At 73.6% G+C, this 56270-nt stretch carries 53 protein-coding genes, 2 tRNA genes and 1 other RNA gene (1 of these 56 running past the window's edge); 32 read left to right on the plus strand and 24 right to left on the minus strand.

What is annotated here, in order from left to right:
• Positions 1-2: 2 nt before the first annotated feature.
• The 3 genes from AB0442_RS13030 to AB0442_RS13040 form a co-directional block, all read right to left on the minus strand.
• Complete coding sequence (locus tag AB0442_RS13030) at positions 3-581, minus strand: DUF5994 family protein (RefSeq protein ID WP_366162610.1); 579 nt, start codon at positions 579-581, stop codon at positions 3-5.
• A 207-nt stretch (positions 582-788) separates the two neighbouring features.
• Positions 789-2057, minus strand: coding sequence for a GNAT family N-acetyltransferase (locus AB0442_RS13035; protein WP_366162611.1), 1269 nt, complete (start codon positions 2055-2057; stop codon positions 789-791).
• 168 nt (positions 2058-2225) lie between these two features.
• Positions 2226-2310 (minus strand) — tRNA-Ser (locus tag AB0442_RS13040).
• A gap of 132 nt (positions 2311-2442) precedes the next feature.
• Between AB0442_RS13040 and ffs the strand changes: the two genes are divergently transcribed.
• The 9 genes from ffs (at position 2443) to AB0442_RS13085 (ending at position 11128) form a co-directional block, all read left to right on the plus strand.
• Positions 2443-2533, plus strand: an RNA gene (gene ffs, locus AB0442_RS13045) — signal recognition particle sRNA small type.
• 72 nt (positions 2534-2605) lie between these two features.
• The gene (locus AB0442_RS13050; RefSeq protein ID WP_366162612.1) at positions 2606-4828 is read left to right on the plus strand and encodes a DNA polymerase III subunit gamma and tau; all 2223 of its coding nucleotides are present in this window, start codon (positions 2606-2608) and stop codon (positions 4826-4828) included.
• A 154-nt stretch (positions 4829-4982) separates the two neighbouring features.
• Complete coding sequence (locus AB0442_RS13055; protein WP_263104625.1) at positions 4983-5321, plus strand: YbaB/EbfC family nucleoid-associated protein; 339 nt, start codon at positions 4983-4985, stop codon at positions 5319-5321.
• A 243-nt stretch (positions 5322-5564) separates the two neighbouring features.
• Positions 5565-6164, plus strand: a complete 600-nt coding sequence (gene recR, locus AB0442_RS13060; protein ID WP_263104626.1) for a recombination mediator RecR — start codon at positions 5565-5567, stop codon at positions 6162-6164.
• Positions 6157-6798, plus strand: a complete 642-nt coding sequence (locus AB0442_RS13065) for a DUF5063 domain-containing protein (RefSeq protein ID WP_366162614.1) — start codon at positions 6157-6159, stop codon at positions 6796-6798. Before recR ends, AB0442_RS13065 begins: the two co-directional genes overlap by 8 nt.
• A 238-nt stretch (positions 6799-7036) precedes the next feature.
• Entirely contained in the window at positions 7037-8317 is a 1281-nt protein-coding gene (locus AB0442_RS13070; protein ID WP_363541008.1) for an aspartate kinase, read from the plus strand.
• Between the two features lie 298 nt (positions 8318-8615).
• Positions 8616-9140 carry a SigE family RNA polymerase sigma factor gene (locus tag AB0442_RS13075; protein WP_344622880.1) on the plus strand — a complete coding sequence of 175 codons (525 nt, stop codon included), beginning with the start codon at positions 8616-8618 and terminating at the stop codon, positions 9138-9140.
• Positions 9133-10161, plus strand: coding sequence for a hypothetical protein (locus AB0442_RS13080; protein ID WP_366162615.1), 1029 nt, complete (start codon positions 9133-9135; stop codon positions 10159-10161). The genes AB0442_RS13075 and AB0442_RS13080 overlap by 8 nt, the downstream gene beginning before the upstream one ends.
• Before the next feature lie 193 nt (positions 10162-10354).
• Complete coding sequence (locus AB0442_RS13085) at positions 10355-11128, plus strand: SURF1 family protein (RefSeq protein ID WP_366162616.1); 774 nt, start codon at positions 10355-10357, stop codon at positions 11126-11128.
• Positions 11129-11152: 24 nt separating this feature from the next.
• Here AB0442_RS13085 and AB0442_RS13090 read toward each other — a convergent pair whose 3' ends face one another.
• The 3 genes from AB0442_RS13090 to AB0442_RS13100 all read right to left on the minus strand — a co-directional run bounded on the left by AB0442_RS13090 (position 11153) and on the right by AB0442_RS13100 (position 13901).
• Entirely contained in the window at positions 11153-11626 is a 474-nt protein-coding gene (locus tag AB0442_RS13090; RefSeq protein ID WP_366162618.1) for a hypothetical protein, read from the minus strand.
• A complete protein-coding gene (locus tag AB0442_RS13095) occupies positions 11623-13458 on the minus strand; it encodes a prolyl oligopeptidase family serine peptidase (protein WP_366162620.1) in 1836 nt (611 codons plus the stop codon). Before AB0442_RS13095 ends, AB0442_RS13090 begins: the two co-directional genes overlap by 4 nt.
• Positions 13459-13538: 80 nt before the next feature.
• Complete coding sequence (locus AB0442_RS13100; protein ID WP_366162622.1) at positions 13539-13901, minus strand: nuclear transport factor 2 family protein; 363 nt, start codon at positions 13899-13901, stop codon at positions 13539-13541.
• A gap of 134 nt (positions 13902-14035) precedes the next feature.
• Between AB0442_RS13100 and AB0442_RS13105 the strand changes: the two genes are divergently transcribed.
• From AB0442_RS13105 to AB0442_RS13120, 4 genes are all read left to right on the plus strand, one after another.
• Positions 14036-16708 carry an AAA family ATPase gene (locus tag AB0442_RS13105; protein ID WP_366162624.1) on the plus strand — a complete coding sequence of 891 codons (2673 nt, stop codon included), beginning with the start codon at positions 14036-14038 and terminating at the stop codon, positions 16706-16708.
• A gap of 135 nt (positions 16709-16843) precedes the next feature.
• Entirely contained in the window at positions 16844-17389 is a 546-nt protein-coding gene (locus AB0442_RS13110) for a hypothetical protein (protein WP_366162626.1), read from the plus strand.
• Positions 17390-18080: 691 nt separating this feature from the next.
• Complete coding sequence (locus AB0442_RS13115) at positions 18081-19025, plus strand: hypothetical protein (RefSeq protein WP_366162628.1); 945 nt, start codon at positions 18081-18083, stop codon at positions 19023-19025.
• Positions 19026-19133: 108 nt separating this feature from the next.
• The gene (locus tag AB0442_RS13120) at positions 19134-19523 is read left to right on the plus strand and encodes a peptidase inhibitor family I36 protein (RefSeq protein WP_366162630.1); all 390 of its coding nucleotides are present in this window, start codon (positions 19134-19136) and stop codon (positions 19521-19523) included.
• Between the two features lie 267 nt (positions 19524-19790).
• On the opposite strand, the gene AB0442_RS13125 is transcribed toward AB0442_RS13120, so the two are convergent.
• The 4 genes from AB0442_RS13125 to AB0442_RS13140 form a co-directional block, all read right to left on the minus strand.
• A complete protein-coding gene (locus AB0442_RS13125) occupies positions 19791-20510 on the minus strand; it encodes a transglycosylase family protein (protein ID WP_366162632.1) in 720 nt (239 codons plus the stop codon).
• 484 nt (positions 20511-20994) lie between these two features.
• A tRNA-Pro gene (locus tag AB0442_RS13130) sits at positions 20995-21068 on the minus strand.
• A gap of 100 nt (positions 21069-21168) precedes the next feature.
• Positions 21169-22110, minus strand: a complete 942-nt coding sequence (locus AB0442_RS13135; RefSeq protein WP_363540994.1) for a metallophosphoesterase — start codon at positions 22108-22110, stop codon at positions 21169-21171.
• 12 nt (positions 22111-22122) lie between these two features.
• Positions 22123-22788 carry a class I SAM-dependent methyltransferase gene (locus AB0442_RS13140; protein ID WP_366162634.1) on the minus strand — a complete coding sequence of 222 codons (666 nt, stop codon included), beginning with the start codon at positions 22786-22788 and terminating at the stop codon, positions 22123-22125.
• Between the two features lie 160 nt (positions 22789-22948).
• Here AB0442_RS13140 and AB0442_RS13145 point away from each other — a divergent pair, with 160 nt between their 5' ends.
• Entirely contained in the window at positions 22949-23404 is a 456-nt protein-coding gene (locus AB0442_RS13145) for a GatB/YqeY domain-containing protein (RefSeq protein ID WP_366162636.1), read from the plus strand.
• A 107-nt stretch (positions 23405-23511) separates the two neighbouring features.
• On the opposite strand, the gene AB0442_RS13150 is transcribed toward AB0442_RS13145, so the two are convergent.
• Positions 23512-25734 carry a transglycosylase domain-containing protein gene (locus tag AB0442_RS13150; protein ID WP_366162638.1) on the minus strand — a complete coding sequence of 741 codons (2223 nt, stop codon included), beginning with the start codon at positions 25732-25734 and terminating at the stop codon, positions 23512-23514.
• Positions 25735-26135: 401 nt separating this feature from the next.
• Between AB0442_RS13150 and AB0442_RS13155 the strand changes: the two genes are divergently transcribed.
• Entirely contained in the window at positions 26136-26459 is a 324-nt protein-coding gene (locus tag AB0442_RS13155; protein WP_043175103.1) for a WhiB family transcriptional regulator, read from the plus strand.
• Positions 26460-26516: 57 nt separating this feature from the next.
• Here AB0442_RS13155 and AB0442_RS13160 read toward each other — a convergent pair whose 3' ends face one another.
• Together AB0442_RS13160 and AB0442_RS13165 are read right to left on the minus strand one after the other, a co-directional pair.
• A complete protein-coding gene (locus AB0442_RS13160) occupies positions 26517-27707 on the minus strand; it encodes an ArsA family ATPase (protein ID WP_366162640.1) in 1191 nt (396 codons plus the stop codon).
• The gene (locus AB0442_RS13165) at positions 27704-28771 is read right to left on the minus strand and encodes an ArsA-related P-loop ATPase (RefSeq protein ID WP_344622843.1); all 1068 of its coding nucleotides are present in this window, start codon (positions 28769-28771) and stop codon (positions 27704-27706) included. The genes AB0442_RS13160 and AB0442_RS13165 overlap by 4 nt, the downstream gene beginning before the upstream one ends.
• Positions 28772-29002: 231 nt before the next feature.
• Here AB0442_RS13165 and AB0442_RS13170 point away from each other — a divergent pair, with 231 nt between their 5' ends.
• The 5 genes from AB0442_RS13170 (at position 29003) to AB0442_RS13190 (ending at position 31599) form a co-directional block, all read left to right on the plus strand.
• Complete coding sequence (locus tag AB0442_RS13170; protein ID WP_095874066.1) at positions 29003-29161, plus strand: DUF4177 domain-containing protein; 159 nt, start codon at positions 29003-29005, stop codon at positions 29159-29161.
• Entirely contained in the window at positions 29161-29631 is a 471-nt protein-coding gene (locus AB0442_RS13175) for a RidA family protein (protein WP_344622842.1), read from the plus strand. The genes AB0442_RS13170 and AB0442_RS13175 overlap by 1 nt, the downstream gene beginning before the upstream one ends.
• A 69-nt stretch (positions 29632-29700) precedes the next feature.
• Positions 29701-30561 (plus strand): NUDIX hydrolase, encoded by an 861-nt coding sequence (locus AB0442_RS13180; protein WP_366162644.1) that lies wholly within the window; start codon positions 29701-29703, stop codon positions 30559-30561.
• A gap of 46 nt (positions 30562-30607) precedes the next feature.
• Complete coding sequence (locus AB0442_RS13185; protein WP_363540987.1) at positions 30608-30772, plus strand: hypothetical protein; 165 nt, start codon at positions 30608-30610, stop codon at positions 30770-30772.
• Positions 30769-31599, plus strand: coding sequence for an MBL fold metallo-hydrolase (locus AB0442_RS13190; protein ID WP_344622839.1), 831 nt, complete (start codon positions 30769-30771; stop codon positions 31597-31599). Before AB0442_RS13185 ends, AB0442_RS13190 begins: the two co-directional genes overlap by 4 nt.
• 98 nt (positions 31600-31697) lie before the next feature.
• Here AB0442_RS13190 and AB0442_RS13195 read toward each other — a convergent pair whose 3' ends face one another.
• From AB0442_RS13195 to AB0442_RS13205, 3 genes are all read right to left on the minus strand, one after another.
• On the minus strand, positions 31698-32372 hold the full coding sequence (locus AB0442_RS13195) for a Crp/Fnr family transcriptional regulator (RefSeq protein ID WP_344622838.1): 675 nt from the start codon (positions 32370-32372) through the stop codon (positions 31698-31700).
• Positions 32373-32520: 148 nt separating this feature from the next.
• Positions 32521-33414, minus strand: a complete 894-nt coding sequence (locus AB0442_RS13200) for an aldo/keto reductase (RefSeq protein ID WP_366162647.1) — start codon at positions 33412-33414, stop codon at positions 32521-32523.
• A 1-nt stretch (position 33415) separates the two neighbouring features.
• Positions 33416-34378, minus strand: coding sequence for a reductase (locus AB0442_RS13205; RefSeq protein WP_366162649.1), 963 nt, complete (start codon positions 34376-34378; stop codon positions 33416-33418).
• Positions 34379-34468: 90 nt separating this feature from the next.
• Here AB0442_RS13205 and AB0442_RS13210 point away from each other — a divergent pair, with 90 nt between their 5' ends.
• Entirely contained in the window at positions 34469-35371 is a 903-nt protein-coding gene (locus tag AB0442_RS13210) for a LysR family transcriptional regulator (RefSeq protein ID WP_366162651.1), read from the plus strand.
• Between the two features lie 6 nt (positions 35372-35377).
• On the opposite strand, the gene AB0442_RS13215 is transcribed toward AB0442_RS13210, so the two are convergent.
• On the minus strand, positions 35378-35680 hold the full coding sequence (locus tag AB0442_RS13215; protein ID WP_366162653.1) for a hypothetical protein: 303 nt from the start codon (positions 35678-35680) through the stop codon (positions 35378-35380).
• A 316-nt stretch (positions 35681-35996) separates the two neighbouring features.
• Positions 35997-37028: a LacI family DNA-binding transcriptional regulator gene (locus AB0442_RS13220; protein ID WP_363540982.1), complete on the minus strand. Its 1032-nt coding sequence runs from the start codon at positions 37026-37028 to the stop codon at positions 35997-35999.
• Between the two features lie 130 nt (positions 37029-37158).
• Between AB0442_RS13220 and AB0442_RS13225 the strand changes: the two genes are divergently transcribed.
• The 10 genes from AB0442_RS13225 (at position 37159) to AB0442_RS13270 (ending at position 47951) form a co-directional block, all read left to right on the plus strand.
• The gene (locus AB0442_RS13225; RefSeq protein WP_363540981.1) at positions 37159-38469 is read left to right on the plus strand and encodes an extracellular solute-binding protein; all 1311 of its coding nucleotides are present in this window, start codon (positions 37159-37161) and stop codon (positions 38467-38469) included.
• Between the two features lie 18 nt (positions 38470-38487).
• Positions 38488-39420, plus strand: a complete 933-nt coding sequence (locus AB0442_RS13230; protein WP_366162656.1) for a sugar ABC transporter permease — start codon at positions 38488-38490, stop codon at positions 39418-39420.
• On the plus strand, positions 39420-40238 hold the full coding sequence (locus AB0442_RS13235) for a carbohydrate ABC transporter permease (RefSeq protein WP_344622830.1): 819 nt from the start codon (positions 39420-39422) through the stop codon (positions 40236-40238). The genes AB0442_RS13230 and AB0442_RS13235 overlap by 1 nt, the downstream gene beginning before the upstream one ends.
• Before the next feature lie 7 nt (positions 40239-40245).
• The gene (locus AB0442_RS13240; RefSeq protein ID WP_366162657.1) at positions 40246-42633 is read left to right on the plus strand and encodes a glycoside hydrolase family 3 N-terminal domain-containing protein; all 2388 of its coding nucleotides are present in this window, start codon (positions 40246-40248) and stop codon (positions 42631-42633) included.
• A gap of 120 nt (positions 42634-42753) precedes the next feature.
• Entirely contained in the window at positions 42754-43752 is a 999-nt protein-coding gene (locus AB0442_RS13245) for an acetylxylan esterase (RefSeq protein ID WP_366162658.1), read from the plus strand.
• 77 nt (positions 43753-43829) lie between these two features.
• On the plus strand, positions 43830-44363 hold the full coding sequence (locus AB0442_RS13250) for a histidine phosphatase family protein (protein WP_366162751.1): 534 nt from the start codon (positions 43830-43832) through the stop codon (positions 44361-44363).
• A gap of 58 nt (positions 44364-44421) precedes the next feature.
• On the plus strand, positions 44422-45072 hold the full coding sequence (locus tag AB0442_RS13255) for a hypothetical protein (protein WP_366162660.1): 651 nt from the start codon (positions 44422-44424) through the stop codon (positions 45070-45072).
• A gap of 62 nt (positions 45073-45134) precedes the next feature.
• The gene (gene nth / locus AB0442_RS13260; protein WP_366162662.1) at positions 45135-45992 is read left to right on the plus strand and encodes an endonuclease III; all 858 of its coding nucleotides are present in this window, start codon (positions 45135-45137) and stop codon (positions 45990-45992) included.
• Complete coding sequence (locus AB0442_RS13265; protein ID WP_344622825.1) at positions 45989-46708, plus strand: CoA pyrophosphatase; 720 nt, start codon at positions 45989-45991, stop codon at positions 46706-46708. The genes nth and AB0442_RS13265 overlap by 4 nt, the downstream gene beginning before the upstream one ends.
• A 58-nt stretch (positions 46709-46766) precedes the next feature.
• Positions 46767-47951, plus strand: a complete 1185-nt coding sequence (locus tag AB0442_RS13270; RefSeq protein ID WP_366162664.1) for a MarP family serine protease — start codon at positions 46767-46769, stop codon at positions 47949-47951.
• A gap of 30 nt (positions 47952-47981) precedes the next feature.
• Here the strand turns inward: AB0442_RS13270 and AB0442_RS13275 are convergent, their stop codons facing one another.
• The 5 genes from AB0442_RS13275 to acs form a co-directional block, all read right to left on the minus strand.
• The gene (locus AB0442_RS13275) at positions 47982-48188 is read right to left on the minus strand and encodes a hypothetical protein (RefSeq protein WP_366162665.1); all 207 of its coding nucleotides are present in this window, start codon (positions 48186-48188) and stop codon (positions 47982-47984) included.
• A 137-nt stretch (positions 48189-48325) separates the two neighbouring features.
• Positions 48326-49345 (minus strand): alpha/beta hydrolase, encoded by a 1020-nt coding sequence (locus AB0442_RS13280; RefSeq protein ID WP_366162667.1) that lies wholly within the window; start codon positions 49343-49345, stop codon positions 48326-48328.
• 178 nt (positions 49346-49523) lie between these two features.
• On the minus strand, positions 49524-49985 hold the full coding sequence (locus tag AB0442_RS13285; protein WP_344622821.1) for a phage holin family protein: 462 nt from the start codon (positions 49983-49985) through the stop codon (positions 49524-49526).
• A gap of 115 nt (positions 49986-50100) precedes the next feature.
• The gene (nhaA, locus tag AB0442_RS13290; protein WP_366162752.1) at positions 50101-51366 is read right to left on the minus strand and encodes a Na+/H+ antiporter NhaA; all 1266 of its coding nucleotides are present in this window, start codon (positions 51364-51366) and stop codon (positions 50101-50103) included.
• Positions 51367-51975: 609 nt separating this feature from the next.
• Positions 51976-53931, minus strand: coding sequence for an acetate--CoA ligase (acs, locus tag AB0442_RS13295; protein ID WP_366162669.1), 1956 nt, complete (start codon positions 53929-53931; stop codon positions 51976-51978).
• A gap of 764 nt (positions 53932-54695) precedes the next feature.
• On the opposite strand from acs, the gene AB0442_RS13300 reads away from it, so the two are divergent.
• Positions 54696-55148, plus strand: a complete 453-nt coding sequence (locus tag AB0442_RS13300) for a hypothetical protein (protein ID WP_366162671.1) — start codon at positions 54696-54698, stop codon at positions 55146-55148.
• A 72-nt stretch (positions 55149-55220) separates the two neighbouring features.
• On the opposite strand, the gene AB0442_RS13305 is transcribed toward AB0442_RS13300, so the two are convergent.
• Positions 55221-56270 carry the end of a solute carrier family 23 protein gene (locus AB0442_RS13305; protein WP_366162672.1) on the minus strand. Its footprint extends 1335 nt past the window's final position, so the window shows 1050 of its 2385 coding nt (coding positions 1336-2385); its start codon lies off the right edge, out of view; its stop codon occupies positions 55221-55223.

A 56270-nucleotide genomic window follows, 5' to 3' on the forward strand; every position in this document is an offset into this window, starting at 1 on the left:
GACTACACGGCTGCCGGCCACGAGGCGGCCCGGCTCCGGGCGAGATCCGCTCGCAGGTCGGCCCCACCGGCGCCGTCGGAGGGCGTGACCGCCGACGGCAGGAAGTCGGAACGGAACTCCGGCTCTGCCGCACCATCGCTTGCAGCCCAGGCGAGCAACTCGCTCGCGGTTCTGGTGCTGGCGGGATCGGCCGCCTCGGCCATCAGCCGGGCGGCATCGACGGCATCCGTCTGCGGTGGGACGACCAGCAGGTTCAGCCGGCGCGGAGCGTACGAGCAGACCATGATCATGTGCTCGTCCTGTTCGGTGGTGAACCAGCCCGCATGTACGGTGTGGCCCGCGACCGGGATCCGCCGCGGGATGAGCGGCCACTGGGCGGGGTTCACCGTGATCCGGGTGATCCGGCCCCACCGCTCGTCGATCTCGGCGGCCAGGGAGGGGAGTTCGAGAAGAAGGTCACGCGACCGGGGCCACCAGGCCCCGTCCAGTCGGCCGGCCCGTACGCCGTCGGGCGCGAGGGAGAGCCGCACGGGTGATTCGGGGGCGGTCGGCGCCGTCGCAGGATCGAGGATCGCAGTCATGAGGAGAGACCCGCCTCCGGACCCGGCCTGGGCCAGGTCCGGGATAGCCGTTCGCCGGAGACGACGCCAGTATCCGGTGCCGGCATGCGAAGTGCCTTCGGTGATGCCCAGGTTACTCCCGGTCCGGCCTGAACCCCGCACGGTCGTGAGGGTCAGATTTTCCGCCCGGCACCTTCGGACGGACACACGGAACGACGAGGGCGGTCCTCAGACGCGCCCGTAGCGGGCCGCCTGGTCGGCGAACTCCCTGGCCATCTCCTCGGAAACGGTCGGACGGGTGCGGTGGATGGCGTTCAGGTAGTCCTGAGTGCCGGGTTGGCTTCGCTCCCCGGTGTCGAGCGTGTGCTCGAAGGCGCTCTGGGCGACCGCCATGGCGACCTGCCTGATGTCGGCGGGAGTGAAGCCCTCGCTGGCCTCGGCGAGGGCTGCGGTGTCGGCGACGGTGCCCGTTTTCGCCGTGTAGCCGGTCCACAGCGCGTTGCGGGCCTCGGGGTCCGGCGGCCCGACCGGCAGGACGTAGTCGAACCGGCCGTGGCGCAAGAACGCCGGGTCCAGTGCGGCCACCGAGTTGGTGGCGCAGACGAGGAGCCGACCGTCGCGGTCTCGGAACCGCACGATCGACTTGAGGAGTTCGTTGACCACGCCGACCGACGCGGGGGCGGCGAGGCTGCGCGTACCGGCGACCTCCTCCACCTCGTCGATGAAGAGCAGCACGTGGTCGAGCTGCGCCACCTCTTCGAAGCGGCGGCCGAGTCCGGTGACCAGCCCCTCCTCCGACGCGAGCCGGGAGGGGAAGAGCTCGACGAACGGCCAGCCGAGCCGACCGGCCACGGCCTTGGCGAACGTACTCTTGCCCGTGCCCGGCGGACCGAACAGCACGACCGCGCGAGGCGGCTCCACTCCGTGGGCGTCCGCCAGTTCGGGATTCGCCAGAGGTAGCACCAGGCGCCGTTCGATGAGCCGCTTCTCGTCGGCCATGCCCGTGAGCTGCTCCCAGAGGCGGGCTTCGGGCATGACCGCGCCCAGCTCGGCGAGGACCGCCGTGCCCTGGGCGCTGACGGCCTCCGACTTCTCGAAGTACGTGAGCCCCCGGCGGGGGCGGAATCCGGAGTTGCCCAGCGCTGTGACGCCGGTTTCCTCTTCGGGCAGCAGTGCTGCGACGATTCTGGCGCCGGCGTCCCGCAGGCGGTGTTCCAGCGCGGACAGCAGCGCGATGCCCATGCCCGGGTTCCGCCAGGCGGGGTGCAGCGCCAAGCGGAGCACCCATGCCCGGTCCCCGTCCACCCGGCCCACTGCCGCGCCCACGAGATGTCCGTCGGCCACCACGACGACGCTCGGATTCCGCGCCTGCAGCGCGGCGACGACGTCGGAGAGGCGGAAGACGGCGGGGCGGTCCGCGGTGGCGCTCTCGGCGTCGAGCCGGACCACCGCTTCCAGGTCGTCCGGCGTGAAGTCCCTGACGTGCCATACAGCCATACGCTGCTCTCGAACGTCGCGTCCCGGACTTCCATCATCGGCCGCCTCCTGCGTGGCCGCCCGCCCGGGAGGGCAACCACGACCGCCGGCGGAGGGCAGGGCAGCCGCACAAGTCGCAGGAACGACGAAGGCCCGGACCGCGTGGTGCGGTCCGGACCTTCGGTAAGGCGGAGGATACGAGATTCGAACTCGTGAGGGGTTGCCCCCAACACGCTTTCCAAGCGTGCGCCCTAGGCCTCTAGGCGAATCCTCCGTGGGAGAGCTTAGTACATGTCGAGGGGTGCTCGCGAACCGCTATCCCGCAGGTGGCCGTGCGCGGTCGCCTGCGGATCTCAGACGGGGTGGGGTGGACCACCCGGGGCTCGCGATCCGCTACTCTTGGGGCAGCCCCTCGTGCGGCGTCATCTCTCTGAACCCCCCCAGGGCCGGAAGGCAGCAAGGGTAGGAGGGCTCTGGCGGGTGCACGAGGGGTCCTTGCGTTTGCGGGCGGCCCCGGGTCGTGCCGGGGAAGGCCGCGTTTGTCGGCCCGTCCCGATATCGTCGGTGGCGTGTCCCTAGCCCTGTACCGCCGCTACCGCCCCGAGACCTTCGCGGAGGTCATCGGGCAGGAGCACGTGACCGCCCCGCTCCAGCAGGCCCTGCGTAACAACCGGGTCAACCACGCGTACCTGTTCAGCGGGCCGCGCGGCTGCGGCAAGACGACCAGCGCCCGCATCCTGGCGCGCTGCCTGAACTGCGAGCAGGGCCCGACGCCCACGCCCTGCGGCGAGTGCCAGTCCTGCCGCGACCTGGCGACCGGCGGCCCCGGCTCGATCGACGTGATCGAGATCGACGCCGCCTCGCACGGTGGCGTCGACGACGCGCGCGAGCTGCGCGAGCGGGCCTTCTTCGCGCCGGTGCACAGCCGGTACAAGATCTTCATCCTGGACGAGGCGCACATGGTGACCTCGGCCGGCTTCAACGCCCTGCTGAAGGTCGTGGAGGAGCCGCCGGAGCACCTCAAGTTCATCTTCGCGACCACCGAGCCGGAGAAGGTGATCGGGACGATCCGGTCCCGCACCCACCACTACCCGTTCCGCCTGGTGCCGCCCGGCACCCTGCGGGACTACCTGGCCGAGGTCTGCGGCCGCGAGGGCATCCAGGTCGAGGACGCGGTCTTCCCGCTGGTCGTCCGGGCCGGCGCCGGCTCCGTCCGCGACTCGATGTCGGTGATGGACCAGCTGCTGGCCGGTGCCGGCGAGGCCGGTGTGACCTACCAGATGGCCACCGCCCTGCTCGGCTACACCGACTCCGCGCTGCTCGACGAGGTCGTGGACGCCTTCGCGGCGCACGACGGCGCGACGGTCTTCCAGGTGGTCGACCGGGTCGTCGAGGGCGGCCACGACCCCCGCCGGTTCGTGACGGACCTGCTGGAGCGGCTGCGCGACCTGGTGATCCTCGCCACAGTGCCGGACGCCGGCGAGAAGGGCCTGATCGACGCCCCGGCCGACCGGATCGCCGTCATGCAGGCGCAGGCGGACCGCTTCGGCGCGGCCGAGCTCAGCCGCGCCGCCGACATCGTCAACACCGGTCTGACCGAGATGCGCGGCAACGCCGCCCCCCGCCTCCAGCTGGAGCTGATCTGTGCCCGGGTGATGCTGCCCGGCGCGTACAGCGACGAGCTGTCGCTGCAGGCCCGGCTGGACAAGCTGGAGCGGCGCGCCTCGGCCGGCGGCCTCCCCGCGGGCGGCCTGCAGATGCCTGCCGGGCCGATGCCCGGTGTGCCGGCGGCCGTGCCGGACCTGCCGGCCGCGCCCGCGGTGCCGCAGGCCGCTCCCCAGCAGTTCGCCGCCCAGCAGCCCGCAGCCCAGGCCCCGGCCGCTCCGCCCCAGGCCGCCCCGGCCGCTGCCGCCCCCGCGGCGGGCGCCCCGGCCCCCGGCGCCTGGCCGATCCCGCGCAGCTTCCCGGCCGCCGGGCAGGCCCCGGCCCAGGCGCCCGCGCCGGCCCCGCAGCCGTCCACGCCTCCGCAGGCACCCGCCGCGGCCCCGACACCGATGGCCGCTCCTCCGGCCGCCGCCGCGGCCCCCGCCGCGGCGGCGTCCGGCAGCCAGCCGTCGGCCGCCGCGCAGCAGGGCGCCGCCCAGATCCGGCAGATGTGGCCGCAGATCCTGGACGCGGTGAAGAACCGGCGCCGCTTCACCTGGATCCTGCTCAGCCAGAACGGCCAGGTGGCCGGTTTCGACGGCAAGGTCCTGCAGGTCTCCTTCATCAACGCCGGTGCCCGGGACAGCTTCGTGGGCAGCAACAGCGACGAGGTGCTCCGCCAGGCACTGGCCGACGCCCTCCAGGTGGACTGGCGGGTCGAGTGCATCGTGGACCCGTCCGGCGGGGCCGGTGGCGCGGGTGCGCCCGCGGCGCCGCAGGCCGGCGGTGGTGGCGGTGGCTGGGGTGCGCCGCAGCGCCCCGCGGCCCCGCCCGCCCAGCCGTTCCAGCCGCAGCCGGCCGCCCCGCCGCAGGCCGCGGCCCCGCAGCCGGCCGCCCCGGTGCAGCCGCAGCGTCCGGCCCCGCAGGCCGCGGCTCCGCAGCCGTCGGCCGCACCGCCGCAGCCGTCGGCCGCACCGCCGCAGGCGGCGGGGACGTACCAGCCGCCGCAGCCGCCGCCGGTCGCGCCGGAGGACGACGTCCCGGAGGACGACGACCCGGACCTGACCGAGGAGGCCTTCTCCGGCCAGGAGCTGATCATCCGTGAGCTCGGGGCGACCGTCCTGGAGGAGATCCACCACAACACCTGAGCCGCCCGTCCGGGCCCGCGTCCGGCCACCCCGGCGGCCGTTCACCGGCCGTTCCGGGCCACCGGCCGGCCGGGGGTGGGCAGGGCAGCCGCGGCGGCCGTCCGGGCCGCGTAGGCTCGGGGGCGACGATGTCGTACAGGACAGGAGATGTGCCGTGTTCCCTGGTGGCCAGCCCAACATGCAGCAGCTGCTGAAGCAGGCGCAGAAGATGCAGGAGGAGCTCGGCAAGGTCCAGAAGGAGCTGGCCGAGACCAAGGTGAGCGGTTCGGCGGGCGGCGGCCTGGTCGAGGCGACGGTGACGGGCTCCGGCGAGCTGGTCGCGCTCGCGATCGCGCCGGCCGCGGTCGACCCGGAGGACACCGAGACCCTGGCGGACCTGGTGCTGGCCGCGGTGCGGGACGCCAACGCGGCGGCCCAGAAGCTGCAGGCCGAGCGGATGGGCCCGCTGACCCAGGGCCTGGGCGGCGGCGGCATCCCCGGCCTGCCCTTCTGAGTCGGGGCCCGGTCCTGGCCCGATCGGGCACCGCCGCCGCGGCCGCCCGCCGCGCGCGGTGCACCGCGGGTGGCACTCCGGTGGCGTGCAGTGTGCCGGTACGCGCCGGTGCTGTGTGATTTATGGGTGAGTCGGGCGCCGGACGGTGTGTCCGGCGCCCGATCCGTTGGATGATGGCACCGGAGCGACGGGCACCGGAGCACTGGGTTCCGGGCCGTGGCCCCGGCCGAAGGAAGGCGTGACGTGTACGAGGGCGTGGTTCAGGACCTGATCGACGAACTGGGCAGGCTGCCCGGCGTCGGGCCCAAGAGCGCGCAGCGGATCGCCTTCCACGTCCTGCAGGCCGATCCGGTGGACGTCCGGCGGCTGGCCGGCGCGCTGATGCAGGTGAAGGAGAAGGTCCGGTTCTGCGCGGTCTGCGGCAACGTCGCGGAGTCCGAGCAGTGCCGGGTCTGTCTGGACCCGCGCCGCGACCTCGCGGTGATCTGCGTGGTCGAGGAGCCGAAGGACGTGGTGGCGATCGAGCGGACGCGCGAGTTCCGCGGCCGCTACCACGTGCTGGGCGGCGCGATCAGCCCGATCGAGGGCGTCGGTCCGGACGACCTGCGGATCCGGGAGCTGATGACCCGGCTCGCCGACGGCACGGTCACCGAGCTGATCCTGGCCACCGACCCCAACCTGGAGGGGGAGGCGACCGCCACCTACCTGGCCCGGCTGTGCAAGCCGATGGGTCTGAAGGTGACCCGGCTGGCGAGCGGCCTGCCCGTCGGCGGGGACCTGGAGTACGCCGACGAGGTCACCCTCGGCCGGGCCTTCGAAGGGAGACGACTGCTCGATGTCTGACCACAGGGACACCGCCCACACCAGCGAGCCCGACGACTTCGCCGTGCAGATCGCCGACTCGGTGGAGAGCTTCGTGCTCGCCGTCACCGAGGTCGCCAAGGGCGACGAGCCGGGCAGCGCGATCTCGCTGCTGCTGCTGGAGGTCTCGCAGCTGCTGCTGGCGGGCGGCCGGCTGGGGGCGATCGAGGACGTCGTGCCGGAGGACCGCTTCGAGCCGGACACCGGGCCGGAGCCGGACGGCGTCGAGCTGCGCGAGCGGCTCGCCGAGCTGCTGGCGCCGATCGACGTGTACCACGAGGTCTTCGACCCCTACGGTCCGCCGGAGAAGCCGAGCGCCTTCCGGATCTCGGACGACCTGGCGGGCGTGGTCGCCGAGCTGCGGCACGGCCTGGTGCACTACCGGGAGGGCCGGGTCAGCGAGGCGCTGTGGTGGTGGCAGTTCTCGTACCTGTCCAACTGGGGCTCGACCTGCACCGCGGTGCTGCGGGCGCTGCAGTCGCTGATCGCGCACGTCCGGCTGGACAGCCCGATCGGTGCGGCGGTGGACGGTGCGGACACCGACCAGGACGGTCTCACCGACGAGCAGCTGGAGCAGCAGGCGGGCGACCTGATGGCCGCCGAGCTGGGGATGTGACGAAGGTTCCACCGAATCTCCCCATCGTGAAATCCGGGGTCGGGCTGGTGCCCGGCCCCGGATTTTCTTTCGGCGGGCGGCCGTCCGCCCGCAGACCTGCCTGTTGCCGCTGCTCACCAGGCGATATGGTCGTCTCGTCATATGGATGGCTCCGGTCGCCCGCGCCCCGCTCGATAGACTGGCCGCGACCGCAGAAGGGGGCCACCACCCCCGAAACGACACAAGTCGAGGAGCGCACGTGGGCCTTGTCGTGCAGAAGTACGGCGGCTCATCCGTTGCGGATGCCGAAGGCATCAAGCGCGTCGCCCGACGGATCGTCGACACCAGGAAGGCCGGCCATGAGGTCGTCGTCGTGGTGTCCGCGATGGGAGACACGACGGACGAGCTCATCGAACTCGCGGAACAGGTGACCCCTATTCCGTCCGGCCGTGAGTTCGACATGCTGCTGACCGCAGGAGAGCGCATCTCCATGGCTCTGCTGGCCATGGCGATCAAAACGCTGGGCTTCGACGCCCAGTCCTTCACGGGCAGCCAGGCGGGCGTCATCACCGACGCCACGCACAACAAGGCACGCATCATCGACGTCACGCCCGGCCGGATCCGCAACGCCCTGGACGAGGGCAACATCGCGATCGTGGCCGGCTTCCAGGGCGTGTCGCAGGTCAGCAAGGACATCACCACGCTCGGCCGCGGCGGCTCCGACACCACGGCCGTCGCCCTGGCGGCGGCGCTCGGCGCCGAGGTCTGCGAGATCTACACCGACGTGGACGGCGTGTTCTCCGCGGACCCCCGCGTGGTGAAGAAGGCGCGCAAGATCGACTGGATCTCCTTCGAGGACATGCTGGAGCTGGCCTCGTCCGGCTCCAAGGTGCTCCTCGACCGGTGTGTCGAGTACGCGCGCCGCTACAACATCCCGATCCACGTCCGCTCGTCGTTCTCCGGCCTGCCGGGGACTATCGTGAGCGCCGACAACCCCAACAAGCCCGAAGGGGGCGAGATGGAGCAGGCCATCATCTCCGGAGTCGCCCACGACACGTCCGAGGCGAAGATCACCGTCGTCGGAGTGCCGGACAAGCCGGGCGAGGCGGCCCGGATCTTCCGTGCCATCGCGGACGCCGAGGTCAACATCGACATGGTGGTGCAGAACGTCTCCACCGCGTCGACCGGTCTGACCGACATCTCCTTCACCCTGCCGAAGACCGACGGCCAGAAGGCCATCGACGCGCTCGGCCGGGTCAAGGACGGCATCGGCTACGAATCGCTGCGCTACGACGACGCCATCGGCAAGCTCTCGCTGGTCGGCGCCGGCATGCGCTCCAACCCGGGCGTCACCGCCACGTTCTTCGAGGCGCTCTCCGAGGCCGGGGTCAACATCGAGTTGATCTCCACCTCCGAGATCCGCATCTCGGTCGTCACCCGCTCCGAGGACATCCCGGAAGCCGTGCGCGCCGTGCACACCGCCTTCGGCCTCGACACGGAGACCGACGAGGCCGTGGTCTACGGCGGCACCGGCCGCTGACGCACCGGACGGGCCGGGGCACCCAGGTGCCCCGGCCCGTCCGCCTGCGCGCGGCCGGACGGCGGCCCGCGGGCCCGCGATCGGGACGACCGTCACGGTTTCTCCCGATCCTTCCGAGACAATCCGTCAGAATCACCCGTTGTCCCGCTGGAGCGGGCTCCGGTCGGTACGGAAGAATGGCAGGCCGTCCGGGCAACCATGACGGGGGATCGAGTGTCCAACAGGCGTGTCGAACGTGATCGAAGCGGTGCCGGCGGTGTCGCTGCCGCTGCCGGTGCGCCGGTCGGCAGCTAGTCGGATGGGCTCGGCCGCGGCGGCGGACGCGACAGGGGCCAGCGTCGACCAGCTCACCGAGACGTACCAGGCCCACTACCGGTCCTTGCTGCGCCTCGCCGCGCTGCTGCTCGACGACCTCTCCTCGTGCGAGGACGTCGTCCAGGAGGCGTTCATCCGGGTCCACGCAGCCCGGCGGCGGGTGCGCGAACCGGAGAAGACCCTCGCCTACCTGCGGCAGACCGTCGTCAACCTGTCCCGCTCCACCCTGCGCCGACGGATCCTCGGCCTGCGCCTGCTCCCCAAGCCCATGCCTGACATGGCCAGTGCAGAAGAAGGGGCCTACGATGCGCTGGAGCGCGATCAGTTGAGGACCGCGCTGCGGGGACTGCAGCGCCGTCAGCGGGAGGTGCTCGTGCTGCGTTACTACGCGGACCTGACGGAGGCCCAGGTCGCCGAGGTGCTCGGCGTCTCCGTCGGCTCGGTGAAGGCGTACGGCTCCCGCGGACTGGCCGCCCTGCGCATCCTGATGGAGGGCAGCCATGACTGACGATCAGCCCGGCGCCGCCCGCGCCGAGCACGAGCTGCGAACCCTCCTCCACCGGGCCGTGGCCACCGTCGAACCCGACCCGGCCGCCCTCGGCCGGATCCGGCACGCCGTGCCCCGCCGCCGGGCCCGCCGCCGCAACGCCTGGACGGGTGCGGTCGCCGCCACCCTGCTCGCCGCGGCCGTCGTCCCCGCCCTGCACGCCGTCCGGCCCTTCGACCTCTCCGGCGGCACCACCGCCGGCAGCACCGACGCGCACGGCGCCGACCGCACCCCGCGCGCCACCCGCGGCTCCACCGGCGGACCGCGCACCGCCCCGCTCCCCGCCCAGCCGGACGGCCGGCCCATCCCGTCCGCCGACGCGAGCGGCAGCACCGCCGCCACCGACCCCGGCAGCACCGCCGCGAGCGCGCCCGCCGCCGTCCCCGCCTGCCTGCGCACCGACCTCGGCCGCGCCACCGCCCATCTGGAGCCGGTCGACAGCGCAGGCAGCACCTACGGCTACTTCACCGTCCGCAACACCTCGGCGCGCAGCTGCGGGGTGACCGGACCCGGCACCGTCGCCGCCACCGCCGGCGGTCCCGCCGACCAGACCCGGATCAAGGTCGTCGACCACATCGCGGGCGACGCCGCCACCGCCCTGCCCGCGCCCGCCGCCGTCGCCCTGCCGATCGTGCTCGGCCCCGGCGAGGGGTACCGGGTGCGGTTCGGCTGGGTGCCCGAGGGCACCTGCCCGAGCAGCGCCCCGCGGGCCGGTGCCGCCGCACCCGAGGCCCCGGCCACCGCAGCGGCCAGCAGCGGCCCGGACGCGCCCGCGGCCGCCACCGCGGAGCCCAGCCCCAGCCCGACGCCCACCGCGGACCCGCCGAGCGTCACCGTCGCCCACACCCCGGTCGGCGGCGACCCCACGGCGGCCAGCACCGTGATCACCGGGAGCTGCGGCGGCACCGTCTACCGCACCGCCCCCGAGACCGTCCCGGCCGAGTCCCCCACGGCCGTCGCCACCCCGGGCCCGAGCCGGTAGTCGTCCTCACGACGCCCGGCCGGCGGGTCCGGGGGCGCGTGGGGGCACCTCGCGGCGCACCCGTGACCGGCGAGGCCGCGCCCCGGCCCTCCCGCCCGGACCCCGCCGGGCGCGGACCCCGCCGGGCGGTCGGGCGGCGCGGCGGGCACCCCGGGGGCAGGGGCGGCCGTAGGAGGTGGTTACCGTGGTGGGTGTGTACCGGTTTCTCCTGACTCCGCGGTGGATCGCCGCCACCGCCGTCGGCGTGGTCGCCATCGCGGTCTGCCTGCTGCTCGGCACCTGGCAGCTCGGCCGCTTCGAGGCCCGGGTCGACACCCACCGGAACACCGCCGCGGCCACCGCGGCCCAGGCAGCCGCCGCCCCGCTCGGCGAGGTGCTCACCGCGGGCAGCCCGCAGGTCGGCACCGACACGGTCGGCCGGGCGGTCACCGTCACCGGCAGCTACGACACCGCCCACCAGTTCCTGGTGCCCGGCCGCACCCTCGACGGACGTCAGGGCTACTACGTGCTCACCCCGCTGCGCACCGCCGACGGGCGGGCCGCCGCGGTCGTCCGAGGCTGGGCGCCCGGCGACCCCGGCACCGGCCCCGCCGTCCCGGCGGCCCCCGCAGGCGAGGTCACCGTCGCCGGACGGCTCCAGGCACCGGAGAACAGCGGCAGCGGCGGCGCCGTCGCGGGCGGACTGCCCGCCGGGCAGCTCGGCACCATCAGCCCGGCCACTCTGATCAACGTGCTGCCGTACCCCGTCTACGACGGCTGGGTCGCCGCCGACGGGGCGACCGGCCCGCTGACCGCGGTGCCCACCGTCGAGCCGCAGGGCGGCAACGGCCTCACCCTGCGCGCCTTCCAGAACCTCGGCTACACGCTGGAGTGGTTCGTCTTCGCCGGCTTCGTGGTCTTCATGTGGTTCCGCCTCGTGCGCCGCGAGGCCGAGGCCGCCCAGGACCGGGCCCTCGGGCTCGTCTGAGCCCGACTCCGGCGGCCCGGGCGGTCAGCGCTTCGTCGGCAGCGGGGTCTTCGCCGTCGGCAGCGGCGAGCGCGGCGAGGGCAGCACGCCCCCGGCGGCCGTCCCCGGTGACGCGCTCGGGAAGGACCACGACCCGCTCGGCGACGGGCCCGGCGAGGAACCGCAGGAGCCGTCGCCGCTCGACCCGGAGGTCGACCCCGAGGTGGTGCTGCCGTGGTGGTGGTGCACCGTGCGGCTGCTCTTCGACTTCTTCGCGCTGCGCCCCGTCTTGGCCAGCAGCTGCGCGGAGAGGTCGCCGCCGAGCGCACCGCCCGCCGCGGTCCCGTCCGCGGCGGTGTCGTCCGGGGCGGTCCCGGCGACCGTGAACGCGTCCACCGACAGCGACGGCCGGCCCGCCGCGTCGTAGTCGCAGGGGTCGTCGCTCTCGTCCGAGCACGCGGTCGCCGTCAGCAGGACGGTCAGGGCCGCGGCGGTGGCCAGGGCGGTGCGTCTGCTCATCTGCCGTCTCCCCCGAGCGCGGGGCCGTCGAGGTGGCGCCGCGCGAAGTCGATCTCCAGCCTCAGCTGCCGGATGCGTTCCTCCACCACCAGCGAGCCGTGCCCGGCGTCGTAGCGGTAGACCTCGTGCACCTTACCCAGCTCGTCCAGCCGGCCGACGTAGTTCTCGATCTGCCGGATCGGGCACCGCGGGTCGTTCACCCCGGCGCTGATGTACACCGGGGCCTTCACCCGCTCCACGTAGGTGAGCGGCGAGGACGCCCGCCAGCGGTCCGGCACCTCCTCCGGAGTACCGCCGAACAGCGTGCGGTCCAGCGACTTCAGCGCCTCCATCTCGTCCTCGTACGCGGTGAGGTAGTCCGCCACCGGGACGGCCGCCAGGCCCAGCGTCCAGTCGTCCGGCTGCACCCCCAGGCCCAGCAGGGTCAGGTAGCCGCCCCAGGAGCCGCCGGACAGCACCAGCCGGGCAGGGTCCGCCAGCCCGGACTCCACCGCCCACGCCCGGACGGCGCCGATGTCCTCCAGCTCGATCAGGCCGACCCGCTCGCGCAGCGCGTCCGTCCACGCCTGCCCGTAGCCGGTCGAGCCGCGGTAGTTGACCCGGACGACGGCGAAGCCGTGGTCCAGCCAGGCCGCCGGCCCGGCCGCGAAGGAGTCGCTGTCGTGGTGGGTGGGGCCGCCGTGCACCTCGAACACCGTCGGGAACGGGCCCTCGCCGGCCGGCCGCTGCACCAGCGCGTGCACCCGGCCGCCCGGGCCCTCCACCCAGACGTCCTCCACCGGCACCGACCCCGGCGGCACCGGCCCCGGCGCCCGCAGCACCACCGTGCCCGCCGTCGAGCGGACGGCCGAGGGCTCCGCCGCCGAGGACCACAGGAACTCCACCGTGCCGTCCGGCCGCGCCGTCGCCCCCGCCACCGTGCCCCGCGGCGTGTCCAGCCGGGTCAGCCGGCCGCTCGCCAGGTCGTACGAGAACAGCTCGCTGCGGGCCTCGTACTCGTGCTCGATCAGCAGGGCCCGCGCGCCCGGCCACCACTGCGCCGACAGGTCGCCGGGGAACTCCCGGCCCTGCTCGTCGCGCAGGCCCAGCTCGGTCTCCGAACCGGTGGCGACGTCCCACAGCATCGGCTCCCAGCGGCCCCGCCGCTGGTGCGCGACCAGCAGCCGGGTGTCGCCGTCCGCCGGCGCGAAGCCGAGGCAGGCCACCCCGCGCGGCTCCTCGCGGCCGGTCACCTCGTCCAGCTCGGCGAGCGCCGCGCCGTCGGAGAGCCGCAGCACCCGGATCGCCGAGTGCATCGCGTCACCGTGCTCGGTGTGGTCGACCGCCAGCAGCGAACCGTCGTACGAGAGGTCGCCGATGCCGCCGTACTCGGCGTGCCGGTACACCTCCTCCACCTCCGAGGCGCCGGGGCGGCGCAGGAACAGCGTGGTGCCCTCGTCGTCCGTCGAGGTGCCGACCACCACCGTGCCGTCCCGGCCCAGCGCCAGGCCGGCCGAGTACGCGGCGGGCACACCCGGCACCGCCTCCTCGTCCGGGCCGCCCGCGAACGGCTGGCGCCGCCACACCCCGAACTCGTCGCCGTCGGTGTCGTCGAACCACCACACCCACGCGCCGTCCGGACTGAGCTCGGCGTCCGTGGTGCCGTTCGGGCGGTCCGTCACCCGGCGGTGCACGTCCGCGGCCCGGTCCCACGCGTACACCTCGTAGGTGCCGGTGGAGTTCGACACGTACAGCGCCCGCTCCGGGGCGTCGTCCGCCCAGTCCGGCAGCGACACCCGGGCCGCCCGGAACCGCTGCTCCCACGCCGGTGCGCTGCTCTTCTCCTCGCTCATCCCCCCATCCAACCCGATGCCCGGCGCGGAACGGAACGCGTCCGACCGCGCCGGGCACCGGGCCGCGGCGGCAGCCGCCCTCAGGCGCCCGGGACCTTGTCCAGGAACCCGGCCACCGAGGCGATCCGGCCCTCGCCGTCCAGGGCGAGCACGTCGAAGCCCTCCACCAGCGGCTCCGCGCCCGCCGGCCCCAGACCCCAGGTGAACCGGGCCACGTGGTGGTGCGCGTCGACCGGGCCCAGGGTGAACACGAACCCCGGGAACTGCCCCTGCACCGCCGCCACCGTCGCGTCCAGCCCGTCCCGGCCGGCCACGTCCACCAGCGGGTCGGTGTAGCTGCCGTCCTCCGCCCACAGGGTCTCGATCACGGCCCGGCGGGCCTCGCCGTCGGTCTCGTTCCAGACGGCGATGTACTGCTCCACGATCTGCTGAAGGTCGCTCACGGTGGTGTCCTCCCGATCCGTCGCGGGTCGTTCCCGCTGCTCACGAAGGTAGGCGGGATCCGCACCCGGCGAATCCGTCAGCCATAGGCAAGTACCGCGCCCCGCAACGGGATCGGCTGGGTAGGGTGACGGTCATGCTGTACGGCAGGGCGGGGGAGCAGGCACAGGTCCGGGCACTGCTGGACGCGGCGCGCGGCGGCCGCAGCGGCGCACTCGTGCTGCGCGGCGAGGCCGGCATCGGCAAGACCGCTCTGCTCGACGCCGCCGCCCGGGACGCCGGGGACTTCCGGATCGTCCGCGCCGCCGGCATCGAGTACGAGGCCGAACTCCCCTTCGCCGGACTGCACCTGCTCCTCGCCCCCGCCCTCGACCGGCTGGACGCCCTGCCCGGACCGCTGCGCCGCGCCCTGCAGGGCGCCTTCGGCCTCGCCGACACCGGCCCCGGCGACCGCCTGCTGCTCGGCCTCGCCGCCCAGCACCTGCTCGCCGAACTCGCCGCCGAACAGCCGCTGCTGTGCCTGGTGGACGACGCCCAGTGGCTCGACTCCGCCTCCGCCGAGGCCCTGCTCGTCGCCGCCCGGCGACTCCGCGAGGAGGGTGTCGTGCTGCTGTTCGCCGCCCGCGACGGCGAGGGTGCCTTCCCCGCCGGCGGACTGCCGGAACTGCGGCCCGCCCCGCTCGGACCCGCCGACGCCGAACGGCTGCTGCCCGCCGCCCTCGACCCGGCCGTCCGCCGCCGGGTGCTCGCCGAGGCCCACGGCAACCCGCTCGCCCTCACCGAACTGCCCGCCGCCCTCGGCACCGACACGGCGGGCGGCCCGCTGCCGCTGCCCGGCCGGCTGCGGCTCGCCTTCCACGGACGGCTCACCCGGCTGCCCGCCGCCACCCAGACCCTGCTGCTGGTCGCCGCCACCGAGGAGACCGGCGACGCCGCCACCGTGCTCACCGCGGCCGCCGCCCTCGGCGCCGGCCCCGCCGACCTGCCGCCCGCCGAACAGGACGGCCTCGTCCGGGCCGACGACAGCCGGATCGCCTTCCACCACCCGCTGCTGCGCAACGCCGTCCTCCAGCGCGCCCCGCTCGACCAGCGGATCGCCGTCCACCGGGCCCTCGCCGGCGTCCTCGACGGCGACCGCCGCACCTGGCACCTCGCGCTCGCCGCCACCGGCCCCGACGCCGCCCTCGCCGACGCCCTGGAGGAGGCCGCCCACCGCGCCGAGGCCCGCGGCGGACACGCCGGGGCCGCCGCCGCGTACGAGCGCGCCGCCCGGCTCACCGCCGACCACGACGGCCGCACCCGCCGCCTGGTGCTCGCCGCCGAGGCCGCCGCTGACGCCGGCGAGACCGACCGCGCCGAACAACTCGCCGTCCGCGCCCGCAGCCGCACCGCCGACCCCCTCGCGCTCGCCCTCATCGACCACCTGCGGGCCACCGCCGCCTTCCTGCGCGGCGACCACCCCGCGGCCTTCCGGCTGCTCCTCGACGCGGCGGCGGGCGACCTCGCCGCCCCGCACGCCGCCCGGATGCTCTTCCAGGCCTGCCATGCCGCCTGGTACCTCGGCGAGGCCGAACTCGCCGCCTTCGCCGACCGCCTGGCCGCCCTCGACCTGCCGCCCGAGGACCCGGCGGCGCCGATCGCCGACTACCTGCTGGCCGGCACCCTGCCGTTGCTCGGCCGCCCCGCCCCGGCCCCGCCCGACGCCGCCGTGGCCGTCGACCGGGCCCGCCGGGCCGGCGCCGACGTCGTCCGTGACTTCACCCAGCTGAGCGGCATCACCCTGGTGCTCGGCCGGGACGAGGAGACCCACCGCGTCACCGCCGACCTCATCGACGAGGCCCGCCGCGCGGGAGCCGTCGGCGTCCTGCCCGCGCTGCTGTTCTTCCACGCCGAGGCGCAGCTCTTCCACGGCCGCCACCGGGACGCCGAGATCACCGCCGACGAGGGCCTCACGCTCGCCCGCGACACCGGCCAGCACCAGTGGACCAGCCAGCTCGCCGCGCTGCTGGCCCTGCTCGCCGCGCTCGCCGGCGACGCCGGCCGGTGCACCGCCCGGGTGGCCGAGGCGCTGGAGGGCGGCGGCCCGGCCCGTCCCGCGGGCCGCGCCTGGACGCAGTGGGCGCTCGGCCTGCTCGACCTCGGCGAGGGCCGCGCCGCCGAGGCCCTGGAGCGGCTCGCCGAACTCACCGGCGGGCCCCAGCGCCACCACGTCTCCGGCACCCGGGCCGTCCCCGACCTGGTCGAGGCCGCCGTCCGGCTCGGCCGGCCCGAGCAGGCCGAGGAGCCGTACCGGCGGTTCGCCCGCTGGGTGGAGGCCTGTGACCGCCCCTGGGCCCGCGCCCTGCTGCTGCGCTGCCAGGCCCTGCTCGGGCCCGAGGAACTCGCCGAGTCCGGCTACCTGGCCGCCCTCGACCTGCACCGCACCGCCGAGCGGCCGTTCGAGCAGGCCCGCACCGCGCTGCTCTACGGAGAGTGGCTGCGCCGCGCCCGCCGCCGCACCGACGCCCGGCCGCAGCTGCGGGCCGCCCTGGAGGCGTTCGACCTGCTGGGCGCCCGGCCCTGGGCGGAGCGGGCCCGCACCGAACTCACCGCCACCGGTGTCGGTGCGCCCGCCGCGCCGGCCGCCGGGCCGCTCGCCGCCCTGACCCCGCAGGAGCTGCAGATCGTCCGGCTCGCCGCGCAGGGGCTGACCAACCGCGACATCGCCGCGCAGCTCTTCCTCAGCCCGCGGACGGTCGGCCACCACCTCTACAAGGCGTACCCGAAGCTGGGCGTCACCTCCCGTCAGGACCTCGCCGACCTGGTCTGACGCCCGGGGGCGGGCCCTCGCGCCGGTGCCCGGCCGGGCTGCGCCGACGCGCGCGGGGCGGCGCCCTGGCGCGCCGCAGGGGGCCTTTCGGGTTATCAATGAATCCGGATGAAACCGGACAAAAGGATCAGCGCCATGCCCGTCTCCAACCTCATCGTCGGTCCGCCGCCCCCACTGACCGTCACCGCCGACGGCTCCGCCCTGATCGCCGAGATCGAGGACTACCTCGCCTCGCTGCCGGCCTCCGCCCGCGTCCCCGTCCCGTACGTCTGCCCGCTCGGACGCGTCCTCCAGCCGTGGAACGCCGACCAGCCGCTGCCCCGCCGCACCGTCCTCGACCGGCTCGCGCATCGCCCGCCGCGGCCCGTCCCGGTCTCCGTCGCCGGGCACCTGCAGCTGACCTCCCGCTACCTCACCGCCCACGGCTGGCTGCAGGGCGCCCTGTGGGACTCCCGCGGCCGGGTCTGCCTGCTCGGCGCCCAGGCCGCCGTCCTCGCGCACGGCTACGGCACCCCGCAGACCGTCCGCCGGGCCCGCACCCAGGTCATGGAGGTGCTGCACGCCCAGGGCATCCCCGTCAGCTCGCCGGACGTCTTCAACGACGCCCCCACCACCCGCGAGGCCGACGTCCACCGGGTGCTCGCCTCGGCCGCCGCCCGCGCCCACACCCTGGGGATCTGACCCGCCGCCATCCGCCCTGCTCCCCTCTCGCCGTCCGGCCCGCTCGGGCCGGGCGGCGTTTTCATCGCGATACGCGGTACGCGACGCACGCGGGGCCCTGCACGACATCCGGGCCACTCGCTCCCGCACGGAACTCCGCGGGCCGTGGGGACACGCACCGTCCCCACGAACCCGCCGCGCTCGTGGAGGGCGACGAATCCGCAGCAGGGTCAGCGGTACGGGGCCGCGTCCGTGGCTCTGTCACTCGGGCGGGCGCACAACAACGACAGAGGCCCTGCCGGATTCCTCAGGCAGGGTCTCTGCACTGGGTCGGGGCGGCGGGATTTGAACCCACGGCCTCTTCGCCCCGAATGAGGTCCGGGACGGTAGCCGACCTGTGCCGACCGCCGTTCTCCCTGGTCAGATCGTTGGCCTGCGGTGGGCTTAGCGCTGTTGATGCGTCCTCGATGCCGAGGTCTTCTCCCCGGATTCTCCCGGTACTCCTCCGCGGTTCGTCCGCGGCGGGATCACCCTCTTCGCACCGGGGGCGCTACCACCGCGATACCTCCGCACACCACGATGGCGTTCAGGGCGAGAGCTCACCCGGCCGCCCACTGCAAGCGGACCGGAAGAGGACGCAGGACGAGATGCGGAAGATGTGCAAGCACCTGGCCATGAGTGCAGTGGTGACCGCGATCGGGGCCGTCGGCATATGAGTTCCGCCGCGCGTCAGCGATTGACCGGCAGAAGCGTGCGAGCAGGGCTGGCCGGGCTGGCCGGGCTCATGTGCTTTGCCCTGGCCGGTTGTTCGTCATCCGGTCTGCCGGTCGCAGAGGCGGTGCCGACCACGCAGTCCCCGTCCGCACTGCCGGCCAGTGCTGATCTGCATCTTCCGATCGAGCCGTACCTCTTCTCCGAGGCGGAGACGGCGAAGCTGACCAGGGCGGGAGCCGTGCTGCGCAAGGCGTGCATGCAGCGGTTCGGTCTCGACTACGCCATCAGTCCCGCCGACCCGCCGACCGGACCGCGCACGTTCATGGACCGCCGGTACGGCCTGACGGACCCGGCCGAGGCGGCGGCGAACGGCTACCACCTCGGCGACCGCGACCCGCGCACCCACCCGGTCCGCCCGCCGCAGTTCTCCGCCGAGCAGCAGCAGGTGCTCACCGGGCACCTCCCGGGGAAGACCGGTACGGACGAAACGAACCTCCAGGTCAACGGCGTACCGGTACCACCGGGCGGGTGCTACGACGAGGCGAAGCGCGGCCTGGCCGGCTCGGGGGACCTGGGCCCGAGCAGCGTGGCACAGCAGGCCAACTTCCAGACTTTCAAGGCCAGCATGTCGGTGGCGCAGGTCACGAAGGCATTCGAGGCGTGGTCCGGCTGCATGAGGAACAGGGGTTACTCCTACCCCAATCCGATGGATGCCATCGGCGACCGGCGCTTCCTGGGGGACTCGCCCACGCCGCTGGAGCTCCAGGCGGCGGCGGCTGACGTGATCTGCAAGCAGCAAGTGCATCTGATCGACACCTGGTTCGCGGTCGAGGCTTCCTTGCAGAAGGAATTGATCGCACGGCAACAAGCCGAATTCACGGCGGCGCTCGCGGCGAAGACCGAGCAACTCGCCAAGGCCGACGCCGTGCTGCGCGACCAGTGAAGTAGTGGGCTGACACTTTTTCACGTCCGGGCGCGCCCACCCTTCCCCAGGCACGCCGAGGGGATTGCACACACGCCTGGAACGTCCCATGAAGAGAGGATCAAAGAAATGAAGCGTACCCTCAAGCTCGCCGCAGTGGCCCTGGGCGCTGCCGTGCTCGTCCCCACCCTCGCCACCTCCGCGCAGGCCGCCGTCCGCGACTGTCCGGACGGCAAGTTCTGCCTCTTCTACAACTCGAACGAGCAGGGCTCCCACATGGCGATGTCGTCGAACATTCGCGACCTCGCCGGGTACACCTTCACCAGCCCCGGCAACGGCCAGGGCCAGCACGTCAAGAACAACGCCGCATCGGCTGTCTCCAACGTGTGCATGACGGTCCGGGTGTACTACAACTCGAACTACAGCGGCCCGATGGACATGTTCAACTACCGCAATGCCGCGAACCTGGTCAACACGTACAACGAGAACGCCTCGGTGAGGTTCGCCGAGGACTGCTGAGCCCCACCCACATGACAGCCGGTCGCCGGTACGCGTTCCGGCGTACCGGCTTACCGGCTTACCGGAGCCGGGCTTTGACAAAGACCGTGACAGCACCGCCGCAGTAGCGCGGAATCGCGTCCGGCCGCCCCACACCTGGCCTACCGCCACATCGGAGCATCAGCCTCCCCCTCGGCACGGGCACTGGTGGGGTGAGCCGTGGACAGATGAGTTGCGAGAACACGCCCGACGGGTCAAGGCCGTGCTGGCGGTTTCCGGCGCGCAGGCTCAGGGGAGCCGCAGGACCTGGCCGGCAAAAATGAGGTCGGGGTTGTCGCCGACGGTGTCCTGGTTGGCCTGGTAGAGGGCGGGCCAGCCGCCGGGGAGCTGCAGGGTCTGGGCGATCGCGTCCAGGGTGTCGCCGTCCTGGACCACGACGGCGGAGTTGTCCGCAGGTGCGGGGTCGGCGACCGTGTCCGGTTCGGCGACGGCGGCACTCCGGCCGGCGGCGGGCTTCTCGACGGCGGCCGGCTGCTGCGCCGGTCGCGGCTGAGGGACGGCGTGGTGGGCGCCGGGGCGGCCGGTGCGTGCGCCGCAGGCGGGCCAGGGGGCGAGTCCGCGGCGGGCGGCGAGGTGTTCGGCGACGGCGACCTGCTGCTCACGGGTGGCGAGGTCGGCGCGCGGTGCGTAGGCGGTGCCGCCGTTGGCGCGCCAGGTCTGTCGGTCGAACTGCAGGCCGCCGTAGTAGCCGTTGCCGGTGTTGAGGTGCCAGCGGCCGCCGCTCTCGCAGGCGGCGATCCTGTCCCAGTCGACGCCCTGGCCGCCGGCCGGTGCGGCTTCGGCGGCGGCGTTCGCCGCGGTAGCGACCGTACCTGCGGTACCTGCGACGGCGACGGTACGGTGCGGGGCGGCGCTGGCGGGGGCGGCGGCCGCCCACAGGCCCGCTGCGCAGGCGAGGGCGAGGAGTAGCTGCAGGATCCGGTGGGCGATGGACACGGCGGTGCTCACTCCCCGAGAGGGTTGGCGGTCGGGTGGCCGGTGCCCCGGGGCACCGCACTTCCACCGTTGACACATTCCGCCGCCCGGGCCCGGCCGACATCCCGCAAGGGTCACCCGCCCGGCCGCGCCCGGCCACCCGCTCGCACCACTTCGCCAGAGGCGGCCGCCCGGCCGCAGCAGCCCGCGTCCGGGCCGGAGGAAGGGGCGCTGCCGTGCGCCCCAGGCCCGCTACTCGCACGTCACCGCCGAGATGCGCCGCACCCTGATGGACGACCTCAGCCGGGTACGGGAGGAGTCCCTCGCCGTGCGCCGGGAGATGTCGCCGGGCTCGCCGGGTGAGGACGCTCGACGCCCTGCTGAGGGCCGATCAGTAGATCCGGCGGGGAGATCCTCCGGGACGGGGTTTCTCCCAGAATTCTCCCGAGAGGCATCGGAAAGCCAGTCAGGCCCGGTCTCCCTCGCGGGAGACCGGGCCTGACCTGGTCCTACTGGGTCGGGGTGGCGGGATTTGAACCCACGGCCTCTTCGTCCCGAACGAAGCGCGCTACCAAGCTGCGCTACACCCCGGTCCTGCTCTGTTGCTTTCCGTCTCCGGTGCAACGAGTAGAACTCTACAGGAGGTGTGCCGAGAGACGAAATCCGATTCCCCCGGGGGCGTCGGAGCAGGTCAGCGGCCCGGCGTGAGGGTCAGCAGCGTGGCCTCCGGCGGGCAGGCGAAGCGGACGGGGGTGTAGCGGTTGGTGCCGCAGCCGGCCGAGACGTGGAGGTACGAGCGGTGGCCGCCGGCCTTGTGGGTGGAGAGGCCCTTCACCCGGTCGGTGTCGATGTCGCAGTTGGTGACCAGGGCGCCGTAGAACGGGATGCAGAGCTGTCCGCCGTGGGTGTGCCCGGCGAGGATCAGCGGGTAGCGGTCGGCGGTGAAGGCGTCCAGCACCCGCAGGTACGGGGCGTGCACGACGGCCAGCGACAGGTCGGCGTCCGCGGACGGCCCGCCCGCCACCTTGGCGTACTTGTCGTGCCGGATGTGCGGGTCGTCCAGGCCGGTGAACTCGACGTCGAGACCGGCGATCGTGAGCCGGCCGCGGGCGTTGTTGAGGTTGAGCCAGCCGGCCTCGTCGAAGCCGTCGCGGAGCTTCTGCCACGGGTTGTGGACGGCGCCCTTGATGCCGCGGCGGCCGGAGCCGTCCGGGTTGTTGAGGCCGTGCACGCCCGTCCGCAGCGCGGTGAGGTAGCGGGTGGGGCTCTTGCGGGCGGGCCCGTAGTAGTCGTTGGAGCCGAACACGTACACGCCGGGGAAGTCCATCAGCGGGCCGAGCGCGTCCAGGGTGGCGGGGACGCCGAGCGGGTCCGAGAGGTTGTCCCCGGTGTTGACCACCAGGTCGGGGCGGAGTCCGGCGAGGCTCTGCAGCCAGCGCTGCTTCTTGTGCTGCCCGGTCACCATGTGGATGTCGGAGACCTGCAGGATCCGGATCGGCCGTGCGCCGCGCGGAAGGATCGGAACCTCGACGCGGCGCAGGCGGAAGGCACGGACCTCGTAGCCTGCGGAGTAGGCGAGGCAGGCGGCGCCGGCGGCGGCGACACCGAGCGGGACGGAGTACAGCGGTCGCATCGGTCCATGCTCTCAGACGCCGGTTCGGGCCGTGAACGGGCAGGTCACCGAAGAACGCCCCGGACCGGCCCCCGATCGGTCCCGGTGGCGTCGGACGGCGACGACGGTGCTGAGGTCGGCGGCGAGCGGCAGGTCGACGGCGCGCAGCGCGGGGTGCTGGAGCCAGTGCAGCCGCGCCTCGTCGGGGCGGTCGTCGAACAGCGGCGGCCAGCCGTCCGCCGGGGTGAAGTCGTCGACCACCAGCACTCCGCCCGGAATGAGCAGCCGCTCCGGGTCGGCGGCCCCGCCGGTCTTGCCCTGGCCGCCGCCGTCCAGCACCAGCAGGTCGTAGGGGCCGTGGGCGTACAGCTCCGTCCAGTCGGCGGCGAGCACCCGGACCCGGGGGTCGTCGGCGAACAGCGCCGCGGCCGCCGCGGCCCGGTCCGGGTCGCGCTCGACGCTCACCAGGCCGACACCGGGCGCGGCCCCGGCGGCGAGCCAGGCGAGTCCGACGCCGTACCCCGTGCCGCTCTCGCCGATCCGCGTCCGTGCCCCGCCGGCGAGCGCCTGCAGCAGCCGTCCCTGCTCGGGGCGGCAGGAGTGCGGGAAGCCGGCCTCCCGTGCGGCCGCCACGGCCCGGGCGACCCCGTCCGGAAGGCCGCCCACGGCCCGGTACGCGTCCGTTCCCGCCATCGCCATGCCCGGGATCCTCGCACGCGTCCGCCCGGCCCGTCCGGCGTTCCCCCAGGACCTTCGGAGGGCCGAGCCGACGTCGCGCCGAGGCCGCCCCGGGGACGGGCGGCCGGGCCCGGGGCAAATTGGTGCGCGGAAAGCGCTCCGGGCTGCGAGGATTTGCGCCATGACGACGCTCAAGCAGCAGCTGCAGGAGGACCTCACGGCTGCGATCAAGGCCCGGGACGAGCTCCGCTCGTCCACTCTCCGGCTGACGCTGGCCGCGGTCACCTCCGAGGAGGTGGCGGGCAGGACGAAGCGGGAGCTCTCGGACGACGAGGTGCTGAAGGTGATCGTCCGCGAGGCGAAGAAGCGCCGGGAGGCCGCGGAGGCGTTCGAGAACGCCGGCCGCGCCGAGTCGGCCGCGCAGGAGCGGGCGGAGGGCGAGGTGCTCGCCGGGTACCTGCCGCAGCAGCTCTCGGACGAGGAGCTGGCCTCGATCGTCGCCGAGGCGGTGGCGGAGAGCGGTGCGTCCGGTCCGCAGGCGATGGGCGCCGTGATGAAGCTGGTCCGCCCGAAGGTGGGTGACCGGGCCGAGGGCGGCCGGGTGGCCGCCGCGGTGAAGGCCGCGCTGGCGGGCTGACCGCAGGCACCGCCCGAGGGGCGGCACGGGACGACACCTGGACACCGACGCCGGAGGGCGGCCACCCGATGCGGGGTGGCCGCCCTCCGGCGTGGACGGGACGGTCGTCAGTGGCGGGGCCGGCCGGTGTTCCCGCCGAACGTGCCGGGCGGCAGGGTGAAGCCGCCGTTGATCAGACCGGTGGCGTTCCCGTTGCCGTTCCCGCCGTTGCCGTTCCCGCCGGTGGTGCCGGGCGGCGGGGCCGGGGTGTCGGTGGGCGTCGGGTTGGCCTCGGGGACGTTGACCGTGTCGAAGGTGCTGCGCTTGGTGCCGACGAGGACCTCGTTCATGGCCTTCTGCCAGATCGGGCCCGGACCGTCGGCGCCGTAGACCGAGGAGTAGTACCGGCCGCCGATGCGGATGTTGCGCATCGAGATGTTGCCGGTGGGACCGCCGAGCCAGACCGAGGTGGCCAGGTCGGGGGTGTAGCCGGTGAACCAGGCGGCGTAGCGGTTGTCGGTGGTGCCGGTCTTGCCGGCGATCTGGCGGCCGTCCGAGATGTTGATCCCGGAGGCGGTGCCCTTCTCGGTCACGCCGAGCAGCAGGGTGTTGATGCCGTCCGCGGTGGTCTCGGCCATCGCCTGGGAGCAGTCGGCCCTCGGCACCGGGAGCTTCTTGTTGTCGGCGTTGACCATCGAGGTGATCGCGATCGGCCTGCAGTACTTGCCGCGGGCGGCGAAGGCGGCGTAGGCGCTGGCCATGGTGAGCGGGCTGACCTCCTGGGTGCCGAGCACCATGGAGGGGATCTGCTTGATCGGGCTGCCGTTGGCGAGCTTGCCGATGCCGAGCTTGGTGGCCATCTGCTTCATCGCGCAGAGGCCGACCTCCTCCTCCATCTGCACGAAGTAGGTGTTGACCGACTTCGCCATGGCGTCCTTCAGGGAGAAGGGGCCGACCTCGGTGGAGCTCTCGTTCTCGACCGGGACGCCCTTCTCGTTCCAGGTGCCGTCGCAGGTGGTCATCCTGGGGTAGCTCATCTGGTACGGCGAGGGGTACTGCTGGTCGATCGGGACGCCGGACTCCAGCGCGGCCGCGGCGAGGATCGGCTTGAACGTCGAACCGGGGGCGAAGCCGTTGCCGCCGCCCATGGCGGCGTCGACGTTCAGGTTGAGGACGGTCTGGTTCTGCTTGGAGTCCAGGCCGTAGGGGCGGGTCTGGGCCATCGCGAGGATCTCGCCGGTGCCGGGCTTGACCATGGTCATCGCGGCGGAGACCGAGTCGGTCACCTTGACCTTGGTGGTGACCGCCTCGTGCGCGGCCTCCTGCTTGGCCGGGTCGATGGTGGTGTAGATCTTGAGGCCGCCCTGGCTCCACAGCTTCTGGCGGTCGGCCGCGGTCTTGCCGAAGACCGGGTCCTGCTTGACCACGTGGCGGACGTAGTCGCAGAAGAAGCCCATGCCGGACTGCGCGGTGATGCAGCCGTTCAGCGGCTCCTTGTACTTGATGCCCAGCGGCGCGGCCAGGGCCTCCTTGGCCTGCTCGGGAGTGATGTGCTTGTACTCCAGCAGCTTGTTGATCACGGTGTCCCGGCGGACCTGCGCCGCCTTGGGGTGCAGCACCGGGTCGTAGGCCGAGGGGTTCTGCACCAGGCCGGCCAGCATGGCGGCCTCGGGGATCGTGAGGTCCTTGGCGCTCTTGCTGAAGTAGCGGTTGGCGGCGGCCTCGATGCCGTACGCCTGGTGCCCGTAGAAGGTGATGTTGAGGTAGTTGGTGAGGATCTGGTCCTTGGTCAGGTCCTCCTCCAACTTGATGGCGATCTTCAGCTCCTTGACCTTGCGGCCGAGGCTCTTGCGGGTGGCGTCCAGGAAGGCGTCCTGGTTGTCGCCGGCCTGCTCGACGAAGACGTTCTTCACGTACTGCTGGGTCAGCGTGGAGGCGCCCTGGGTGGCGGACCCGGCCTCGGCGTTCTTGGTGGCCGCGCGCAGCACGCCCTTGAGGTCGACGGCGCCGTGCTCGTAGAACCGGTTGTCCTCGATGTCCACCTGGGCCTGGCGCATGATCGGCGCCATCTGCTCCTTGGTGAGGATGGTCCGGTCGCGGTCGTAGACCTTGGCGATCACGCCGCCCTTGGAGTCGTAGATCGTCGACGCCTGGGAGAGGGCGGGGGTGGTGAAGTCGCTCGGGATGTCGTCGAAGCTGTCCGCGGTGTCCTTGGCGGTCAGACCGAGCGCGCCCACGGCCGGCAGGGCCATCCCGGCCACCAGGATCCCGGCCAGCACGCTGGTGCCCAGGAGCTTGATGCCGAGGCCTGCCTTGTCGAGTACGGAGCCCGCGGGTCGCTGAGTCGCCATGGGGAGAACACTACGTCGCCGATTCCCGTACAGGGGGGCAGGTGTTCGCCTACGCTTGTCACAGAACTGCGACAGCTTCTCTCTGTGCATCGTCATCACTCTTGTGAGTGATGAGCTTTGTCCAATTTGCGCCGGTTTGTTGTCGACTGTCCGGGTGTGGCGAGCGGTGCCTGCTTGCACAGTGTGACGAAAGTGGCAGAACCGGTCCTGGCAAGCCCTGCGACCTGCGATCACTCCAACGAGTGAGCTTCCGGGCACCCATAGTCCGATTGGGCCATCTGAGATTGAGCCCGAAGGGGCTGTTGCTCGCTGCCGTTCTTCCGTAACGTCCTCAACTGGCAGCGGTGAATATGCCGTTGCCGCCGTGGGGGAGCCCCGATTCGGGAGAGGACGGCGCCGAAATGGGCTGGGTGGACGACTGGAGTGCGCAGGCGGCCTGCCGCACGAGTGATCCGGACGAGCTGTTCGTGCAGGGGGCGGCACAGAACCGCGCCAAGGCCGTGTGCAGCGGCTGCCCGGTGCGGACGGAGTGCCTCGCCGACGCACTGGACAACCGGGTGGAGTTCGGCGTCTGGGGAGGGATGACCGAGCGCGAGCGCAGGGCACTGCTCCGCCGCAGGCCCACGGTGGTCTCGTGGCGCCGGCTGCTGGAGACGGCCCGCACCGAGTACGAGGCCTCGCTGGCCACCGGTGTGGTGCTGACGGACTACGCGCAGGCGGGCTGACCGGGCGGCGGACCGACGGTCCGCCCCCGGCGGCACACCACCACACCTGGCGGGCGCTCAGCTCACCGCGCCCGCGGGGTCGGTGGTCCCCAGGCGGTCCCCGACGGCCCGCAGCCCGTCCAGGTCGTGCACGTCGCCGGCCAGTGCGGCCACCTCGACGATCGGCACGTCCGGGTAGACCGACACGAACCGGTCGCGGGTGCGACGCTCCCGCGACATGATCTGCATCCGCTCGGCGTGCAGCCTCAGCAGCCCCGCCGCCAGCGTCTCCGCGGCCACCGTCGAGGTCTGCGAACCGTTCTCCTCCAGCGCCTCCGCCGCCGCCAAGGCCCGCTCCGCGGTCAGCTGCGGCGCCCCCGTGCTGTGCACCCGGTTGAGCACCAGCCCGGCCAGCGGCATCTCGTCCGCGGCCAGCCGGTCCACGAAGTACGCCGCCTCGCGCAGCGCGTCGCGCTCCGGCGCCGCCACCACCAGGAAGGCCGTGCCCGGCGCCTTGAGCAGCTGGTACGTGCGGTCGGCGCGCTCCCGGAAGCCGCCGAACATCGAGTCCATCGCCGAGACGAAGGTCTGCACGTCGGTCAGCAGCTGGGCGCCGAAGATCTTGCCGAGCGTGCCGGTGAGCAGGCCCATCCCCACGTTCAGGAACTTCATCGCACTGCGCCCGCCGACCTTCGCCGGCGCCGTCAGCAGCCGGATCACCTTCCCGTCCAGGAAGGAGCCCAGCCGGCTCGGCGCGTCCAGGAAGTCCAGCGCCGAACGGGACGGCGGGGTGTCCACCACGATCAGGTCCCAGCGGTCCTCGGCCCGCAGCTGGCCGAGCTTCTCCATCGCCATGTACTCCTGCGTACCGGCGAAGCCGGCCGACAGGGACTGGTAGAAGGGGTTCTCCAGGATCGCCTTCGCCCGCTCCGGCTCGGCGTGGGCCAGCACGACCTCGTCGAAGGTCCGCTTCATGTCGAGCATCATGGCCTGCAGCTCGCCGGGCCCCTGCGCGCCCTTCACCACCCGCGGGGTGTTGTCCAGTTCGGTCAGGCCCATCGACTGGGCGAGCCGGCGGGCCGGGTCGATCGTCAGCACGACGACCTTCCGGCCGCGCTCCGCGGCCCGCAGCCCGATCGCCGCCGCCGTGGTCGTCTTGCCGACGCCGCCGGAGCCGCAGCACACCACGATCCGGGTCTCCGGGTCGTCGATCAGCGCGTCCACGTCCAGCGCGGACGTCGTCCGCTCCTTGCGGGTGCCCGCCGTCATGCCGCCCCCTGCCGCTTCAGCTCGCCCGCCAGCCGGTACAGCCCGCCCAGGTCCACGCCCTCGCCGAGCAGCGGCAGCTCGTACGTCGGCAGCTTCGCCCGCTGCAGGTCCGCCCGCTGGGCGCGCTCCAGCTCGACCCGCTCGGCGTGCTCCCTGGCCTGCTCCAGCAACGGGGCGAGCAGCGGCTCCACCGCCGCCCGGACCGTCTCCGGCTTGCGCGAGCGGCCGCCCAGCCCGGCCTCGCCGAGCGCCACGGCGACCTCCTCGCGGTGGTCGCCGTCGACGGCCGCCACGGCCGCCGCGTCCAGCACCGGCGGCCGGACCATGTTGACCATCACCCCGCCCACCGGCAACTGCGCCGCCCGCAGGTCGGCGATGCCGTCCACGGTCTCCTGCACCGGCATCTCCTCCAGCAGCGTCACGAAGTGCACCGCCGTCTCCGGGGACTTCAACACCCGCATCACGGCCTGCGCCTGACCGTGGATCGGGCCGAACCTGGCCAGCCCGGCCACCTCCTCGTTGACGTTGAGGAAGCGGGTGAGCCGCCCGGTCGGGGGCGCGTCCATCACGATCGCGTCGTACGCCCGGCGGCCGTCCGGGCCCTTGCGCCGGGCCGCCTCGCAGGCCTTGCCGGTCAGCAGCACGTCCCGCACGCCCGGTGCGACGGTGGTCGCGAAGTCGACGAAGCCGACCTTCTGCAGCGCCTTCCCGGCCCTGCCCAGCTTGTAGAACATCTCCAGGTACTCGAGCAGCGCCAGCTCGGTGTCGATCGCCAGCGCGTACACCTCGCCCTGGCCGGTGCCGGGCAGCCCCAGACGGGACGGCGAGACGGTGGCGACCTTGCGCTCCTCGTAGGGCAGCGCGGCCATCCCGAACAGTTCGGCGATGCCCTGCCGCCCCTCGACCTCGATCAGCAGGGTCCGCCCGCCCTCGGCGGCCAGCGCCAGGGCCAGCGCCGCCGCGACGGTGGTCTTCCCGGTGCCGCCCTTGCCGCTGACGACGTGCAGCCGGACCCCTTCCCAGTCGGGGTCGGCCTGCGCCGATGGGCCGGGGGTGCTCGCCACGCTCCGTCTCCGTCCTGCGTCGACCTGGCACCGCAACGGGTGCCCGCTCCTTGGCGAGGGTAACCAGCCGACGCCGCCGATGGCGGGACCATCCGGGTGCCCGGCCGGATTCATGCCCCCTTTGTGTCCCACCTCACACCGCGGCCCGCCGCGGGCGACCCGCCGCGGGCCAGGGCCGCCCGCCCCGTGGCGTCGCCGGGCCCGGTGGCCGGACGGTCTAGAGTCACCCCCATGACCAAGTGGGAATACGTCACCGTGCCGCTTCTCGTGCACGCCACCAAGCAGATCCTGGACACCTGGGGCGAGGACGGCTGGGAGCTCGTCCAGGTCGTGCCCGGCCCGAACAACCCCGAGCAGCTCGTGGCCTACCTCAAGCGGGAGAAGAGCTGATGAGCAAGGTTGAGGAGAAGCTGGCCGAGCTCGGCCTGACCCTCCCCGAGGTGGCCCCGCCGGTGGCGGCCTACGTGCCGGCCGTCCGCTCCGGCGACCACGTCTTCACCTCCGGCCAGCTGCCCATGGTGGCCGGCAAGCTCCAGCACACCGGCAAGGTCGGCGCCGAGGTGACGCCCGAGCGCGCCAAGGCGCTCGCGCAGATCTGTGCGCTGAACGCGCTCGCCGCGGTCAAGTCCGTGATCGGCGACCTCGACCGCGTCGAGCAGGTCGTCAAGGTGGTCGGCTTCGTCGCCTCCGCCCCCGACTTCACCGGCCAGCCCGCCGTGGTCAACGGCGCCAGCGAGCTGCTCGGCGAGGTCCTCGGCGAGGCCGGCGTGCACGCCCGCAGCGCCGTCGGCGTCGCCGTCCTGCCGCTGGACGCCCCGGTCGAGGTCGAGATCCAGGTCCGGGTGCGGACCGGGGCCTGAGCCCCCGAACAGCACCGGGCGGGGGTGGGCCCTGTCCAAGCCCACCCCCGCCCGCTTAGCATCCGGGGCATGGATGACCGCGCACCGTCGACCCCCATGCCGCCCGGCTGGCCCGCCCGGATCCGGGCCCTCGCCGCCGGCGAGCTGACCCCGGCCGAGCCCAGGGCCGCGGCCACGGTCGTGCTGCTGCGCGACACCGCCGACGGCCCCGAGGCCTACCTGCTGCGCCGCCGCACCTCGATGGCCTTCGCCGCCGGCATGTACGCCTACCCCGGCGGCGGCGTCGACCCCCGGGACGCCGATGCCGAGATCGCCTGGGCCGGCCCCCCGCCCGAGGAGTGGGGCACCCGCCTCGGCACCGACCCCCGGACGGCGCAGGCCGTCGTCTGCGCGGCCGTCCGGGAGACCTTCGAGGAGTCCGGCGTGCTGCTCGCCGGCCCCGACGCGGACTCCACCGCCGAGGCCCGCGACTGGTCCGCCGAGCGGGCCGCGCTGGAGGCCCGCGAGTTCTCCTTCGCCGAGTTCCTGCACAAGCACGGCCTGGTGCTGCGCAGCGACCTGCTCGGCGACTGGGCCCGCTGGATCACCCCGGAGTTCGAGGAGCGCCGCTTCGACACCTGGTTCTTCGTGGCCGCGCTGCCCGCCGGACAGGCCGCCGCCTCACAGGTCGGCGAGGCCGACCGGGTGGCCTGGCTCGCCCCCGCCGAGGCCGTCGCCGGACACGCCGGTGGCCGCTACGGGATGCTGCCGCCGACCGTGACCGTGCTGCGCGAACTGCTGCCGGTGCGGTCCGCCGCCGAGGCCCTGGCCGCCGCCGGCCGGCGCACCGTCACGCCCGTCCTGGGACGGGCCGAGGTCGACGGCGACCGAATGACCGTCCGCTGGCCCGGGTATGACGAGCTGACCATCGACGGAGACTTCCCGGCGTGATCCCACGCCGGGCGACCCACCCGAACACACGGAAGGACACTGGCCGATGAACCACAACGACGTGGCTCGCCGGACGGAGCACGACCTGCCCGCCCGCAGCATCACCCCCAAGGTCGTCGCCTGCGACGGCCGCGTCGAGGAACGCACCGCTCCGCGCCGGCTCGCCCGCGCGCTGCCGTCGCGCAACCTGGTGCGCGAGGGCGGCCGGTGAGCGGTCTCCTTCCGGGCGACCCCGCCGCCACCGTCGGCGGCGGGGCCACCCCGCGGGCGCACTGCGTGCTGGCGCCCAACCCCTCCCCGATGACCCTGGACGGCACCAACACCTGGCTGCTGTCCGAACCCGGCTCCGACCTCGCCGTCGTGATCGACCCGGGCCCGCTCGACGAGGGCCACCTGCGCCGCGTCGTCGACACCGCCGAACAGCAGGGCAAGCGGATCGCCCTCACCCTGCTCACCCACGGCCACCACGACCACGCCGAGGGCGCCGCCCGGTTCGCCGAACTCACCGGCACCCACGTGCGCGCCCTGGACCCGGCGCTGCGGCTCGGCGACGAAGGGCTGCGGCCCGGCGAGGTCGTCGAGGTCGGCGGCCTGGAGATCCGGGTCGTGGGCACCCCCGGGCACACCGCGGACTCACTGACCTTCCACCTGCCCGCCGACGGCGCGATCCTCACCGGCGACACCGTGCTCGGCCGCGGCACCACGATGGTCGCCCACCCGGACGGCCGGCTCGGCGACTACCTGGACTCGCTGCGCCGCCTGCACACCATGGCGGCGGAGCACGGCGTGCGGACCGTCCTGCCCGGGCACGGCCCGGTGCTCGCCGACGCGCTCGGCGCCGTCGACTACTACCTCGCCCACCGGGCCGCCCGGCTCGCCCAAGTGGAGACCGCCGTGGAGGCCGGCTGCCGCACCGCGGAGGAGGTGGTGGCCCGGGTGTACGCCGACGTGGACAAGGCCCTGTGGCCGGCCGCCGAACTCTCCGTCCGGGCCCAGCTCGGCTACCTGGAGGACCACGGACTCATCCAGGGGCTCTGAGACGGGAAAACCACTCGGGGGAACCACTCAGGGGCGCTGGGGTGCCCCCAGCGCCCCTGAGTGCTTGCCCGGGTGCGCCCCTGAGCGCTTGCCCTGGGTCAGCGGGAGCGGCGGGAGAGGCGCTCGACGTCGAGGAGGACGACCGCGCGGGCCTCCAGCTTCAGCCAGCCGCGGCCGGCGAAGTCGGCCAGCGCCTTGTTGACCGTCTCGCGGGAGGCGCCGACCAGCTGGGCCAGCTCCTCCTGGGTGAGGTCGTGGGAGACGTGGATGCCCTCCTCCGACTGCACGCCGAAGCGGCGGGAGAGGTCGAGCAGCGCCTTGGCGACGCGGCCGGGCACGTCCGAGAAGACCAGGTCGGACATGACGTCGTTGGTGCGGCGCAGGCGGCGGGCGATGGCGCGCAGCAGTGCGATCGACACCTCGGGGCGTGCGTGCAGCAGCGGCAGCAGGTCGCCGTGGCCGAGGCCGAGCAGCTTGACCTCGGTCAGTGCGGTGGCGGTGGCGGTGCGCGGGCCCGGGTCGAACAGCGACAGTTCGCCGATCATCTCGCTGGGGCCGAGCACGGCGAGCATGTTCTCGCGACCGTCCGGCGAGGCGCGGTGCAGCTTCACCTTGCCCTCGACGACGACGTACAGCCGGTCGCCCGGGTCGCCCTCGTGGAACAGCGACTCGCCGCGGGCGAGGGTCGCCTCGGTCATGGAAGCGCGCAGCTCGGCAGCCTGGTCGTCGTCGAGGGCCGCGAACAGCGCGGCGCGGCGAAGAACGTCGTCCACGTGCTTCCTCCTGCATCGTCCGGTGGTGTTTCTCACCACCAAGGATGGCGCATGTCGCTCCGATCATATGAGGAGGGGTGTGCCGTCGAGCGCCCTATGGGGCCATTCGCACCCGCCCGTACCAGCGGCGCGGCCCCGGCGGGGCAGGTCAGGCGGGTGTCCGGTCGGGCAGCAGGGCGAGCTCGGCGGGCTCCAGGACGAGGCCGGCGGCGGCCGCGGAGTCCCGGACGGAGGCAGGCCGGCTCGCGCCGGGGATCGGGACGACCGCGGGCGAGAGCGCGAGCAGCCAGGCCAGGCAGACCCGCTGCGGCGAGGTACCGCGGGCGGCGGCCACCCGGTGGAAGGGCGTGCCGGCGGGGTCGGAGGGGGCCGGCGCGGAGGGGCCGTCCAGCGAGCTGCGGGAGATGCCGCCGAGCGGGCTCCACGGCAGGAAGGCGAGTCCGAGCTCCTCGCAGAGCCGCAGCTCCGGCTCGGCGGAGCGGTCGGCGGGGGAGTAGCGGTTCTGCACCGAGACCAGGCCGGCGCCGAGGATCGCGTGCGCCTCGCGGATCTGCGCCGCGTCGGCGTTGGAGATCCCGGCGGTGCGGACCTTCCCCGCGTCCAGCAGTTCCCGCAGGGCGCCCACCGACTCGGCCCAGGGCACCCGCGGGTCCGGCTTGTGCAGTTGGTAGAGGCCGATCGCCTCGGTGCCGAGCCGCCGCAGCGACTCCTCGCAGGCCCGTCGCAGGTGCTCGGGGCGGCCGTCGACCGTCCACGAGCCGTCGCCGGGGCGGCCGCGGCCGCCCTTGGTGGCCACCAGCACCCGGTCGCGGTCCCCGCTGCGGCGGGCCAGGGCCCGGGCGATCAGCCGTTCGTTGTGGCCGCGCTCCCCGGCGTGCCAGTGGTACGAGTCGGCGGTGTCGATCAGGGTGACGCCCGCGTCGAGGGCGGCGTGGACGACCGCGACGGCGTCCTCCTCGGCCGGGCGGCCCTCGACGGACAGCGGCATCGCGCCGAGGCCGACCGGATGGACGGCGGTGCCGCCGATGGTGCGCCGGTGCATCTCAGACCGCCCTTCCGGCCGCGGCGGCCTTCGCGGCCCCGGCCGCCTCGTCGATCGCCGCGGGCAGCCAGTCGGCCGTCCGGGACAGGGGGAAGCCGAGTGCGGCGGCCCGGCCGTTGTCCATGGCGTACGAGCGGTCGAAGGAGAACGGGGAGGCGTCCTCGCCCTCCGCCGTCCGGAACCGGGCCGTGGTGCCGAGCCGCTCGGCGATCAGTTCGGAGAGCCGGGCGGCGTCGAGCGCGCCGTGCGAGCAGGCGTTCAGCGGTCCGTCGGCGTCGGTGAGGGCGGCCCGGGCGAGCACGGTGGCGATCTCCCGGTGGTGGACGAAGGAGGTCGGCCGGGCTTCCCGGTGGACGGCGACCGGGCGGCCGGCGGCGATCCGCTCCACGTAGTGCGCCAGCCGTCCGGTGAAGTCGCGGTCGCCGCCGCCGAGCACGTGGGCGCTGCGGATGCTCGCCCAGGAGAACGGCGCGGAGCGGGCGAGCACCGCCTCGGCCTGCCGCTTGCCCTCCGCGTAGCCGGTCGCCGCGTCGAAGTGCCGGGCGAGCGCCTGCGGGTCGTGCCAGGGCAGGTCGAGGTCGACGGCCCAGGCCGCCGGGTCGACGAAGCCCTCGGTGACCGGGCCGTCCGAGGCGGGCACGAGCGGGGAGGTCGCCGGGTCGTAGACCTCCATGGTCGAGGTCATCACGTAGCGCGGGGTGCGCTCGGCGAAGACCCGGCAGGCCACGGCGGCCTGCAGCGGGGTGTAGAGCACCTGGTCGACCACCGCGTCGAAGGTCCGTCCGCCGAGCGCGGCCGTCAGCGCCGCCTCGTCCGAGCGGTCCGCGCGGACGTGGTCGACACCCGGGGGCGGGGCGGCGGAGCCGCGGTTGACGAGGGTGACCGCGACTCCCGCGTCGCGGAACAGGGAGACCAGGTGCAGGCCGAAGTACCGGCTTCCGCCGATGATGCAGACGCTTCTCATGGCTCCACTCTCCTGGCGTATCGTCAGCAGCGGAACTGGCGACCTACTGAACCGGTCGTAAGGAGAACTGTCGACAGGGGAGGGACTGCGGTGATCGACGTCCACCGGCTCGGGGTGCTGCAGGCGGTCGCCGAGCACGGCAGCTTCAACCGGGCGGCGGCCGCGCTGCGGATCACCCCGTCCGCGGTGTCCCAGCAGGTCGCGGCATTGGAGCGGGGGCTCGGCACCCTGGTGGTGGAGCGCTCCACCCGCGGCGTGGTGCTGACCGAGGCGGGGCGGCTGATGGTCGAGGCGGCCGGTGCGATCGGCGCCGAACTCCGCCACGCCCGGGAGCAGATCGACCGGCTCGCCGCACCGCGCCCGCGGCTGACGGTGGCCACCTTCACCACCGGCGGCCGGCACCTGCTGCCCGCGGCACTGGCCCGGTTCGCCGCCGAGCACCCCGAGGCCGACCTGCACGTGGTGGAGCGGGAGCCCGAGGAGAGCCTGCCGATGGTGCGCGAGGGCGTCGCCGACCTGGCGATCGCCTACCACTTCGACGGCCCGCTGCCGGTGCAGCCCGGGGACCGCTCCGGCCTCGACTGGACGCCGCTGATGGACGACCCGCTCTCGGTGGTGCTTCCGCAGGCCCACCCGCTGGCCGCCCGCGAGGAGCTGGACCTCGCCGAACTCGCCGACGACCGCTGGGTGGTGGGCTGTTCGAAGACCGAGGCCTTCCTGCACCGGCACGCCGCGCTGGCCGGGTTCGACCTGCGGGTCGCCGGCAGCACCACCGACTACTTCTTCGCCCGGTCGCTGGTGGCCGCCGGGGTCGGGGTCTCCCTGGTGCCGCAGGTGGCGCTGGACCCGCCGCTGCCGGGCACGAGGGTGGTTCCGGTCCGGCCGCCGCGGCCGGCCCGGCACTTCGGCATCGCCGTCGCCCGGCGCCGCCGCCCCCAGCCGTACGCCGAGGCGCTGGCCCGGCTGCTGAAGGCGGGCACGACCGTCGGCTGACGGCGGTCAGCGGTGCAGCACGGCGCTGGCGTTGCGGAAGTCGAGACGGGCGCCGCGGCGGCGCGTCCGGGCGCTGTCCGCGTGGGCGCGGCGGCCGGCGGCGGCCATCGCCTCCTGCACGGTGAGGGCGCGGACGGCGAAGCTCTGGGTGCCGGTGCGGCCGTCGGGGTGGGTCGTGGGCACGGTGACCAGCCAGAGCGGGTGGTGGTACGCCGGGTGGACGGGCCGCGGGGCGGGGGAGGCGGAAACGGCGGGGGAGGCGGTGGCGGGGCACGTACGGGCCCCGGCCGGTGGGAGGCCGATGGTCATGGGGGGCTGGCCCTCCTCGGACGGCACGGGCGGTCGCGTGGGGGGCGCGACCGTCAGCGGGTGGAACGGCTGACCTGCGGGGATGGCACAGGAGGAGGACCGCACGGGGTGGTGGCGGCGCAGTCCCGACGATGCGCCCGGCAGGGTCGGGGAGTCAAGGTTACTCGGCAGTATGAATGTAACTTTCTGCAAGACCTTGCTGCCGGCCCGCCGTGACCTTCCGGCCCCGCGGTGCCCGGAAAGCGGGTGCCGTGCGCGCCGACCGTTTTCGGCCGTCCGTTTTCGGTTGGCCGTTTTCGAAAGATCGGCCGATCGGTCAGGCGGCGGGCGGCGGGGCGGTGCTCTTGCGGACGACCAGGCTGGTGGCGAGTTCCAGGCGGGCCGCGCTGCCGCCCTCGGCGCGCATCCGGATCAGCATCTGCGCGGCCTCCTCGGCCATCTGCCGAAGCGGCTGGTGGACGGTGGTGAGGGCCGGGCTCGTCCACTGGGCGATCGGCACGTCGTCGTAGCCGACCACCGACAGGTCGTCGGGGACCTTCAACCCGTGCACCCGGGCGGCCTCCAGGACGCCGAGCGCCTGCAGGTCGCTGCCGGCGAAGATCGCGGTCGGCCGCTCGGGGAGGGCCAGCAGCTCCATGGCGCGGCGGCGGCCGCCCTCGACGTGGAAGTCGCCGAAGGAGACGTAGCCGGGCGGGATCTCCAGGCCGGCCATGCCCATCGCGGAGCGGAAGCCGTCCAGCCGGGCCAGCGAGCAGAGCATGTCCTCGGGGCCGGTGATGATGGCGATCCGGCGGTGCCCGCACTCGACCAGGTGGCGGGTCGCGGCGAGGCCGCCGGCCCAGTTCGCCGAGCCCACCGACGGCACGTCCGGCTCGGGGTCGCCGGCCGGGTCGATGATGACGAACGGGATGGCGCGGGACCGGAGTTGCTGCTTCACCTCGAGCGGCAGGCTGGAGAAGACCAGCACCACGCCGAGCGGCCGGCGGCGCAGCACGCCCTCGATCCAGCTCGGGTCCGGGGCGTGCCGGGTGCCGCTCTCGGTGAGCACCACGCTGGCCTCGTGCTCCTTGGCGACGTTCTCGACGCCCTTGATCAGCTCCATCGCCCAGAGGTTGTCGAGCTCGGGGAAGACGATCTCAACGAGCGGCGCCTCCCAGGCCGATTTGGGCGTCCGCTGGTAGCCGTGGACCTCCAGCAGGCGCTCGACCTTGAGGCGGGTCGGGCGGGAGACGTCCTGCCTGCCGTTGAGAACTTTCGAAACCGTGGACACGGAGACGCCGGCCTCTTCTGCCACCTGGGCGAGCGTGACGCGGCCGTTCTCCTCCTCTTCTCGCATGGCGTGCAGCATAAGGCACGTGTCCAGGTCACGTTCCGGTAACTGCGCGACGGGGGGTTGACCCCCCTCGGAGCGCGGATCTAGCGTCGCAGCGCGCCAAGAATTTCGGCGAAGATGCCGAAAGATTTCGAAAGGCACCGCGATGAGAAGACACGCTCGGCTCTCCCGTTCCCTCGCCGCAGGCAGTGCGGCCGTGGTCCTGGGGATCACCCTGACGGCCTGCGGCAGCGGCTCCGGCTCCTCCGGGGACAGCGGTTCGGGAGAGATCCACGTCCTGGTCTACGGGGACGCCACCAACAAGGTCGAGAAGCAGATCGTCGACACCTTCAACAAGACGTCGAAGGTCAAGGCCGTCCTGGACACCATTCCGGGCGCCGACTACCAGCAGAAGCTGCAGACGATCATCAACACCAAGCAGGCCCCGGACGTCTTCTTCAACTGGGGCGGCGGCAGCATCAAGCCGTTCGTCGACGCCGGCCTGCTGATGCCGCTCGACGACATGATCGCCAAGGACCCGGGCCTCAAGGCCAACTTCCTGTCCTCGGTCTTCGACACCGCCGTGGTCGACGGCAAGGCCTACGGCGTCCCCATGCGCGGCACCCAGCCGGTGCTGCTCTTCAGCAACACCAAGGTCCTCGCCGACGCCGGCGTGAGTGCGCCCAAGACCTTCGACGAACTGCTCGCCGCGGTGCAGACGCTCAAGGGCAAGGGCGTCACCCCGATCGCCCTCGGGGGCGGCGACCAGTGGCCGACCCTGATGTGGTTCGAGTACCTCTACGACCGCGTCGCCGGCCCGGACCTGTTCAAGAAGGCGCTCGGCGGCGACAAGGCCGCCTGGGCGAGCGAGGACAGCAAGAAGGCCCTCGGCATGCTCAAGCAGCTCATCGACGCGGGCGCGTTCGGCACCAACTTCGACTCGGTGAAGTTCACCGACGGCGGCTCGCCCGCCCTGCTCGCCCGCGGCAAGGCCGCCTTCGAGCTGATGGGCTCCTGGGAGTACTCCACCCAGCAGGACGCCAGCCCCGACTTCACCAAGTCCAGCCTCGGCTACGGCTCCTTCCCGACCGTCACCGGCGGCAAGGGCGACCCGAAGAACGTCGTCGGCAACACCAACAACTTCTACTCGGTGCTGAAGAAGACCAAGCACCCGGAGGCCGTCGCGGAGTTCCTCAAGCTCCAGTACTCCGACGAGTTCGTCCAGGGCCAGCTGGCCATCGGCAACCTGCCGACCACCAGCAACACCCCCAAGTTCCTGAGCAGCGCGGCCAACCCGGCGTACTCCACCTTCCAGTTCGACCTGGTGAAGGCGGCGCCGTCGTTCCAGCTCTCCTGGGACCAGGCGTACCCGCCGGCCGCGATCACGCCCATCCACCAGGCCGTCCAGCAGTTCTTCAACGGCCAGATCGACGAGAACGGCTTCATCAAGGCCATGCAGGCCCTGCCGAACTCCTGACACCAGACGGGTCGCACCATGACCACAACTCTTGCCACCGGGGCCGTGACGCGGCGCCGACCGGCGAGCCGGACGGGCACCGCGGTGACCCGCCCCGGGTTCGCCTGGGCGCTCCCGGCCACGGTCTTCTTCGTCCTCTTCGCGATCGTGCCGCTCGTCCTGGTCGCCGTGCTGTCCTTCACCCGCTGGAACGGCCTCGGCTCACCGGAGTTCGCCGGCTTCGACAACTGGAACCGGCTTTTCGACGACCCCGTGATGGTCAAGAGCCTGTGGCTGAGCCTGCTGCTCACCCTGCTCGGCGTGGCCGTCCAGACCCCGGTCAGCATCCTGCTCGGGGTCTGGGCGGCCGGGCACCAGCGCAACCGGGCGGTGCTGTCGGCGATCTACTTCGTGCCGCTGCTGCTCTCCGCCACCGCCGTCTCGGTGCTCTGGCGGGCGCTGCTCGACCCCAACTTCGGCGTCCCGGCCGAGGCCGAGTGGCTGTTCGGCGACGGCAACCTGTTCGGCTCGCAGACCGGCGCGATCGGGGTGCTGGTGCTGGTCGGCGCCTGGCAGTTCACCCCGTTCCACACGCTCATCTACCAGGGTGCGGCCCGCGCCGTCCCGCCGGTGCTCTACCAGGCCGCCGCGATCGACGGGGCCGGCACCGTACGGCAGTTCTTCCACATCACGCTGCCGCAGCTGCGCAACGCGATCATCACCTCGGTGATCCTCATGGTGGTCGGCGGCCTCACCACCTTCGACACGGTGCTCATCCTCACCCAGGGCGGGCCCGGCACCGACACCACCATCAGCGCCTACTACATGTACCAGAAGGCCTTCAAGGGCTTCGACTTCGGCACCGGATCGGCGGTCGCGCTGCTGCTCGTCCTGGTCGCCACCGCCATCTCGCTCGCCGTCGTCCGGCTGTCCGGCTACGACCGGATGCGCAGCACCTCGGAGGGCCTGTGATGAGGCGACGCCCCAACGTCCTGGCCGGATTCGGCTCGCTGGTCTGGCTGTTCGTCGTCGGCCTGCCGCTGTACACCATGCTGGCCGCCACCCTGCAGAGCCGCGCCGACTACGCGGAGAGCGGCCCGCTCGGCCTGCCCCGGCACCTCACCCTGCAGAACTACCTCGACGACCTGCAGGGCGGCTTCGGCCAGTACTTCCTCAACACCGTGATCGTCACGGTGAGCGTGGTCGCCGTCGTGCTGCTGGTGGTGCCGCCGCTGTCCTACGCCATCGTGCGCAGCCGCGGCCGGACCACCGACCTGGCGTTCCGGCTCTTCCTGCTGGGCCTCGCGATCCCCGCGCAGGCGGTGATCGTGCCCATGTTCTACGTCATCAGCAAGGCCGGCCTGTACGACAACCTGATCGGCGTGATCCTGCCGACCGCGGCCTTCTCGCTGCCGGTCTGCACCCTCGTCCTCACCGGCGTGATGCGCGACATCACCCCCGAGCTCTACGAGGCGATGGCGATGGACGGCGCCACCCCCCGGCGGGTCTTCCTCCAGCTGGTGCTGCCGCTCTCCAAGGGCGGGCTCTCCACCATCACCGTCTTCTCCGCCCTCCAGGCGTGGAACGGCTTCCTCTTCCCGCTGGTGCTGACCCAGTCCGACGAGACCAAGGTGATCACCCTCGGCCTCTACGACTTCCAGACCCAGTACGGCATCAACGTCCCCGGGCTGCTGGCCGCCGTCGTGCTGTCCATGATCCCGATCCTGCTCGTCTACCTGTTCGCCCGCCGCGCCCTCGTCCAGGGGCTCATGGGCGTCGGAGGAAAGTGACCGACACATGAACCTGGCCGTAGAGACCGCCTCCGAAGTCCCCGCCTGGCAGGACACCGCCCGCGACCCGGGTGCACGGGCCGACGCCCTGATCGCCGCCATGACCCTCCGGGAGAAGATCGCCCAGCTGTTCGGCGTCTGGGTCGGCGCCTCCGACGAGGGCGGCGAGGTCGCCCCGTACCAGCACGAGATGGAGGAGCCGCCCGCCCTCGACACCCTGCTGCCGCACGGACTCGGACAGCTCACCCGGCCGTTCGGCACCGCCCCCGTCGACCCGGCCACCGGCGCGCTCTCGCTGATGCGCACCCAGCAGCGGATCGCCGCCGCCAACCGCTTCGGCATCCCCGCCGTCGCCCACGAGGAGTGCCTGGCCGGCTTCGCCGCCTGGAAGGCCACCGCCTACCCCGTGCCGCTCGCCTGGGGCGCCGCCTTCGACCCCGCACTGGTCCGCCGGATGGCCGCCGCGATCGGCCGCGACATGCGCGCGGTCGGCGTCCACCAGGGCCTCGCCCCCGTCCTGGACGTCGTCCGCGACGCCCGCTGGGGCCGCGTCGAGGAGACCGTCGGCGAGGACCCGTACCTGGTCGGCACCGTCGGCACCGCCTACGTGCAGGGCCTGGAGTCCGCCGGGATCGTCGCCACGCTCAAGCACTTCGCCGGGTACTCCGCCTCCCGCGCCGGCCGCAACCTCGCCCCCGTCGGGATGGGCGCCCGCGAACGCGCCGACGTCATCCTGCCGCCGTTCGAGATGGCCGTCCGCGAGGGCGGCGCCCGCTCCGTGATGCACGCCTACACCGACACCGACGGCGTGCCCTCCGCCGCCGACGACCGGCTGCTCACCGAACTCCTCCGCGACACCTGGGGCTTCACCGGCACGGTGGTCGCCGACTACTTCGGCATCGGCTTCCTGAGGACCCTGCACGGCATCGCCGGTAACTGGGCCGAGGCCGCCGGCGCCGCCCTCGCCGCCGGCGTCGACGTCGAACTGCCCACCGTGAAGACCTTCGGCGAACCGCTCGTCGAGGCGATCACCACCGGCCGGCTGCCCGAACGCCTCGTCGACCGGGCGCTGCGCCGCGTCCTCGTCCAGAAGGCCGAACTCGGCCTGCTCGACCCCGACTGGACGCCCGTCCCGGCCGTCCTCGCCGGCGCCGACCTCACCGACCCGGCCGCCCTGCGCGGCACCGTCGACCTCGACCCGGCCGGCAACCGCGAACTCGCCCGCGAGATCGCCGAGCAGTCCGTCGTCCTGCTCCGCAACGACGGCACCCTGCCGCTCGCCCGGCCCGCCCGGATCGCCCTGATCGGCCCCAACGCCGACGAGGCCACCGCCGTGCTCGGCTGCTACGCCTTCCCGGTGCACGTCGGCCGCCAGCACCCCGACACCCCGGTCGGCCTGCGGATGCCCACCCTGCGCGAGGCCCTCGCCGCCGAGTTCGACGGCGCCGAGATCCACACCGTCACCGGCACCGGCGTCGACGACGGCAGCACCGCCGGCTTCGCCGAGGCCGCGGCCCTCGCCCGCCGCGCCGACGTCGTCGTGCTCGCCCTCGGCGACCGCGCCGGCCTCTTCGGCCGCGGCACCAGCGGCGAGGGCTGCGACGCCGAGTCGCTGGAACTCCCCGGCGCCCAGCAGCAACTGCTCGACACCCTGCTCGACACCGGCACCCCCGTGGTGGTCGTCCTGCTCGCCGGCCGGCCCTACGCCCTCGGCCGCGCCGTGGACGAGGCCGCCGCGATCGTGCAGACCTTCTTCCCCGGCGAGGAGGGCACCGGTGCGCTCGCCGGCGTGCTCAGCGGCCGTGTCGAGCCGTCCGGCCGACTGCCCGTCAGCGTGCCGCGCCGCCCCGGCGTCCAGCCGTCCTCCTACCTGGCCGCCCGGCTCGCCGGACCCACCGACGTCTCCAGCACCGACCCCACCCCCGCGTACGGCTTCGGCCACGGCCTCACCTACACCGCCTTCGCCTGGTCCGACCTCGCCGTCGAGACCGGACGGACGGACACCGCGGGCGAGTTCCGGCTCTCCTTCACCGTCCGCAACACCGGCGGGCGGCCCGGCACCGAGGTCGTCCAGCTCTACCTGCACGACCCGGTCGCCTCCGTGGTGCAGCCCGTCCAGCGCCTGATCGGCTACCGGCGGGTGCCGCTCGGCCCCGGCGAGGAGTGCCGGATCACCGCGACCGTCCCCGCCGACCTGGCCTCCTTCACCGGCCGGGACGGCCTTCGGATCGTCGAACCCGGCACCCTGGAGCTGCGTCTCGCCGCCTCCAGCACCGACCCGCGGCTCACCGCCGAGGTCGAGCTCACCGGACCCGTCCGCACGGTCGACCACACCCGCCGGCTGCACCCCGTCCTCGACGTGCTCGACGTGCTCGACGTCCTCGACGTGCGGTAGCCCCCCGGACCCCACCTGCCCCGGCCCCATGCACCCCGGTACCGCTTCGCCGGAGTGCGGCGGCCGAGGCCGGGGCAGGTGGACCACGACGGAACGCACCACCGGCCGAAGGAGCCGACCTTGTACACCGACCTGCCCGAGGACCAGCTCCGCTCGTACCGCAGCGCCCAGACCGAGCCCGCCGACTTCGACGCCTTCTGGCGGAAGACCCTCGACGAGGCCCGGGCCGCGGGCGGCGACACCGCCGCCGTCCCCGTACCGACCGGCCTCACCACCGTCGACACCTTCGACGTCACCTTCCCCGGGTACGCCGGCGAGCCCGTCCGGGCCTGGCTCCGGCTGCCCCGCGGGGCGGACGGCCCGCTGCCCGCCGTCGTCCAGTACGTCGGCTACGGCGGCGGCCGCGGCCACGTCCTGGAGAACCTCGTCTGGGCCTCCGCCGGCTTCGCCCACCTGCAGATGGACAGCCGCGGCCAGGGCTCCGTCTGGAGCCGCGGCGACACCCCCGACTCCGGCCCCGCCGGACCGCAGGTCCCCGGTGTGATGACCCGCGGCATCGAGGACCCGCACGACTACTACTACCGGCGGCTGTTCACCGACGCCGTACGGGCCGTGGACGCCGTCCGCACGCTGCCGCAGGTGGACCCGGACCGGGTCGCCGTCCTCGGCAACAGCCAGGGCGGCGGCACCGCCCTCGCCACCGCCGGACTCGTCCCCGACCTCGCCGCGGTCGTCGCCCACGTGCCGTTCCTCTGCGACTTCCCGCGCGCCGTGGTGGTCACCGACGCCCACCCCTTCCGCGAGATCGCCGACTACCTGGCCGTCCACCGCGGCCACGACGAACAGGTGCACCGCACCCTCTCCTACGTGGACGGCGTGAACTTCGCCGCCCGCGCCGGCGCCCCCGCCAGGTTCTCCGCCGCACTCATGGACCAGACCGTCCCGCCGTCCACCGTGTTCGCCGCCCACAACGCCTACGCCGGACCGAAGGAGATCGACGTCTGGCGCTACAACGGCCACGAGGCCGGCGGCCCGGACGACGACGCCGCCGCCCTCCGCTTCCTCCGCCGCCACCTCGGCGCCCGAGCCGGGCGGGCCTCCGACGAGGGGCGCCCCTGACCGCAGCCCGGCGGGCGGGTACCGTCGGTGGGGACGGGGGAGGACCGGCAGTGCGCGTGACCTTGATCTCGGCGGCCATGAGCGAGGCCGTCCGGCAGGCCCGGTTCGACGACGGCGGACCGCTGGACGCCCTCGGACTGCGCGCGGCCGAGGCCGCCGCCGGCACCCTCCGCTCGGCCGGCCCCACCCCGGTCTCGCCGTCGCCGCGCTGCCGGCAGACCGCACACGCGCTGGGCCTGCCCGCACCGGTCGACGAACCCGTCCTGGCCGGCTGCGACAACGGGCGCTGGCGGGGCCGCACCCTCGACGAGATCGCCGCCGCCGAACCCGAGGCCCTCGCCCGCTGGCTCGCCGACCCCGCCGCAGCGCCCCACGGCGGCGAACCCCTGCAGGCCGTGCTGGACCGGGTCGCCGACTGGCTGGCCGCGCTGCCGCAGGACGCACCGGCCGTCACCGCCGTCGTCGAACCCGACGTCGTCCGCGCCGCCGCCGTGCACGCCCTCGGCGCCCCGGCCGCGGCCTTCTGGCGGCTCGACGTCCGCCCGCTGACCGCCACCCACCTCAGCGGCCGCGCGGGCCGCTGGAACCTCCGCTGCGGCGAACCGCTCTGACGCGGTGACACCCCCGCGCGCCCACCGGTGTCGGCACCGCACCCTAGGGTGACCCGTCATGACGACCCTGATGACCGACGCCGGCCCGATCGCCCCCGACGCCCCGGTCACCCGGACCGGCGGTCTGCCGCTCGCCCCGGCCGGCACGGCCTGGCCGCACTGCGCGACCTGCGGCGGCCCGATGCAGTTCCTCGCCCAGGTCCTGCTCGACGACCTCGGCCGGCACACCGGCACCGGGGCCGCGGACGGCCGCGCCCTGCTCGCGGTGTTCATGTGCCAGAACGATCCCGGCGGCTGCCAGGAGTGGGACGCCCGCGCCGGCGGCAACCTGGCCCTGCTGCTCCCCGTCGGCGGCAGCGGCCCGCTGCCCCTGCCCCCGCTGCCCGACGACCACGACGAGGACGACGGCGACCCCCGGCAGCTCGGCGCCGTCCGCGCCGTCGCCTACCGGCCGGACCCGGGCGGCGACTACGAGGCCGCCCGCCTCGAGCGGCGCGACGAAGACCCGCTGGGCCAGCTCGGCGGCGAACCCGCCTGGCTCCAGTACGACCAGACGCCCGACTGCCCGTCCTGCGACCGGGCCATGGCGATGGTCGTCCAGCTGGAGGAGGGGCCCGACCACCTCACCGCGATGAACTTCGGCAGCGGCAGCGCCTACGCCTTCGCCTGCGAGCCGTGCGGCCGAGCCGCCTTCCTCTGGCAGTGCTGACGAAGTCCGGCGGGCGGGCCGATCGTTCCCGCGCGACCCGCCCCGGGGCGTAGCCTTCCTGCATGGCAGAGAGCAAGGCCCGGACGGCCGGGCCACGGGCGGCGAAGCCGAGGAAGCCGGAGTCCCACCTGGGGATGGTGCGGCGGGCCCGGCGGATCAACCGGGCGCTCGCGGAGCAGTACCCGTACGCGCATCCGGAGCTGGACTTCGACAACCCCTTCCAACTGCTGGTGGCCACCGTGCTGTCGGCGCAGACGACCGACCTGCGGGTGAACCAGACCACCCCGGCGCTCTTCGCGAAGTACCCCACCCCCGAGGACATGGCCGCCGCCGTGCCGGAGGAGCTGGAGGAGATCATCCGGCCGACCGGCTTCTTCCGGAACAAGGCGAAGTCGCTGCTCGGCCTGTCCGCCGCGCTGCGGGACGACTTCGGCGGCGAGGTCCCCGGCCGCCTGGCGGACCTCGTCACCCTGCCCGGCGTCGGCCGCAAGACCGCCAACGTCGTCCTCGGCAACGCCTTCGGCGTCCCCGGCATCACCGTCGACACCCACTTCGGCCGGCTCGTCCGCCGCTTCGGCTGGACGCAGGAGGAGGACCCGGAGAAGGTCGAGGCCGCCGTCGCCGCGATCTTCCCCAAGTCCGAGTGGACGATGCTCTCGCACCGGGTCGTCTTCCACGGCCGCCGCGTCTGCCACTCCCAGAAGCCGGCCTGCGGCGCCTGCCCGATCACCGCCCTCTGCCCCTCCTTCGGAGCCGGCGAGACCGACCCGGAGAAGGCCGCCAAGCTGCTCAAGTACGAACTGGCCGGCAAGCCCGGCCAGCGGCTGCGCCCGCCCGCCGACTTCCCCGGGGAGGCCGCGGCCCGCGCCGAGGCCGACGCGCACGACGGCGAGGTCGCGGACATGGCGGTCGCCGGATGACCGTCGCCATCGAACGGGACGGCCTGCCCGAGTGGCTGCTGCCGGTCCGCACCGCCGCCGAGACCGTCCTCCCCGAGCAGCTCAGCCGCTTCCTGCCGCCGGCCTCCGGCGGCCGGCCCTCCGCGGTGCTGATGCTCTTCGGCCAGGGCGAGACCGGACCGGACCTGCTGCTGATCGAGCGGGCCCGCTCGCTGCGGTCGCACGCCGGCCAGCCGTCCTTCCCCGGCGGCGCCCTAGACCCGGAGGACGGTGACCCGGCCGGCCCCGGCCCGGTCGCCGCGGCGCTGCGGGAGGCCGAGGAGGAGACCGGTCTGGACCCGGCGGGCGTGCAGGTCTTCGCGACCCTGCCCGCGCTGTACATCCCGGTCTCCGGCTTCGTGGTGACCACCGTGCTGGGCTGGTGGCGCCGGGAGACCCCGGTCGGGCCGGTCGACCCGGCGGAGACCGGCGCGGTCTTCCGGGTGCCCCTGACCGACCTCACCGACCCGGCGAACCGGGCCCGGCTGCGCCACCCCTCGGGCCACGTCGGTCCGGCCTTCGAGGTGGCGGGCCGGCTGGTGTGGGGCTTCACCGCCGGGGTGATCGACCGGGTGCTGCACTACAGCGGCCTGGAACGTCCGTGGGACGTCCGGCGTACCCTGACCCTCTCCGAGGAGGCGCTGAACCTCACCCGGTCCGACCGGCAGCACGACAGGGGATCTCCCGCACCGCGCTGAGTCGCCGGACCAGGTGGCCCGTGGCGGTCCCGGGCTCCGTCCATGGGAGGGTATCGGCGTGAATGTCCTGGATCTGCTGTTGATCGCCGCCGCGGTGGGCTTCGCCGTGTCCGGCTACCGGCAGGGCTTCGTGGTGGGCGTGCTCTCCGTCCTCGGGTTCCTCGGCGGCGGCCTGATCGCCGTCCAGCTGCTGCCGCTGCTGCTGCACCGGCTCGGCCCGGGCACCACGGCCTCGGTGGTCGCCGTCGTGGTGGTGATCGTGTTCGCCGCGGTGGGCCAGGCGGTCACCACGCACTTCGGCTGGAAGCTGCGCGGCAGGATCGGCAGGGGGCGGGCGAAGACCCTGGACGCGATCGGCGGCTCGGTGGTCAACGTGATCTCGATGCTGCTGGTGGCCTGGCTGATCGGCTCGGCGCTGGCCGGCACCTCGCTGCCCACGGTCTCCAAGCAGGTCCGCACCTCGACGGTGCTCTCCACCGTGCAGGGCGTGCTGCCCTCGGACGCGCCGAACTGGTTCTCCGACTTCAGCAAGGAGCTGGCCCGCAACGGCTTCCCGCAGGTCTTCAACCCCTTCGAGCACGAGCCGATCACCGAGGTCGAGGCGCCGGACCCGGCCCTGGCCGGCAGCGAGGCCGTCCAGCGGGCCCGGCAGAGCCTGGTGAAGGTGGTCGGCACGGCGCCGTCCTGCGGCAAGACGCTGGAGGGCAGCGGCTTCGTCTTCGCCCCGCACCGGGTGATGACCAACGCGCACGTGGTGGGCGGCGTCGACGAGCCCACGGTGCAGATCGGCGGCACCGGCCGGGTCTACGACGCGACGGTGGTCCGGTACGACTGGCAGCGGGACATCGCCGTGCTCGACGTCCCCAAGCTGAACGCCCCGGCGCTGTCCTTCGCCGGCGAGGCGCGCACCAACGACAGCGCGATCGTCGCGGGCTTCCCGGAGAACGGCTCGTTCAACGTCCAGCCCGCCCGCATCCGCGGCCGGATCCAGGCCAACGGGCCGGACATCTACCACCGCGGCCAGGTCGTCCGCGACGTGTACTCGGTGCGCTCGCTGGTCCGCCAGGGCAACAGCGGAGGCCCGCTGCTCAGCCCGAACGGCGAGGTGTACGGCGTGGTCTTCGCCAAGTCGCTGGACAGCGCCGACACCGGCTACGTGCTCACCGCCGCCGAGGTGCACCAGGACGCCACGCTGGGGGAGAGCGCCACCGCCCGGGTGGACACCGAGGGCTGCGCGCTCTGACCGCCCGCCCGGGCGCCGCCGGTGGCCGGATCAGCCCTCGCGGCGCAGGCGGGCACCCACCCAGCGGGCCCGCCGGCCGAGGATACGGGGGATGCCGAGCCCGTGCGCCCCGGTGCCGTCCGGCTGTCCGGGGGCGCCCCCCCGGCGCCACTCGGACTGGTGGGACTGGCTCTGCGAGCTGCTGCTCCCACGACGGCGTCGGCGCGGTGCGGCATCGCGATCGGGCATCCAGGTCATACCGGGAGGATGCCCCTGGGCCAGGAGGAGTAACCGTCTCCGGACTTCCCACCTGGCTTATGCGACTGTCATATGAGTGATGGTCAGACTATCGGGTCCTGGTTCGGATACGCCGTACGGGCGGGCCGACCCGACGCTCAGTCCTTGTGCTGCCCCACCCAGGCCAGCAGTTCCTCGGTGAACTGCTCGGGGGTCTCCTCGTGCGGGAAGTGCCCCACCCCGGGCAGCAGCCGCCACCGGTACGGCGCCTCCACGTACTCGCCCGCCCCCAGCGCGGTGTGCGCCAGCAGCACCGGATCGGCGGCGCCCTGGACGTGCAGCGTCGGCGCGGTGATCGGCTTCTTCATCCGGCGCGCGAACTGCAGGCCGTCCGGGCGGGCCATCGACCGCATCAGCCAGCGGTACGGCTCGATCGAGCAGTGCGCCGTGGACGGGATCCGGATCGCCTGCCGGTACGCCTCCACCGCCTCCGGCTCGATCCCGTTCGGACCCGTCCAGGCCCGCAGGTACTCGCCGACCAGGGCGGCGTCGTCCGCGACCAGCCGCCGCTCCGGGATCCACGGCCGCTGGAAGCCCAGCACGTGCTCGAAGGCGGCGATCTGGCGCCGGTCGGTGAGCAGGGCGCGGCGCAGGTGCCGCGGGTGCGCCGCCGAGACGACCGTCAGGCTGCGGATCACCGAGGGCCGCATCACCGCCGCCACCCAGGCGAGCGAACCGCCGGTGGCGTGGCCCACGAGATGGGCGTGCCGCTCGCCGAGCGACCGGATCACGCCGGTGACGTCCAGCGCCAGGTTGGCCGGGTCGTAGCCGCGCGGCGTGCGGTCGCTGCCGCCGATGCCGCGCAGGTCCAGGGCGACCGCCCGGTACCCGGCCTCGGCGAGCGCGGTCAGCTGGTGGCGCCAGGCCCACCAGTACTCCGGCCAGCCGTGCACCAGCAGCACCAGCGGGCCGTCACCGGCCTCGGCGATGTGGAAGCGCGCCCCGTTGGCGGCCAGGTCGCGGTGCGTCCACGGCCCGGGCGAGCGGACGCTCCAGGCGACCCCGGCACCCGCAGGGTCCCCGGCGGGTCCGGGCGCGGGCCGTCCCGTGGCGGGCCGGGAGGTCCCGGGACGGGGCTCGGCGGGCTTCGCGGGTACGGGCTTCTGGTCCAGCGGCATACCGAGAGCCTGTCATACGCGTGCTACGAACACGTCTCCGGCACTCGCGTCGCTTCGCAACGATCCGGCACGGAGCGGCCGCACACCGGAACCGGCCCGGTGGCGGACACCCTGACGGGCCCGGGAACGGACACCCTGACGAGCCCGGGGACGGACACCGGTGCGCGTCGCCCGCGGGTCAGCGGATCCGGCCGAGCGCGCGGTCGATCTCCTCCTTGGTGGCCGGCCGCGGGCGCGCGTTCTTCAGCACGTCAGCGGTGGCCTGGGCGCCCTCGATCGTCCGGTGCGGCTTCTCGATCTTCTTGAACGAGCGCGCCGCCAGCAGGCCCAGCAGCGCGGCCAGCAGCAGGTAGGCGCCGCCGACGATCAGGAAGGACCAGCCGAGGGTCAGCCCGAGCGCCTGCAGGCCGTAGGCCGCGGCGAAGCTCAGCATCGGGACGGACGCGAGCGCCACCACGCCGGCGACCGAGACGGAGACGCCCCCGGTCACACCGCGCTTGACGTCGGCCCGGATCTCCGCCTTGGCCAGCGCGATCTCGTCGTGCACCAGGGCGGAGAGGTCGTTGGTCGCCGCCGCGAACAGCTCGCCGATGGAACGCTCGCCCTCGTAGGGGGCCCGGCCTGCGGTTCCTGCGGACATCGGCGGTTCTCCTTCGCGGCGGCTGCACTCGTTCGACAGCTCAGCATCATGCCTCCCCCGGCAGTCCGCACACCACTCCGGCCCCCGGTTCGGCGGCGTGTCAGGAGACTGCGCGTCAGTTCGGGCGCCCGTAGACGTCCGGGACGCCGTCGTGGTCGGAGTCCACGTTCTCCTCCTCGTACAGCAGGCGGTAGTGCCGGGTGCGGAGCTTCAGCAGGACGGTGGCGAACACCGCGCACAGCACCGAACCCGTCAGCACGGCCTCCTTGGCCTGCTCGGCCAACGCGTGGTCGTCGGGGAAGGCCAGTTCGCTGATCAGCAGGGAGACGGTGAAGCCGATGCCCGCCAGGGTGGAGAGCGCGAACACGTCCCCCCAGCCGAGCTGCGGATTGAGCTGCGCGCGGGTGTAGCGCGCCGCGAGCCACGTCCCGCCGAACACCCCGATCGACTTGCCCACCACCAGACCGAGCACCACGCCGAGCGGGGCGGCCTCCGAGAACACCTCGGCGAGCGCCTTGCCCGACACCGGGACCCCGGCCGCGAACAGCGCGAACAGCGGCACCGCGACACCCGCCGACAGCGGCCGCACCAGGTGTTCGACGTGCTCGCCGGGGGAGTGCTCCTCGCCCGGCCGGGTGCGGCAGCGCAGCAGCATGCCCATCGCCACACCGGCCACCGTCGCGTGAACCCCGCTCTCGTGCATCAGCGCCCAGATCACCAGCGCCAGCGGCACGTAGAGGTACCAGCCGTGCACCTCGCGCCGGTTCAGCAGCCAGAACAGCACCAGCCCGGCCAGCGACAGCCCCAGCGCCCAGAACTTGATCTCCGAGGTGTAGAAGACCGCGATGATCAGGATCGCGATCAGGTCGTCCACCACCGCGAGCGTGAGCAGGAAGGCCCGCAGCGCGGACGGCAGCTGACTGCCCACCACCGCCAGCACGCCGAGCGCGAAGGCGATGTCCGTCGCGGTCGGGATCGCCCAGCCTCCGGGGTGCCCGCCGGGCGCGAGGTTCACCAGGGTGAAGATCACCGCGGGCAGGACCACCCCGCTCACCGCGGCCGTCACCGGAAGCAGCGCCGCGCTCGGCGTCCGCAGCTCGCCCGAGGTGAACTCGCGCTTGAGCTCGATGCCCGCCACGAAGAAGAAGATCGCCAGCAGCCCGTCCGCGGCCCAGGCCTCCACGGTGAGGTCCAGGTGCAGCGGCTTCGACGGCCCGATCGTGTACTCGCTCACCGACTCGTAGGAACCCGGCCAGACGTTGGCCCACACGAGTGCGGCGACCGCGGCCAGCAGCAGCAGCACACCGCCGACCGTCTCGGTGCGCAGCGCGTCCAGGATGATCCGCCGTTCGGGCAGCGGCAGCAGCCCGAGGAACGTCAGGCGCTGCCTGCCCGTCTCCGCGGTGGCGCCCGTGCCGGTGGCGCCCGTGTCGACGGCCGCGCCCGTGTCGGTGTCCGCGTTCGTGTCCGCGGCGGTGCCCGTCTCCTCGGTCGCGTCCGTCCGGTCGGACGGGGTCTGCGGCTGCGGGTCCGGGCGGCGCGGGCGGTCGGGCACGGGCGGCTGGTCGGGCGCGGGCGGTGTGGCCACGGCGGGACCTCCTGGGGCTCGGGCGGGCGATCTCCCCGTGCGGGGGACACCTGTCGTACGGATGCCGACCAGACTTCCCGGCGCGCCTCGGAGCGGTCCTGACGCCCCACCGCATTCTACGGAGTGCGCGACGGCGGCGGATCGGGCGCAGTCTATGCAGGCCGACGGCGGCGGCCGGGCGACGCGACCGGGCACCGGGAGGGCCGTCGGCCACCGTCCCCCGGACGGCGTGCGACCGGATGCGCGAACCGCAGGTCGTCCCTATCGTCGTCGGCGCCGAGGGCGGCGAGCTGCTCGGGGAACTGCTCCGCCACCACGGTTCGACCCGGGCTTCACCGCGTTCGCCGGACACGCCACGGACCGGCGCCCCGCGAGAGCGGGGAGCCGGCCCGTGATGGTGTGTCAGTCCTCGCTCGGCGCGGTCGGCAGCTGGGCCTGGATGAGGTTCATCACCGAGGAGTCGGCGAGCGTGGTGACGTCGCCGATCTCGCGGTTCTCGGCGACGTCGCGCAGCAGGCGACGCATGATCTTGCCGGAGCGGGTCTTGGGGAGCTCGTTGACCAGCAGGATCCGCTTGGGCTTGGCGATCGGGCCGAGGGTGCGGCCGACGTGGTTGCGCAGGTCGGCGATCAGGTCGTCGTCGGCCTCGGCGGTGCCGCGCAGGATGACGAAGGCGACGATGGCCTGGCCGGTGGTGGCGTCCGTGGCACCGACCACGGCCGACTCGGCGACCGCCGGGTGCGAGACCAGCGCGGACTCGACCTCGGTGGTGGAGATGTTGTGGCCGGACACCAGCATGACGTCGTCGACCCGGCCGAGCAGCCAGATGTCGCCGTCCTCGTCCTTCTTCGCGCCGTCGCCGGCGAAGTACCGGCCCTCGAAGCGGGACCAGTAGGTGTCCAGGTAGCGCTGGTCGTCGCCCCAGACGGTGCGGAGCATGGACGGCCACGGCTCGGTCAGCACCAGGTAGCCGCCGGAGCCGTCGGGGACCTCACGGGCCTCGTCGTCGACCACGGTCGCGGCGATGCCGGGCAGCGCGCGCTGGGCGGAGCCGGGCTTGGTCTCGGTGACGCCGGGCAGTGGGCTGATCATGATGGCGCCGGTCTCGGTCTGCCACCAGGTGTCCACGATCGGACAGCGGCCGCCGCCGATGTGCTCGCGGTACCAGACCCACGCCTCGGGGTTGATCGGCTCGCCGACGCTGCCGAGCACCCGCAGGCTGGACAGGTCGAACTTGGCGGGGATGTCGTCGCCCCACTTCATGAAGGTGCGGATCGCGGTCGGCGCGGTGTAGAGGATCGTCACGCCGTACTTCTGCACGATCTCCCAGAACCGGCCCTGGTGCGGGGTGTCCGGGGTGCCCTCGTAGATGACCTGGGTGGCGCCGTTGGCGAGCGGCCCGTACACGATGTACGAGTGCCCGGTGACCCAGCCGATGTCGGCGGTGCACCAGTACACGTCGGTCTCCGGCTTGAGGTCGAAGACGGCGTGGTGGGTGTAGGAGGCCTGGGTGAGGTAGCCGCCGGTGGTGTGCAGGATGCCCTTCGGCTTGCCCGTGGTGCCCGAGGTGTAGAGGATGAACAGCGGGTGCTCGGCCTCGTGGCCCTCGGGGGTGTGCTCGGTCGACTGGCGGTCGACGACGTCGTGCCACCAGACGTCGCGGCCCTCGGTGAAGGCGGTGTCCTGTCCGGTGCGGCGCACCACGAGGACGTGCTCGACACCGGGGCAGCGGTCGAGCGCCTCGTCGATGGCGGGCTTGAGCGCGGACGGCCTGCCGCGGCGGTGGCCGCCGTCGGCGGTGATGACGAGCTTGGCGTCGGCGTCCTGGATGCGGGAGGCGACGGCGTCGGCGGAGAAGCCGCCGAAGACGACGGAGTGGGTGGCGCCGATCCGGGCGCAGGCGAGCATCGAGACGACGGCCTCGGGGATCATCGGGAGGTAGATCGCCACCCGGTCGCCCTTGTGGACGCCCAGCTCGAGCAGCGCGTTCGCGGCCCGCGAGACCTCGTCCTTCAGGTCGGCGTAGGTGATGGTGCGGGTGTCGCCGCCCTCGCCCTCGAAGTGGATCGCGACCCGGTCGCCGAGGCCAGCCTCGACGTGCCGGTCGACGCAGTTGTACGCGACGTTGATCCGCCCGTCGGCGAACCACTTCGCGAACGGGGGGTTGCTCCAGTCCAGGGTCTCGGTCGGCTCGACGGACCAGGAGAGGCGGCGGGCCTGCTCGGCCCAGAAGGCGAGCCGGTCCTCGGAGGCCTGCCCGTAGGCGTCCGCGGTCACGTTCGCGGACGCGGCCAGGGCGGCCGGCGGCGCGAAGCGGCGCTCCTCCTTGAGCAGATTGGCCAGGCTCTCGTTGCTCAACGCGCACTCCTCATCGAGTCTCATCTGCCGGGTGATCCCCTGCGGGATTGTCCCGTGTGTCCCAGCACACAGCTCATCAGGCGAACGGGTGTGTTGACAAGAGCCTCCCGAGAATTGGTGTAGACCTTTCGCGGGGTTCGCCGCCGACCGGTCCGAGTGCCCGGCGGGCACCGAGCGGGACGGGAACGAGACGGGGAGCGGCACAGAGGCGGGGGCGGGGAGTGGCAGGGGCGGCGCGCGGCGGGACGGCGGCGGGACGGGCGGCCCCGCACGGCCGAGGTGCAGGTGAACGTCGGGAGGCCGGCTCCGGCGGCGTGGGTGCACGGACGGAGGCACGATCGGCCACCCGGCGCCAGGCGTCGGGTGGAGGCGTGCGCGGCGCGGTGCCCGCCGGGTGTGCCTCCGGGGGGGGCGCCGTGCGGAGCGGGTGGGTCGGACGGACCCGTGGACCGGTGGGGTGCGCAGCGTGCTTGCCGCGGCTGTCCGTCCGGCGGCGGTGGAGGTGCGGTCGGTGGGCGCTTGCGACGGTTCCGCCGGGGCAGCCGGCTACGGATCGCCGTCGGCCGTGGAACGGATGCTGCAGGAGTACTTGACGACCCGACGCATCGGTACTCCACTGACCGGGCGGGCCTGTGGCTTCGGCCGCGGGCCCGACCAACGACGCACCCTCGCGTGAGGGGGGCAGAGTCATGTCGGCCGCACCTCCGCGATCCTCCTCCGTGCCCCTCCCCGGTGATTTCGCCGTCGTCCGCATGGACGGCCGGGTGAGTCGCCTCATCCGGATCGGCCAGTGGCTCAACGGCAGCGGTTTCGCCGACTACGAGCACGCCTTCGTCTTCGTGGGCGACGGGCGACTGGTCGAGGCGCAGCCCGGCGGCGCCGAACTGCGCCCCCTCTCGGTGTACGACGGCCGACCGGCGCTCTGGTCCACCGGCAGGTACGCCTTGACGGGTGCCCAGCGGGCGGCTGTCGTCGCGGCCGCCCGCGGGTACATCGGGGTGCCCTACAGCGCGGCCGACTACTTCGCGCTGGCCGCGCACCGCCTCCGTCTGCCGGTCGGTCCGCTCATCAAGGGCTATGTGGCGAGCAGCCGCCACATGATCTGCTCCCAGCTGGTCGACCAGTGCTACCTGGACGCCGGTGTCCATCTGTTCTCGGACGGCCGGTGGCCGGGGTACGTCACACCGGCCGACCTGGCGAAGCTGCTACTGGCCTGACGGGCGGTCACAGGGGAGTCGCGGAGGCGTGGTCGCTCTGCCGCCGTGGCCCGGCCGTCGTGCAGACGGGCGTCAGGCCGTCACCGGTGTTCGCTGCTGCAGCGGTTCGCCGCAGTGCTCGGCAGAGACCGGGGCGAACCGCCCGGTGCCGTTGTCCAGGACGTACGCCTGGGCGGTCGCGAAGTCGAAGTACATCCCGACCAGACGCAGGGTGCCGGCGGCCACGCGGCGTTCGACCGCGGGATTGGCCAGCAGTTGGTCGAGCTGCTGGACCACGTTGGTGATGCAGAGCTCCTCGACCGGGTCGGCGGCGGGTCGGTCGGTGAAGCTCGCGGGCGCACGCTTGGAGCGGGCGAGCGAGCCACGGCCGTTGCGCAGCCAGCGCACGAGCGGGGTCGGCGTGCCGGGCTGCTCGTGGATGCCGTCCAGCAGGGCCTTCATCGCGCCGCAGCCGGAGTGCCCGCAGACCGTGATCGAGCCGACCTCCAGCACCTCGACCGCGTACTGCACGGCAGCCGCCACCGAGTCGTCCGCAGCGCCCGGTTCGTGGGGGGCGGGGACGAGGTTGCCGACGTTCCGGACCGTGAAGAGGTCGCCCGGGCCGCTACTGGTGATCATGCTGGTGACCATCCGCGAGTCGGCGCAGGTGAGGAACAGCTGTGAGGGCGTCTGGCCCTCGCGGGCGAGCCGGGCCAGTTCCTGCCGGACGAGTGGTGCGGTGTGCTCCTGGAAGCCCCGCACGCCGTCGAGCAGTCGGCCGTGTGCGTCGCCGCCGTCCTGCTCGATGCTGTGGTGGCCCATCCACGGTGTCCAGGCCCGGAACTGCCGCGCTCCTGCGGCCGGATCCGGCTCCATGGTGCCGTCGGGGTCGAGTGCCGCGTCCCGGCCGTGCTGGTCGGTCACCATCGCGACCCGCCCGCCGGCGGCCTGGTACATGGCCCGCCAGGTGTGCAGCGCCTCGTACGCGGCGTGGTCGAGGAAGCTGCCGTCGTGGTGGACGGTGACCGCCGCGCCGGGGGGAATCCGGCCGAGGGTGCGGCTGAGCCGGGGGACGGCGGCGAAGGTGAGCGGCCCGTGCGTCCGGACGCGGTGGGAGCCGTCGGGCTCGGCGGTGACGTCGAC

Source organism: Kitasatospora sp. NPDC085895 (genome assembly GCF_040702125.1).
In the GTDB taxonomy this organism is placed as follows: domain Bacteria; phylum Actinomycetota; class Actinomycetes; order Streptomycetales; family Streptomycetaceae; genus Kitasatospora; species Kitasatospora arboriphila.

Coding starts and splice junctions, on each gene's coding strand:
- AB0442_RS13110 (WP_366162626.1), top strand. CDS start 16,844: ATGCCCGTCTCCAACCTCATCGTCGGTCCGCCGCCCCCACTGACCGTC.
- AB0442_RS13170 (WP_095874066.1), top strand. CDS start 29,003: ATGACCAAGTGGGAATACGTCACCGTGCCGCTTCTCGTGCACGCCACC.
- AB0442_RS13205 (WP_366162649.1), bottom strand. CDS start 34,378: ATGAGAAGCGTCTGCATCATCGGCGGAAGCCGGTACTTCGGCCTGCAC.
- AB0442_RS13275 (WP_366162665.1), bottom strand. CDS start 48,188: ATGACCTGGATGCCCGATCGCGATGCCGCACCGCGCCGACGCCGTCGT.
- AB0442_RS13145 (WP_366162636.1), top strand. CDS start 22,949: ATGACGACGCTCAAGCAGCAGCTGCAGGAGGACCTCACGGCTGCGATC.
- AB0442_RS13285 (WP_344622821.1), bottom strand. CDS start 49,985: ATGTCCGCAGGAACCGCAGGCCGGGCCCCCTACGAGGGCGAGCGTTCC.
- AB0442_RS13280 (WP_366162667.1), bottom strand. CDS start 49,345: ATGCCGCTGGACCAGAAGCCCGTACCCGCGAAGCCCGCCGAGCCCCGT.
- AB0442_RS13200 (WP_366162647.1), bottom strand. CDS start 33,414: ATGCACCGGCGCACCATCGGCGGCACCGCCGTCCATCCGGTCGGCCTC.
- AB0442_RS13185 (WP_363540987.1), top strand. CDS start 30,608: ATGAACCACAACGACGTGGCTCGCCGGACGGAGCACGACCTGCCCGCC.
- AB0442_RS13095 (WP_366162620.1), bottom strand. CDS start 13,458: ATGAGCGAGGAGAAGAGCAGCGCACCGGCGTGGGAGCAGCGGTTCCGG.
- AB0442_RS13150 (WP_366162638.1), bottom strand. CDS start 25,734: ATGGCGACTCAGCGACCCGCGGGCTCCGTACTCGACAAGGCAGGCCTC.
- AB0442_RS13135 (WP_363540994.1), bottom strand. CDS start 22,110: ATGCGACCGCTGTACTCCGTCCCGCTCGGTGTCGCCGCCGCCGGCGCC.
- AB0442_RS13160 (WP_366162640.1), bottom strand. CDS start 27,707: ATGACGGCGGGCACCCGCAAGGAGCGGACGACGTCCGCGCTGGACGTG.
- AB0442_RS13075 (WP_344622880.1), top strand. CDS start 8,616: ATGGGCTCGGCCGCGGCGGCGGACGCGACAGGGGCCAGCGTCGACCAG.
- AB0442_RS13090 (WP_366162618.1), bottom strand. CDS start 11,626: ATGAGCAGACGCACCGCCCTGGCCACCGCCGCGGCCCTGACCGTCCTG.
- AB0442_RS13065 (WP_366162614.1), top strand. CDS start 6,157: ATGTCTGACCACAGGGACACCGCCCACACCAGCGAGCCCGACGACTTC.
- AB0442_RS13080 (WP_366162615.1), top strand. CDS start 9,133: ATGACTGACGATCAGCCCGGCGCCGCCCGCGCCGAGCACGAGCTGCGA.
- nth (WP_366162662.1), top strand. CDS start 45,135: ATGGCAGAGAGCAAGGCCCGGACGGCCGGGCCACGGGCGGCGAAGCCG.
- AB0442_RS13030 (WP_366162610.1), bottom strand. CDS start 581: ATGACTGCGATCCTCGATCCTGCGACGGCGCCGACCGCCCCCGAATCA.
- AB0442_RS13250 (WP_366162751.1), top strand. CDS start 43,830: ATGAGCGAGGCCGTCCGGCAGGCCCGGTTCGACGACGGCGGACCGCTG.
- AB0442_RS13175 (WP_344622842.1), top strand. CDS start 29,161: ATGAGCAAGGTTGAGGAGAAGCTGGCCGAGCTCGGCCTGACCCTCCCC.
- AB0442_RS13120 (WP_366162630.1), top strand. CDS start 19,134: ATGAAGCGTACCCTCAAGCTCGCCGCAGTGGCCCTGGGCGCTGCCGTG.
- AB0442_RS13105 (WP_366162624.1), top strand. CDS start 14,036: ATGCTGTACGGCAGGGCGGGGGAGCAGGCACAGGTCCGGGCACTGCTG.
- AB0442_RS13155 (WP_043175103.1), top strand. CDS start 26,136: ATGGGCTGGGTGGACGACTGGAGTGCGCAGGCGGCCTGCCGCACGAGT.
- AB0442_RS13235 (WP_344622830.1), top strand. CDS start 39,420: ATGAGGCGACGCCCCAACGTCCTGGCCGGATTCGGCTCGCTGGTCTGG.
- AB0442_RS13225 (WP_363540981.1), top strand. CDS start 37,159: ATGAGAAGACACGCTCGGCTCTCCCGTTCCCTCGCCGCAGGCAGTGCG.
- AB0442_RS13265 (WP_344622825.1), top strand. CDS start 45,989: ATGACCGTCGCCATCGAACGGGACGGCCTGCCCGAGTGGCTGCTGCCG.
- AB0442_RS13255 (WP_366162660.1), top strand. CDS start 44,422: ATGACGACCCTGATGACCGACGCCGGCCCGATCGCCCCCGACGCCCCG.
- AB0442_RS13180 (WP_366162644.1), top strand. CDS start 29,701: ATGGATGACCGCGCACCGTCGACCCCCATGCCGCCCGGCTGGCCCGCC.
- AB0442_RS13220 (WP_363540982.1), bottom strand. CDS start 37,028: ATGCTGCACGCCATGCGAGAAGAGGAGGAGAACGGCCGCGTCACGCTC.
- AB0442_RS13215 (WP_366162653.1), bottom strand. CDS start 35,680: ATGACCATCGGCCTCCCACCGGCCGGGGCCCGTACGTGCCCCGCCACC.
- AB0442_RS13230 (WP_366162656.1), top strand. CDS start 38,488: ATGACCACAACTCTTGCCACCGGGGCCGTGACGCGGCGCCGACCGGCG.
- AB0442_RS13115 (WP_366162628.1), top strand. CDS start 18,081: ATGAGTTCCGCCGCGCGTCAGCGATTGACCGGCAGAAGCGTGCGAGCA.
- AB0442_RS13240 (WP_366162657.1), top strand. CDS start 40,246: ATGAACCTGGCCGTAGAGACCGCCTCCGAAGTCCCCGCCTGGCAGGAC.
- AB0442_RS13140 (WP_366162634.1), bottom strand. CDS start 22,788: ATGGCGATGGCGGGAACGGACGCGTACCGGGCCGTGGGCGGCCTTCCG.
- AB0442_RS13035 (WP_366162611.1), bottom strand. CDS start 2,057: ATGGCTGTATGGCACGTCAGGGACTTCACGCCGGACGACCTGGAAGCG.